39 protein-coding genes (2 of these 39 cut by a window edge) are annotated in these 57671 nt (G+C 43.4%); 31 read left to right on the forward strand and 8 right to left on the reverse strand.

The genetic code is table 11. From position 1 onward, the window contains the following. The 23 genes from HUJ21_RS22410 to HUJ21_RS22520 form a co-directional block, all read left to right on the forward strand. Positions 1-380 carry the end of a hypothetical protein gene (locus HUJ21_RS22410; protein WP_291372989.1) on the forward strand. The gene continues 1960 nt to the left of window position 1, outside the view, so only the last 380 of its 2340 coding nucleotides appear in the window; the start codon falls outside the window, past its left edge; it ends in the stop codon at positions 378-380. Positions 381-1028: 648 nt separating this feature from the next. After that, positions 1029-1433, forward strand: a complete 405-nt coding sequence (locus HUJ21_RS22415; protein WP_291372990.1) for a DUF2157 domain-containing protein — start codon at positions 1029-1031, stop codon at positions 1431-1433. A gap of 129 nt (positions 1434-1562) precedes the next feature. Further along, positions 1563-1745 carry a GDYXXLXY domain-containing protein gene (locus HUJ21_RS22420; protein ID WP_291372991.1) on the forward strand — a complete coding sequence of 61 codons (183 nt, stop codon included), beginning with the start codon at positions 1563-1565 and terminating at the stop codon, positions 1743-1745. Positions 1746-1805: 60 nt separating this feature from the next. Further along, a complete protein-coding gene (locus HUJ21_RS22425) occupies positions 1806-1961 on the forward strand; it encodes a hypothetical protein (RefSeq protein ID WP_291372993.1) in 156 nt (51 codons plus the stop codon). A 3-nt stretch (positions 1962-1964) separates the two neighbouring features. Next, positions 1965-2129: a hypothetical protein gene (locus HUJ21_RS22430; protein WP_291372995.1), complete on the forward strand. Its 165-nt coding sequence runs from the start codon at positions 1965-1967 to the stop codon at positions 2127-2129. 300 nt (positions 2130-2429) lie between these two features. Then, positions 2430-2909, forward strand: a complete 480-nt coding sequence (locus HUJ21_RS22435; RefSeq protein ID WP_291372997.1) for a hypothetical protein — start codon at positions 2430-2432, stop codon at positions 2907-2909. A gap of 324 nt (positions 2910-3233) precedes the next feature. Beyond that, complete coding sequence (locus HUJ21_RS22440; RefSeq protein ID WP_291372998.1) at positions 3234-3587, forward strand: VOC family protein; 354 nt, start codon at positions 3234-3236, stop codon at positions 3585-3587. A gap of 18 nt (positions 3588-3605) precedes the next feature. Beyond that, on the forward strand, positions 3606-4022 hold the full coding sequence (locus HUJ21_RS22445) for a VOC family protein (RefSeq protein ID WP_291372999.1): 417 nt from the start codon (positions 3606-3608) through the stop codon (positions 4020-4022). A 226-nt stretch (positions 4023-4248) separates the two neighbouring features. After that, entirely contained in the window at positions 4249-4512 is a 264-nt protein-coding gene (locus HUJ21_RS22450) for a hypothetical protein (protein ID WP_291373001.1), read from the forward strand. A gap of 38 nt (positions 4513-4550) precedes the next feature. Further along, a complete protein-coding gene (locus HUJ21_RS22455; protein WP_291373002.1) occupies positions 4551-5036 on the forward strand; it encodes a DinB family protein in 486 nt (161 codons plus the stop codon). Positions 5037-5121: 85 nt separating this feature from the next. Then, positions 5122-6750, forward strand: a complete 1629-nt coding sequence (locus HUJ21_RS22460; protein ID WP_291373004.1) for a phage tail sheath C-terminal domain-containing protein — start codon at positions 5122-5124, stop codon at positions 6748-6750. 94 nt (positions 6751-6844) lie between these two features. Further along, entirely contained in the window at positions 6845-7381 is a 537-nt protein-coding gene (locus HUJ21_RS22465; protein WP_291373005.1) for a GRAM domain-containing protein, read from the forward strand. An 83-nt stretch (positions 7382-7464) separates the two neighbouring features. After that, entirely contained in the window at positions 7465-8133 is a 669-nt protein-coding gene (locus tag HUJ21_RS22470) for a response regulator transcription factor (RefSeq protein WP_291373007.1), read from the forward strand. Beyond that, positions 8130-9500, forward strand: a complete 1371-nt coding sequence (locus tag HUJ21_RS22475; RefSeq protein WP_291373009.1) for a HAMP domain-containing sensor histidine kinase — start codon at positions 8130-8132, stop codon at positions 9498-9500. Before HUJ21_RS22470 ends, HUJ21_RS22475 begins: the two co-directional genes overlap by 4 nt. 343 nt (positions 9501-9843) lie before the next feature. Beyond that, complete coding sequence (locus tag HUJ21_RS22480) at positions 9844-14175, forward strand: CusA/CzcA family heavy metal efflux RND transporter (RefSeq protein WP_291373011.1); 4332 nt, start codon at positions 9844-9846, stop codon at positions 14173-14175. Between the two features lies 1 nt (position 14176). Continuing rightward, positions 14177-15367, forward strand: coding sequence for an efflux RND transporter periplasmic adaptor subunit (locus HUJ21_RS22485; RefSeq protein WP_291373012.1), 1191 nt, complete (start codon positions 14177-14179; stop codon positions 15365-15367). Between the two features lie 94 nt (positions 15368-15461). Beyond that, entirely contained in the window at positions 15462-15851 is a 390-nt protein-coding gene (locus HUJ21_RS22490) for a thioredoxin family protein (protein WP_291373023.1), read from the forward strand. A gap of 3 nt (positions 15852-15854) precedes the next feature. Beyond that, positions 15855-16838: an FAD:protein FMN transferase gene (locus HUJ21_RS22495; protein WP_291373024.1), complete on the forward strand. Its 984-nt coding sequence runs from the start codon at positions 15855-15857 to the stop codon at positions 16836-16838. Next, positions 16828-17040 carry a DUF4266 domain-containing protein gene (locus HUJ21_RS22500; RefSeq protein WP_291373025.1) on the forward strand — a complete coding sequence of 71 codons (213 nt, stop codon included), beginning with the start codon at positions 16828-16830 and terminating at the stop codon, positions 17038-17040. Before HUJ21_RS22495 ends, HUJ21_RS22500 begins: the two co-directional genes overlap by 11 nt. Positions 17041-17199: 159 nt before the next feature. Next, entirely contained in the window at positions 17200-18120 is a 921-nt protein-coding gene (locus HUJ21_RS22505) for a DUF3570 domain-containing protein (RefSeq protein WP_291373026.1), read from the forward strand. After that, positions 18095-18664, forward strand: coding sequence for a DUF3570 domain-containing protein (locus tag HUJ21_RS22510; protein ID WP_291373027.1), 570 nt, complete (start codon positions 18095-18097; stop codon positions 18662-18664). The genes HUJ21_RS22505 and HUJ21_RS22510 overlap by 26 nt, the downstream gene beginning before the upstream one ends. A 542-nt stretch (positions 18665-19206) precedes the next feature. Then, positions 19207-23775 carry a LamG-like jellyroll fold domain-containing protein gene (locus HUJ21_RS22515; RefSeq protein ID WP_291373029.1) on the forward strand — a complete coding sequence of 1523 codons (4569 nt, stop codon included), beginning with the start codon at positions 19207-19209 and terminating at the stop codon, positions 23773-23775. 217 nt (positions 23776-23992) lie between these two features. Next, positions 23993-25453: an arylsulfatase gene (locus tag HUJ21_RS22520; RefSeq protein WP_291373031.1), complete on the forward strand. Its 1461-nt coding sequence runs from the start codon at positions 23993-23995 to the stop codon at positions 25451-25453. 103 nt (positions 25454-25556) lie between these two features. On the opposite strand, the gene HUJ21_RS22525 is transcribed toward HUJ21_RS22520, so the two are convergent. The 3 genes from HUJ21_RS22525 to HUJ21_RS22535 form a co-directional block, all read right to left on the reverse strand. Next, entirely contained in the window at positions 25557-27326 is a 1770-nt protein-coding gene (locus tag HUJ21_RS22525) for an SLC13 family permease (protein WP_291373033.1), read from the reverse strand. Positions 27327-27335: 9 nt separating this feature from the next. Further along, positions 27336-29633: an acyl-CoA dehydrogenase gene (locus HUJ21_RS22530; protein WP_291373035.1), complete on the reverse strand. Its 2298-nt coding sequence runs from the start codon at positions 29631-29633 to the stop codon at positions 27336-27338. Between the two features lie 311 nt (positions 29634-29944). Next, on the reverse strand, positions 29945-31375 hold the full coding sequence (locus tag HUJ21_RS22535; RefSeq protein ID WP_291373037.1) for an alanine/glycine:cation symporter family protein: 1431 nt from the start codon (positions 31373-31375) through the stop codon (positions 29945-29947). 310 nt (positions 31376-31685) lie between these two features. On the opposite strand from HUJ21_RS22535, the gene HUJ21_RS22540 reads away from it, so the two are divergent. After that, a complete protein-coding gene (locus HUJ21_RS22540; protein WP_291373038.1) occupies positions 31686-32513 on the forward strand; it encodes a S1-like domain-containing RNA-binding protein in 828 nt (275 codons plus the stop codon). Positions 32514-32660: 147 nt separating this feature from the next. Continuing rightward, positions 32661-33584: an ROK family protein gene (locus HUJ21_RS22545; protein WP_291373040.1), complete on the forward strand. Its 924-nt coding sequence runs from the start codon at positions 32661-32663 to the stop codon at positions 33582-33584. Here the strand turns inward: HUJ21_RS22545 and HUJ21_RS22550 are convergent. The 5 genes from HUJ21_RS22550 to HUJ21_RS22570 all read right to left on the reverse strand — a co-directional run bounded on the left by HUJ21_RS22550 (position 33574) and on the right by HUJ21_RS22570 (position 44470). Beyond that, a complete protein-coding gene (locus tag HUJ21_RS22550; protein ID WP_291373042.1) occupies positions 33574-33963 on the reverse strand; it encodes a hypothetical protein in 390 nt (129 codons plus the stop codon). The two genes, HUJ21_RS22545 and HUJ21_RS22550, sit on opposite strands and share 11 nt — an antisense overlap. A 137-nt stretch (positions 33964-34100) precedes the next feature. Beyond that, positions 34101-36338 carry a hypothetical protein gene (locus HUJ21_RS22555; protein WP_291373044.1) on the reverse strand — a complete coding sequence of 746 codons (2238 nt, stop codon included), beginning with the start codon at positions 36336-36338 and terminating at the stop codon, positions 34101-34103. Positions 36339-36365: 27 nt separating this feature from the next. Next, positions 36366-40307 (reverse strand): heparinase II/III family protein, encoded by a 3942-nt coding sequence (locus HUJ21_RS22560; protein WP_291373046.1) that lies wholly within the window; start codon positions 40305-40307, stop codon positions 36366-36368. Positions 40308-40505: 198 nt separating this feature from the next. Next, positions 40506-42932 carry a TonB-dependent receptor plug domain-containing protein gene (locus HUJ21_RS22565; RefSeq protein WP_291373048.1) on the reverse strand — a complete coding sequence of 809 codons (2427 nt, stop codon included), beginning with the start codon at positions 42930-42932 and terminating at the stop codon, positions 40506-40508. 569 nt (positions 42933-43501) lie between these two features. Further along, positions 43502-44470 (reverse strand): nucleoside hydrolase, encoded by a 969-nt coding sequence (locus HUJ21_RS22570; RefSeq protein ID WP_291373049.1) that lies wholly within the window; start codon positions 44468-44470, stop codon positions 43502-43504. Positions 44471-44714: 244 nt separating this feature from the next. Between HUJ21_RS22570 and HUJ21_RS22575 the strand changes: the two genes are divergently transcribed. The 6 genes from HUJ21_RS22575 to HUJ21_RS22600 form a co-directional block, all read left to right on the forward strand. Then, positions 44715-46622 carry a hypothetical protein gene (locus HUJ21_RS22575; RefSeq protein ID WP_291373050.1) on the forward strand — a complete coding sequence of 636 codons (1908 nt, stop codon included), beginning with the start codon at positions 44715-44717 and terminating at the stop codon, positions 46620-46622. Beyond that, complete coding sequence (locus HUJ21_RS22580; RefSeq protein WP_291373052.1) at positions 46622-47770, forward strand: PKD domain-containing protein; 1149 nt, start codon at positions 46622-46624, stop codon at positions 47768-47770. The genes HUJ21_RS22575 and HUJ21_RS22580 overlap by 1 nt, the downstream gene beginning before the upstream one ends. A 94-nt stretch (positions 47771-47864) precedes the next feature. Further along, the gene (locus HUJ21_RS22585; RefSeq protein ID WP_291373054.1) at positions 47865-48884 is read left to right on the forward strand and encodes a Gfo/Idh/MocA family oxidoreductase; all 1020 of its coding nucleotides are present in this window, start codon (positions 47865-47867) and stop codon (positions 48882-48884) included. Position 48885: 1 nt separating this feature from the next. Then, positions 48886-49920: a Gfo/Idh/MocA family oxidoreductase gene (locus HUJ21_RS22590; protein ID WP_291373056.1), complete on the forward strand. Its 1035-nt coding sequence runs from the start codon at positions 48886-48888 to the stop codon at positions 49918-49920. 480 nt (positions 49921-50400) lie between these two features. Continuing rightward, positions 50401-56844: a PAS domain S-box protein gene (locus tag HUJ21_RS22595; protein WP_291373058.1), complete on the forward strand. Its 6444-nt coding sequence runs from the start codon at positions 50401-50403 to the stop codon at positions 56842-56844. 49 nt (positions 56845-56893) lie between these two features. Next, a protein-coding gene (locus HUJ21_RS22600; protein WP_291373059.1) for an ATP-binding protein crosses the window boundary here: on the forward strand, positions 56894-57671 show its 5' portion. 749 nt of this gene lie beyond the right edge of the window; the window shows 778 of its 1527 coding nt (coding positions 1-778); the start codon lies at positions 56894-56896; the stop codon falls past the right edge of the window.

The raw sequence follows: 57671 nt of genomic DNA on the forward strand, positions 1-57671 counted from the left end.
CAAGTGCAGATGCGCGGCATGTAACCTCCAAAACCGATGATGCCATCGACTTTTTATGGGAAAGCAACGGGATCAGCCGCAAGCGGCTTTCTACGCAGCTCTTTCAGTTTACTCCCACCCTGGACTACGATGAGCTGGATCCTGAATCCGATTACCTGATCCGGGTATCAGGCTTTGGTGAAGCCCTTTTGCGGGCCAATGGACAACGGCTTACACCTACCAGGTACGAGAAGGGCTATGAGGAATTTAAGGAATTCCCAATTCCCAGGGAGCTGATCAGCGAAGGCAAACTAAAAATCAGTTTTGACAAACCCGATGAGGAGCACCTGAATTGGAGGCAGCAGTCGCGGGTAACCGACGTTTGGGTTATCAAACAATAAATGGTAAGTCAACCTTTCCATATGCAGAAGCAAACAAGGAAATAGAATGGCTACCTGAAAATTGGAAGGATTGGAGGAAAAAGCAGTTCAACAGACTTATTGTTAATTCGGGGTACATAAAGTTTCTGATTACAAGGGTTTTATGATCCTAAACCCTTAATTTGATCTGGAAATAAATTCAGTAAGGGTACAAGGTCGTATATACACAACTCCACCTTCAAAAAGTAGCTCTATACAACAACATATAAAAACAATTCTTAAATCAGTCTCAACCTGAAACTCCGTTCTCCCTTGCTCAGCGGATTTTCCTGCGGACCCTCACGGTCTCCAGCTCAGGCTGTTTTTATAAGAGACGTACGTGATGGTTCTCAAAGAATAGATTCCAAAACCGATAATGAGTACATATTATAATCCAATAAACAATTTTGAGCAAAAAATGAGGCCTTTTATTTTTTATTTAGTACGCTGTTGAAATTCATCTTGCTAAATTTAGGGTGATTTATCCGTTGCGAAAATTTATTCGCACCTGGGAGTTCCGTCACTTTCAACAAATGTAAACAATGATGTTGCCTGCTGATAAAAAAATGAGATTTGCTTTTAATTCTTTACAGATTTCATCTGAACCCTGACAACCCATAAAACAAAATAATGAATCTGGTTAAAGGCATTCCCAAACTTGTTAAGGCTGGTGTGATTTCACAGGAAACAACAGGCAAAATCCGGGATTATTATGGGGAAAAAGGAGGACAGTCAAACCATCACCTGTTTGTCGTTTTTGGGATTATAGGTGCCCCATTGGTTGGACTTGGAATAATCTTATTACTTGCCCACAATTGGGATGAATTTTCACGAACCGCAAAAACATGTTTGGCCTTTCTTCCACTGCTCATTGGACAGGTACTGTGTGGGTTCGTGTTAATTAAAAAACAAGAAAGTGTTGCATGGAGAGAAAGCAGTACGGCTTTTTTGTTTCTTGCTGTTGGAGCAAGCATTTCGCTCGTTAGCCAAATATACCACATGCCGGGAGATCTGGGCTTATTCCTGCTCACCTAGATGCTGCTTTAGTGGTTTGTAGATTCTTTGATACAAATTTAAGTTTTATCATAAGAGGGGGGCTATTTGTTTCCGTGGGCATTGGCTTTATGGCAACAAATTTCTGGATGCTCAAAAGGAGAAAATCAAATGGCTAACAAAAAGATAGTATTGCCTGTATTTGTTTTGATTGCCCTCTTGCAGCTTTATTTGCCGGCCAAAATGATACTTGATAGGGAAGACATATTGCATAAGGGGAAGGAATATAAATTCAAAACCCAGCCAATTGATCCCAATGACCCATTTAGAGGAAAATTCATAGCCCTCTACTAGGAAGAGGCGGTGATTTCGATTCAAAATGAAGCGGATTGGCTGCTTGGTGAATCGGTTTTTATGCTGCTGACAACTGACAAGGAAGGATTTGCAAAAGCGCATGGAGTATCAAAGGAATACCCGGCTAAAAATCAGGACTTTTTGAAAGCTAAGGTGAATTACGTTTCAGATAATGGTGCCAATAAGCTGAGTATTGACTACCCATTCGACAGGTAATACATGGAAGAATCTAAGGCGAATGATGCTGAATTGGCCTACCTCGAATCACAAGTAGACTCAACCCAGGCAGCATATGCGGTAGTTAGAATCAAAGAGGGTGAAGCGGTTTTAAAAGAGGAGTTGATTAATGGAGTCACTATACGGGAAATTGTGATAGATAAGTAGAAAAATCAAAAATAGTCTTTTGCCGGCGATAGACTTCCTTTTGGCAGGAGGTTGGTTTGTGATCTAAACCTAATAATCAATTTTTAACAAATCAATAAAAGGAAAATCAAAAAGGTGTTCACTTTGCAATGTAGAATCAATCCCCCAACGGCAAACCGGTAATTTTATCAAGGCTTTTTCTTGGATCCAAAGGCATTTTTGATATATATATATATACTATAGGGAAATGGTTGAATATCACCTTTTTGGGAAATTTTATTTAGTTTTGGATTATTCAATATTTATTTTTAACGCATAATTATGGATACTAATCAACTAATGGAAATTCAAAATTACTTTTCCAATAAGCAGAGGGATTGTCTTATTCAAAAAGCCGCCTACGAAAAATGGTTAAATGTTATCACTCCATTCAGGTGGTTTGCCATTATTATAGGGGTGGTTTTGCCTGCCTTTTTGGGTGTAACTATTTTTGTTGATAGTGGATGGGTAAATCCAGATAATTGGAAGATAATTTGTTCTACGATATTGTTACTTTCTTCCATTGTTTCAGGTTTACATACCGGCCTTCAATTTGACAGTCACCAACAGGAGTGTGTAAGGTTGAGCAAGCAATATGAATCACTGGCGCATAAATTTGAACTTGCCCGTATTGCCCACAATGATGAAATATATTCCCAAAAAAAGAACCTGAGTGAGAAATATACAGACTTAATAGAAAACACCCTCACTACACCGGCGAATTGGTGTCTGAGGCGTGCAAAAAAAGAGGCGGCACTGTAAAACTATGGCCTATGCAGGAACTAAGAACAATTCATGGTAAATCCACCATTCTTACGCAGTTCCAAACATGTACAGCGGTTGGGTGCTGGAAAAAAGCAGGAGGACTAGGGAAAATATGCTGTTAAGCCGATATTTTATTCAGCCCTAAACCAGAAAATGGCTGATCCCCGGGGATTTATCATCCTAAATGTTTAATTTGGAGTTCGGGAATAAAATCAAAGGAGGAAACAAGGTACATAAACCCCCAATTTCACCTCCAGAATCTAACTGAATTAAAATATTGGCAACAAGCTGAAAAAAATTATAACAAAAATAAAAATTGATTTGCGAAGAATTGTTCCAAATATTTATTCAAACGACATAGAAAAAAGCAAGCATTTCTATACTGAATTTTTAGGAATGGACCTGGCGATGGATATGGATTGGATTTTAACTTTTGTATCAAAAGAAAATGAAACCGCACAAATATCAATTTTCAGTAACGACAACAACAAACCTTTAGATAATTCGGCAATATTTTTATCAATTGAAGTTTCGGATGTTGACAATTTATATGAAAGAGCCAAAAGCCAAAATATTGAAATAGTCTACCCTATCACAAACGAAAATTGGGGAGTTAAACGCTTTTTTGTAAAAGACCCCAATGGAATAACAATTAATTTATTAACCCATACTTAATAAAAAAATTACATCAATATGAAACCGAAAAATATTTGGGCAAATCTTGGAGTAAAAGACATCGATAGGACACGAGAATTTTACCTGTCATTAGGGTTTAAGTTAAATGGCAATCCGACAGAAAATCTTGTAAGCTTTTTGTTTGGTAGTGGTGATTTTGTAATTCACTTTTTTGAAAAGGAAAAATTAAAAACAAGTCTAGAAGGGGAAATATCTGATTTGAGTCAAGGGAATGAAATTATGTTTTCCCTTTCCGCTGAAAGTAAGGATGAATTTGACACTTGGATAAATGAAATAGAAAAAGCTGGTGGAACTATTTTATTTGACTCCAACAAAAACAGGAAAGAATTTTACGATAAAAATGGATTCTACGTGTGCGTTTTCACCGATCCAGACGGTCACAAATTCAATCTGCTTTACAGCGACAATATGTAGAAGTAAAAAAAGTCAATTGCCAATATCCAAGCATGCTGACCGTTTGAACGGCCACCTCTGAATGCAACATATTACACATGTGAAGATTTTTCAATCAAATATCGACAAATACTGCAGGTCAATACAATACTTAGAAAAAGTATTGCAAAGGCTTTCTTTATTTCGGGCGATATTTTTTGTGAGCTCTCTTGTTGTTGTTACCATTCTTGCAAATGCAAGGTTATTGATGTCAGTATGGATTGCTTTTCCTTTCTGCATAATTGGGTTTGCCTTTTTACTCCTGCGCTATAACAAAGTAAACAGTCTTAAGGAAACTTGTACCTCTTTAAAGAAAATCAATAAAGATGAGCTCTTAAAACTTGAAAACAACCTGGAAAGCTTCCCTACCGGAGACTCCTATCGGATAGAAGGACATGCATATGTTACTGATCTGGATGTTTTTGGCTCCCATTCACTATTCCAGGGAGATTTTGAGTACAGCGGTATTTAGGTCTACGTTTCTGATTAATCGAACTAAGTTTATTTCTTATGCCCTTAAACAATGCCGAAACACAAGTCCTGCGCCAACACCTGATCGAGTCGCTGAGCGGTGTGAAAGCCCATATTACTTTCGATCAGGTTGTGGTCGATTTTCCACTTGACGCCATCAATAGAAAGGTTGCTGGAATTCCCCATTCCCCCTGGGACCTGGTGGAACACATGCGCCTCGCTCAGCGGGATATCATCGACTTTATTCAAAATCCCAACTACCGGGAAATGAAATGGCCGGATGACTATTGGCCAAATGCTGAAACGGATACTAAAACCTGGAATGAATCAATTGAAGGTATTATGACTGACCGCAACGCATTGATCCGATTGATTGAGGACAATTCAATCAACCTATTTGCCCCAATTGCACATGTTCCGGATTACACAATATTTCGGGAGATCATCATTATGGCCAATCACCATTCCTACCACACCGGTCAATTGCTTTACCTAAAAAGGGTTTTTAAAAGTTATGCTAAATAAGGAAAATCAAGCATATTTCCACACCTGATATTTACTTGCTTAATGGTTAAAATGGGTAACTTGGTCTGCACTTAACCTTAAACTAATGGGAAAAATTAAGAAACCAGGGGTATACATTGTAGAGAAAAACGCTTTCCCCTCTTCAGTGGTGGAAGTTGCAAGTGCAATTCCTGCATTTATAGGGCATACCGAAAAAATTCCGGATGCGGGTGCAGACGGCCTCCTCCGGATCAGCTCGTTAAGGGAATTTGAGCGGTGGTTTGGTGGACCGGCTGACTATCGGTTTCGAATGCGTAAAGCTACTGAGGAAGGGGAGAAATCCCGAATTGAAGCGCAAAAAAAAGAAGAAAGGGGTGAAAAGCGAGCTGAGTTTGACATCCGCCTGGACCTGATAGGTGACAAGGAAGCCTATTCTGTGAGTCGGCTCGGAACCGTGTACAGGCTGTATGAAGCTATGCGATTCTTTTTTCAGAATGGTGGGGGAGCTTGCTATATCATTTCTGTTGGTGGTTATAAGGATCAGATTAGGGAAGAAAGGCTCGCAGACGGACTCCGTAGGCTGGAAAATGAACCGGAACCCACCCTGGTACTGCTTCCCGATGCCGTATCTCTGGATACAGCCGAGGCATTTTATAGCCTGTGCCGAAAGGTAATCGCCCATTGCGGAAAGATGAGGAACCGGATGGCCATTTTGGATGTGTACCAGGGCTACAAAGCCTTTCAAAATCCTGCGGGCGGGAAGTCCGTAGTGGATCGGTTCAGGGAAGGGGTAGGAACCGAATCACTAAGTTATGCAGCGGCCTATTATCCCTGGTTGGAAACGACGATTGTGCAGGAATCAGAATTGTCATTTCAAAATCTGACGGATGATAGCCTGGCACTGTTGGTTGAAATGATCAGTGGAGAACTTGCGCTAACCGATCATCCTGAAAATGAATTAGAAAGCGAAGCGGTACGAAAGGAGCGGGTTTTATCCCTGGTAAAACAACTTCCCGATTATACATCAGCTGTCGTGAATAGCTGGGACGATGACCCGGATACTTCCGGCAAATTATCTCCCGCTAACCTGCACCGCACGCTTTTGGCGTTGAGTCAGGCGTATAAAGCATTAATGGGATTTCTGCAAAAGTACCTGAATCAACTGCCACCTGCGGCCGCAATGGCCGGGTTGTACACGTTGGTGGATTCCATGAGCGGGGTTTGGAAAGCCCCCGCCAATCTTTCCCTGAATTCCGTCATTGCTCCATCTGTACCCATTTCCACTGAAGAGCAGGAATACCTGAATACACCCTTGGATGGTAAAGCTGTCAATGCCATTCGCTCCTTTATTGGAGAAGGGGTGCTGGTATGGGGTGCGCGCACATTGGATGGAAACAGCAACGAATGGAGATACATTCATGTGCGGCGGACGGTGATGGTACTCGAACAATCGATGCTATTGGCGGTCAAAGCCTATACCTTTGAACCCAATCAGAATGCCACCTGGACCACTGTCAAATCCATGCTGATAAATTACCTGACACAGCAGTGGAAAATGGGTGCTTTGGCCGGAGCGAGCCCAGCAGAGGCATTCTCCGTGCGGGTGGGGTTAGGGGAAACGATGACGGTTGAGGATATCCAGAGTGGTATAATGCGGGTAACCGCTTCAGTAGCCGTCAACAAACCGGCTGAATTTTTTGAAATTTCTTTTGTGCAGCACATGCAAAAAACATAAGAAACCGTGTATGATCCCGAAGTTAAGATTGTAGCGATTTTATTCCGTTAGTGCTAAAAATGGTTCCTAAACAATCGTAAATTAAGAGAGAAAATTGAGAACAGACTGGAAATACCGCCTGATGCTAGCTTTTCAAATGGGAGCGCTATACACACTTGGAATTTGGGCAATGGACTATTTGTCGGCAGACAACAAAGTGGATTCGCTGAACAGTTTACTGTTCAAGGGGCTGTTTTTCGGTATTACTTTTAGTCTGGTATTTCCTTGCCTTTTTAATGCATTAGCCGGAAAAGTATTCGCCAAAATGGGTGGAAACATTCATCCGGTGCTGGAGGCAACGGAAAAAATTGAAAAGGAGGCACCCGCTACCTTATTTAAAGGACTGGAAGGTGTTGGAGGAAAGCTGTTTTTGACCAATAAAAGAGTTATTTTTAAGTCTCACCAATTGAATATCCAACGGGGACAAACCGACGTAGACTTATCATCGATCAGCGGGATCGAAAAAAGAATGGTGAATAAATGGGGAAATGCGCGTATGGTTGTTCAGACGAAAGACGGTATGGAATATCAGTTGGTCGTTTATGAGCCAGAGCTATGGATTGTAGAAATTAATGAAAGAATAACCTATTAATAAAAAGCAGCTGGATGGAATTTTTAGCATTTCTTAAGATTCATTTAATGGATACTTAAGCGGGTAATATGGATATTTGCTAGATGAGAATTTTGATAGTTGAAGATGAGCAGGGAATTGCGGCTTTTCTCAAGCAAGGTTTAGAGGAAGAGTCTTTTGCTGTGGATGTCACTGATGAGGGCAAATCGGGCCTCAGGTTGGCTTTATCAGGAGAGTACGATATCCTTTTGTTGGACTGGATGCTTCCGGGATTAAGCGGGATTGAAATTTGCAGGCAGTTCAGAAAGGAATTCCCAACCACGCCTGTCATTTTTCTTACCGCCAAGGACACGCTTGACGAAACCTTATTTGGTTTGCAGTCTGGGGCAAATGATTACATAAAAAAGCCCTTTCATTTCGAAGAAATTCTGGAGAGAATCAAAGTGCAATTAAGACCAAAGATGGGGGAGCACTCTCTTTTTACCTTGGGGATCATTACGTTAAATACGGAAACCCATCAGGTTTTTAAAGGAAAGGAAGAAATTAATCTCACCCAGAAGGAATTTGCATTATTGGAATACCTCATCCGCAACAAAGGCAAGGTATGCCGAAGAAGCCGCATTATCGAAAGTGTGTGGGATATCCAGTTCGAATACAATACGGGTGTTATCGATGTGTATATCAATGCATTGCGAAAGAAACTTTCATTATCCGATGAAGAAAATTACATTCAGACCGTGCGTGGGGTAGGTTACATTGCAAAAGAATTATGAATCTTAGCTTCCAAAATAGAATAGCCTTCCATTATTTGGTGGCCACCGCCATCATCATGGCTTTTGTATTCGGAATGATATTTTTTATCGTGAGAGGTACCGTTATTCAGAATCTTGATAGTGATTTGTCCTACGAAGCCGAAAAACATTTAAACGAGATCGAATTTGTAAAGGATAGCATTCAATTCATCAACAAGCAAGAATGGCAAGAGCGTGAACACACCGAGACACAGGTCAATCCAGTCTTTATTCAATTGAATGATAAGGAAGGCACCGTGATGGATCGATCTCCAAATCTTAAGCAAGATTTTTTAACTTTTCAGGGAGGGTCAGACGGTGGGTACTACAATGCTGAATTAACAGAAATTCCCATCAGACAGGTTCAACTACCCATTACAAATAACGGGCAGGTGAAAGGATATATTATTGCGGCCATATCGTCTGAGTCTGCATTTTCCGTGATTTTCAGGTTGCAGGAGGTCTTGATGGTTTCTTACATTGTGATTCTGGTAGGTTTGTACTTCATGTCCCGGTATTTGGCGGGCAGAAGTGTTCGACCAATCCAGGAAATGACCCGTACTATTACGCACATCACCCAGAACAACCTGAATGAACGCGTTTATCTCCCTAAAAACCAGGATGAAATCCATTTTCTTTCATCCAGCTTCAACGACTTGCTGGAGCGTATTCAAAAGGCCATAGAAAAGGAAAAGCAATTCACCTCGGATGCCTCCCACGAACTCCGAACCCCACTTGCCACCTTGCGGGGTACCCTGGAGGTGCTGATCAGGAAGCCAAGATCCCAACAGGAGTACGAAGAAAAGATACTTTACAGCCTTAAGGAAATAGACCGTATGACGGCCACCTTGGAGCAACTCCTGATGTTGGCCCGCTTAGAAACATCTGCAGGAAGCAAAAAGGAATCATTTATCCCTATTTCAACGCTCCTTGAAGAATCTATATCGCGGTTTAAAAACCTGATCAAAGAGAAAAAATTGAAAATAAACCTAAGCATCAATCTATCCGAAAAGGCACTTTTGCCTCATTTCTACAGCAATATCATCGTGGACAATATACTAAACAATGCCATTAAATATTCGAATAATGGGGGGACGATAAGTATCAGTGTTGATATTGTTGGCGGTCGTATAATCTGCAATGTTAAGGATGAAGGAATAGGAATTAAAGAGGAGGATTTAAACAATATTTACGACAGTTTCTATCGATCTGATGCCTTAAGTCACAGGCAAATTCCGGGAAATGGTCTGGGACTGGCCATTGCAAAGAAATGTGCCAACGCCATTCAAGCTGAATTGAATGTTAGCAGCACCTTTGGTCAGGGTACGAATGTTATGATTACTTTTTAACCAATCCAAAATAGAAAATCCAAAGGAGACCTAAAAGCCTACCTGCTATGTCGCCAATAAGAGACCTATTATTAGTCATCCCAGGGACAGTTAACCGGACAATCAAATTATTCCTAAAAGTTACGGGCATTGGGCTGCTTTTCTACTTGCTATGGATGGCGCCTTATCGACAGCAGGTCTTGGAATCAGCGTCACTGCAGCAGAGGAACCCAATAATTTTGGTTTCTTCCCGGGCGTATGGTTAAAATACCTCCCGATCTTAAGCCAATCTTAAGAAAGTCTTGAGAAAGGCTTTAGGACTGGTAGGCTACATTTGATGAGTAATACCAAATGCAGCCCATCAATGTTAGAGAAGATCATACAATACAGTATTCACCACAAACTGATCGTGCTTTTATTCTCAGCGGGAGTGATCGCTTTTGGAATTTATTCCCTTACTGAGATTCCCATTGGAGCTGTTCCAGATGTCACCAACAATCAGGTACAAATCATCACCACTTCCCGAAATTTAGCAACTGAAGACGTGGAGAAATTTCTTACCTATCCGGTAGAGTTGGAAATGGCCAACCTGCCCAATGTGAAAGAAATAAGATCCATTTCTAAGTTTGGGCTCTCCGTGGTAACGGTGGTTTTTGATGATAAAATTGGCACGTATCTCCCAAGACAACTTATCGCTGAAAAAATAAAGGCAGCCGAAGATAAAATTCCTGAGGGATTTGGAAAACCATTCATGGGACCCATCACCACTGGCCTGGGTGAGATTTATCAGTATGTCATCGAGGTAGATTCGGCACATCGTGACCGGTATTCCTTATCGGATATGCGTACCATACAGGATTGGGTGGTCAGGCGTCGACTTTCCGGCATCCCGGGAGTGGTAGAGGTAAATACCTGGGGCGGTCATCTCAAACAGTACGAAGTGGCGCTCAATCCGGAAAAACTCCGGAGTTTGAATATCTCTATTTCGCAGGCCTTTTCGGCATTGGAAAAAAACAATAGCGTGGCTGGAGGGGGCTACATTGAAAAAACCAACCAAACTTATTTTATCAGAGGGGAAGGCATGGTAAGCTCCCTGGAAGATATAGAAAACATCGTGGTTGAAAACCGAAAAGGCACCCCCGTTTTTATTAAAGACGTCGCGACCGTAGGTTTTGGACATGCCACCCGATTTGGTGCCATAACGGGAAATGGAGAAGGAGAAAAAGTATTGGGGCAAGTGATGATGCTCAAAGGAGCCAACTCAAAAGCAACCATAGAGGCCGTAAAGGAAAGAGTTGCCGAGATATCGGTTGCCTTACCTCAGGGTATCCATATCAATCCCTTTTTGGAGCGAAGTGAACTCATCGGCAAAACGACCTTTACGATAGCCGAAAATCTGATTTTAGGTTGTTTAATCGTGATTTTTGTCGTGGTGCTGCTGCTTGGCAATATACGGTCCGGATTAGTGGTAGCATCTGTCATTCCAATGTGTTTGCTTTTTGCCTTATCTCTCATGTATATTTTTGGAGTGGATGCCAACCTGATGAGTCTGGGAGCCATTGACTTTGGAATTATCATAGATGGTGCAGTGATTATAGTAGAATTCATAGCCTTCAAAATAACGGCAGAGAGGTCCACATTGATGGCAATGCCCAAAGGAGAAAAACAAAATTACATAGATAAAATTACCCATCATGGTGCCAGCAAAATGATGCACTCTGCTGTATTTGGTCAGCTTATTATCATCATTGTGTTTATTCCCATTCTCTCGTTGGTGGGCGTGGAAGGAAAAATGTTCAGGCCAATGGCCCTGGTATTTTCGTTTGCATTGATTGGAGCGATGATCATGTGTTTTACTTACGTACCCGTAATGGCTTCTTTGTTTATTAAGCCATCTGACCCTGACAAAAAAACAATTTCCTCCCGCCTCATCACATTTTTGGAAAACAAGTACAGACCAACCATGGCCTGGGCACTTCGGGAGAAAAAAATCGTTTTGAGCTTATCAGCTGCCTTGATGATTGTAGTTGGCATTCTCTTTAGTCGCATGGGAGGTGAATTTGTACCTACATTGGACGAAGGTGATTTTGTGATCCAACCCGTACTTAAAACAGGCACTACCTTAACCAATACGATAAAAGCCACTACCCGTATGGAAAAGATCCTTTTGCAATTTCCTGAGGTAAAGCAGGTTGTGAGTAGGATTGGAGCGGCCGAAGTACCCACGGACCCCATGTCTATGGAAGAAAGTGATGTTATAATCAAACTGATTCCAAAAGGCGAATGGGTTTCAGCCGAAAGCAAGGACCAGTTAGCTAATAAATTTAAGGAAGCACTTTCAGCCGAAATCCCAGGGGTGGACTTTGAGTTTACCCAACCTATTGAAATGCGCTTCAATGAATTGATCACCGGAGTGCGTGCCGATTTGGCCATTAAAATTTTTGGTGAGGACCTGGACATTCTTTACAATAAGGCCCTGGAGGTAGAAAAGGCCATTCAACATATCGAAGGAGCAGCCGATATTATCGTCGAGAAAGTGGCGGGTCTCCCACAAATGTCGGTGAATTATAACCGGCAAATGATTGCGAAATATGGGATGAATGTGGATGAACTCAACAGCATCATCACCATGGGCTTTGCCGGGAAAGCTGCCGGAACCGTATTTGAAGGTGAAAAGCAATTTGATTTAGTGGTTCGGTTTGATAAGGAACACCACCGGGATTTGGAGGATATTGAAATGGCTACCATTCAATTACCAAATGGAAATCAGGTTCCTCTCAGTGAATTTGCAACCGTCAGCTATACCACTGGACCTGCTAAAATATCAAGAGATGACACGAAACGAAGGATTGTGGTTGGGGTAAACGTACGGGGCCGGGATTTAGAGTCTGTAGTGAAGGACGTTCAGCAGGTCATCAATAGCGAGATTGATTTACCAATTGGCTACACGGTGGAATATGGAGGTCAGTTTGAAAATCTGAGAACGGCCAGAGACCGCTTAATGGTGGCAGTACCCATAGCCCTCATTTTGATATTTATACTACTCTATTTCGCCTTTAATTCTGTGAAAGAAGCCCTTATTATTTACAGTGCCATTCCCATGTCAGCCGTGGGTGGGGTCATCCTGTTGTACATTAGGGATATGCCATTCAGTATTTCAGCAGGGGTTGGATTTATCGCCCTCTTTGGTATTGCGGTGCTGAACGGAATCGTCCTGATCGAAGAATTTAAAGAGCTTAAGGCGCACGGCATCAAAGACATTAACAGACGGATTTTGATGGGCACCAGAAACAGGTTACGTCCTGTACTTCTCACGGCATCGGCGGCTGCATTGGGCTTCTTGCCGATGGCCATATCAACTTCCGCGGGAGCGGAGGTGCAAAGGCCTTTGGCTACCGTAGTGGTAGGAGGACTAATATCCGCAACCGCACTTACCCTGGTGGTATTACCCGTTCTTTACGCTTTGTTTGATAGGAAAGGGCATTTTCCAAAATTAAAGTCAACAGTACAAGGCCTGGTGATCTTGCTTTTTATAAGCCTTCCTGCATTTGGATACGGTCAAGGTGAAAAAATTTCGGCCAATCAGGCAGTGGAAATTGCTTTAGAAAATAATAGGGGTTTACAAGCATCTTATCAACGGGTAGAGCAAAGTAAGCAATTGTTGGGAACTGCTATTGACATTGGTAAAACGGAGTTTTATTATAACAAAGATGAGAACAATATCGCCCCCAATGAATTGGCACTCAACGTTTGGGGCATCAGTCAATCACTAAAATTCCCGACTGTTTACAGTTCCCAGCGGAACGTGATGAAAGGCGAAATTCAATTGGCTACTGACCAAAATGCCATGGATAACTATCTGGTAACCAAGGAGGTGTTGAAAGCCTACCATGAAATCGTCTATTGGCAGGAGATGCTTACTAATTTCAGCTACCTGGATAGTCTGTACAGTACCTTTGAGCATGCTGCTAATAGGAAATTTGAGCAAGGAGAGTCCAATTACCTGGAGAAATTAACCGCTGAGACTAAAAGTAAGGAAATTTCTATCCAGCTACGGCAGATTCAGGAGAGCCGCCAAAAAGCGCGCATTAGGTTGAACAAATGGCTTCAATCAAGCTCGGAATACACGGCCATCAGTCAATCACTTACCCGGTTGGAATTAAAACCGATGGATACACTAAGCCATCCTGCACTTCAATACTATTCGGATGCTTTAACACTTGCCGACAGAAAAATTAATCTGGAAAAACAGCAAATGCTGCCAGATTTGAAAGCTTCTGTTTTCAGGGGTATCAATAACGGAACAGGGATTCAAACCTATCCGGGCTTTCAGGTAGGTATTGGGATCCCATTATGGTTTGGTGCACAAAAGTCTAAAATAGACGCTGCTAAAACGGGGGCTTCCATTCTGGAATCCCAATCCGAAAATTATAAAATGCAGCTGATTTCGCAATATCAGTCGCTTCGCTCAGACTTGAAAAAATATGAAGAGGGGATCAACTATTACCACATGTCAGGAAAAAAGCTTTCCGAAGAAACCCTTATCCATGCCACAAAGGCCTTTCAAAACGGTGAAATTGACTTTCTTCAGTACGTCCAATTGCTGGAAAATGCAACAACGATTGAAACAAACTATTTGAGCACCCTTTTTCAGTACAACATGACAGTACTGGAAGCGAACTACTTAATGAATTAATATGAACTTCGCATACCTAAAAACCAGAACTAAACACCCCATAAACCGGCCTGCCTTTGGCTTCTGGGTCATAGCGCTTATCGTTGGGCTTTCTTCCTGTTCTTCCAGTTCGGATCCGGAAATGGCTTCCAATGTTGCCCAGGAATCGTCTGGGGTGGAAACTTATGAGATTTCTACAACTCAATTTCAGTCATCCAACATGACTTTGGGAACCATGGAAAGGGTTCCCTTCCATGAAGTGGTAAAAGCCAAAGGCATGATTGATGTACCGCCCGAAAACCGTGCCGCGGTAAGCAGTTATTTTGGTGGGACGGTGAAAGAAATCCGTTTATTGCCAGGCCAAAGTGTGAAAAAAGGGCAAGAGCTTTTCGTTCTCGAAAATCCGGATTATGTACAGATTCAACAGGATTTTCTGGAAGCAAAGGGGCAATTGGCCTATCTTCAATCGGACTATGAGCGACAGAAAAACCTGGTTCAGGACAGTATCAGTTCTCAAAAGAAATTTCTTAAAGCTGAATCTGACTACACGGTTACGAGAGCCAGAGTAGCATCTTTAGGCAAAAAATTGGCGCTTATGAACATCGATCCCAGTACCTTCACCATAGAAAACATCCGCACCAGCCTTTCTGTACGATCTCCTATAAGTGGGTATGTGACGGAAGTGGCCATTTCAAAGGGGGCTTTCCTGACTCCATCACAAATGGCCGTTACCATAGTCAATACAGACCATGTTCACCTGGAAATGAACGTGTTTGAGAATGACCTGGCAAAAATAAGTGTTGGACAACCCATTCGTTTCAGGATTCAGGAAGACAATAGCAAAGAATATGAAGCATTCATTTACTTAATCAGTAAAACCATTGACCCGGAAGAAAGAACTTTGGGGATTCACGGGCATTTAGTGGACGAAAAACTTGCGGAAAGATTCAATCCCGGTATGTATGTCGAAGCGGTTATTTATACTACCTCAGAAGAAAAATGGGCATTGCCCAAAGATGCGTTGGTTGAAATCGAGGGAAACTTTTATGCTTTAACACTTCAAAATAGTCCGGAAACAGGCTATTCGCTAATTAAAAGGGAAGTCAAAACAGGCCTTTCCAATAATAGCCATGTTGAAATCTTAGATTCCCCGGGCCTGGATGAAACCACCAAATTCCTTCTTAACGGAACATTTAATCTTATTAAAGAATAGTGATGTGTAAAGGATATTTTCACTTAGGTAAATGACTATGAAAATCAGGAATTATTTAGTTTGCCTTTTGCTAATAGTAGCTCGGGTATCAACAGTGAGTGCACAGGAATGGCAATTAGACCTGAAAGATGCCCAAAAATTGGCCCTTGAAACCGACCGAAAGATCGTTTTGGTTTTTTCAGGTTCGGACTGGTGTGCACCTTGCATCAAGTTGGATAAGGAAATATGGCAATCATCCGAATTTCAGACTTATGCCAGGGAAAACTATGTCATGTTACGCGCGGATTTTCCCCGCAAAAAGGCCAATCAATTATCAGAAGAGCAGGCAATCAAGAATGGGAAATTAGCCGAAAAGTACAACCCTAATGGCTATTTCCCACTGGTGGTAGTACTGGATAAAAAGGCTGGAGTATTGGGAGAAACGGGCTATAAAAAAATGAGCCCTAACGAGTATATCAGCCATTTAAATAGTTTTAATCCCTAAGGAATGGGACGGTTGCTTTTCATTACCCTGTTCGCGTCCATGGTTCAGGTATCCAGCGCCCAGCAGGTTTTTCACCGAACGACCCTATTAATGGGAAGTCGCTTTGACTTAACTGTTGTAGCAGTTAATGAGCAAGAAGCTGAAGTCTTTCTGGACACTGCTATTGCTGAAATCACCCGGATTGAACGGCTAATATCCTCTTGGGACCCTAATTCACAAACCTCAGCAATCAATGCAAACGCAGGAATTAAACCTATAAAAGTAAATAAGGAATTGTTTGATTTAATAACCCGGTCCATTGCCATATCTGAACTCACGGATGGGGCTTTTGACATCAGTTATGCCTCCATGGATCGAATTTGGAAGTTTGATGGCAGTATGATTCAAATGCCTACTGCCGAAGAGGTGAAGGCGTCGGTAGAAATGGTTGGGTTTAAGAAAATTATCCTTGATTCTGAAAAGCAAACTGTTTTTCTCAGTCAAAAGGGAATGAAAATAGGCTTTGGTGCTATTGGCAAAGGCTACGCGGCGGATAAAGCCAAACAACTATTGATGGGTAAAGGAGCGATTGCAGGGATTATCAATGCCTCCGGTGACATGAATACCTGGGGTAAAAAGCCCGATGGTAGCGATTGGAAGGTAGCCATTACCAATCCGATGAACAAGAACATTGCCTTTGCTGAATTGCCACTCAAACAGGGGGCAGTAGTCACTAGCGGCGATTACGAAAAGTTTGTGGAGTTTGACAAGGTACGGTATTCCCATATCATCAATCCCCAAACCGGATATCCGGCCACCGGTATTATCAGTGTGACGGTCTTTGCACCCAGTGCCGAACTGGCAGATGCACTGGCCACTTCTGTTTTCGTCATGGGAAAAGAGGTTGGCATTGACCGGATCAATCAGTTGCCCAACGTAGCCTGCATCATCATAGACGATCAGGGGAATATTCACAAATCAGAACATATTAAAATCAATGAAGAATAAAATCCTTTTTGTCTCTATAGTATTGCTTGGCATGAATGCTTGCGTAGCAGTAAAATCATATGAAAAAGTAAATATCAATGATCCGGACATGGAATTGGTTGATCGAAAGTCGAGAAAATTTGAAACCAGTTTTCAGGTCTATCGGGAGGGCGCGTCTGGCGCTAACGGGGGGAAATCCGGAGGTGGCTGTGGGTGTAATTGAACGGCTTTTTATTACGAAATCGAGCCTGCTTATGGCATGAGAAGAACGTCACATTCGGAGATAATTATAAAGCAGGGGAGAATTTCACGAGAGTTGGGACAGGCTATCCCGACCTTTGGTACGGGACAAGTTATGACCGCTGAAGAAAAATTTAAAAAAATGAAAATAGTTGGGTTCCTTCTTCTTTGTATGCTTCCATTTTTGGCCCTGGCGCAAAATGATAAAGACGGTACTTCTGTTTTTAAGAAACGCGTCCTTGAAAGCGTTGAAATGGATATACTTACTAGCTTCTACGCACAGGACGGAAAAAATGCAGCAGTAACGGGCGGCATCGGCACTGAAGAACTCACGGACCTGGCAACAGATATCCATATTTCGATTCCACTTAATGATGATGATGTGTTGCGAATAAACGGTACCGTTTCTGCCTACACCTCTGCATCGTCTAGTAACCTGAATCCCTTTTCAGGGGCTTCCAGAGGCCAAGACGAGGATGATGACGAGGACGACGATGACTATGAAGATAAGGGAATGGAAAACGGTGAAAACACGGGTACTCCCTGGGCTGCTTCATCCGGTGCTTCAAGAAAAGACACCTGGGCAGCTGTTAACGCTAGTTACAGTCATTCTTCTGAGGACAGAAATTCCATTTATTCAGCAAATTTGAATTTTGCAAATGAATACGATTATACTTCATTTGGTGCAGGAGTAGGACTTGTTCGCCTATTCAACCAAAAAAATTCCGAATTAAGTCTGAATACCGCCATTTACTTAGATACCTGGCGACCAGAATATCCAACAGAAATAAAGACCTATATAAAGGAAAATGGAGACTTAAATGCTGATTTTTTTGAAGGAGTAACTATTTTAAACGAAAATGGTACGGCAATAAATAAATTTTCTGTTGATGCCTGGAGGCCTTTTAAAACCAGCCTGGTTGAAAACAATAAACGAAATACCTATACTTTTTCCTTAGGGTTTTCACAAATCCTGAGTAAAACTACCCAGCTTTCGGTTTTTTCGGATATCACCTATCAAACCGGCTGGTTGTCCAATGCAACGCGTCTATTTTGCCGATAAGGATAATTTTTATATTGGAAACGCCGAGAGTATTCCGTTTTATACCGAGCCAAAAAATAAAGATGTTTTTCAATTGGCAGATGACATTGAGAGGCTTCCTGATACGCGTTTTAAATTACCAATAGGAGTAAGGTTTAATCAGTATGTGAATGAATTCCTGGTATTAAGAAGCTATTATCGTTATTATCTGGATGATTGGGGCATTCGGTCACATACCATTAATTTAGAATTGGCAATTAAACTTGGACAGAATTTCTCCTTCTATCCAAGTTATCGCTTTTATAATCAGACAGCGGCAACTTACTTCGCCCCTTTTGAGAAGGTAGTTTCCAGCAATGCTTACTATACATCTGATTTTGACCTTTCAACGTACAATGCAAATCAGGTTGGGTTCGGAATGAAATACACAGATATATTTACATCAGCTCATCTGTGGAAATTCGGTTTAAAAGGACTTACTATTGATTACAGTAATTATGCGCGCAATACGGGTTTGAAAGCCGCTATAGTTTCTCTTGGGGCCAGTTTTGTTTTTACTGAATAGGCGTTTACCCTTGTTGGTTTTAAACTTGACAGAATCGGTATTCCCGTCTGGTTTCCTTAAAGAAAATTTAACATATTTTCGAAAGTTAGTATTGGAAATGAGCCAATATTAATCAACAACTTCTTTCCCCTGGGTACGATTACCAAAAACCATCCTCTCCGTTTTCATTTCCCATGAATAATATTGGATCATTACCATTGAGTAAGTGTTTCTGAAGTTGTATTTTTTTGCGGGCTGTTGTGAGATTTTCGGCATTTTTAATGAGAAGGGTTGTCAGGTTACCAATACTATTATTTTTGATTTTAAAAGATGTCGCCTATGTTATTTACTTCCAAATAACATTATTATTTAAATTTAAAAATAAATTGAATGTTTGGTTATTAATGTAAAACCAATTGGATATATTTATTGGGTTTATGTATAACCAAACCGGCAAACCAACACGATTTAGCGAATTTGGATCTTGTTCATTTGCGAACGAATCGATTAATTTCAGAGGATCGGGCCGGTTAGTATTGCCTCAAATAAAACAAACTTATCGCATGCCAACCAAACCCATCACAGAACTCGGAGGCGAGGTTTTTCTCGTCTCAGCATTGCAGCAATTCCATACAGACGCCTGCAGTATCTCGCTTTGGGCCAACCAATCCACACGGCTTTTTTATGGCAATTACGATACCGGAAACAGCTATGATGATACGGAGACCTTTCTGGATATTGAAATTCAGTCTGGAAGTATCCAACTCAATTTTGCAGTGGCTGATTACAGCTTTGCGGTAGCATCCTATCCACTTTTCGGTAAAGGTGAATCCCATCACATCGCCCTAACTTTTCAACAGACACCAGATGGGTACACGATCAGTTGCTATATCAATGCTGTATGGCTGGGTACGGAAACAATCCAACTCGTCAACGGCAACAATAAAGCCATGGGTTTTCTTTCCTCCGGCCCCCTGTACCTGGGTAATGCAGCACCGGACCTTTCACAGGATGGACAGTTTGGTGACCTTCAGGAAGCGCGTGGGTCACTAAGTGAACTCCATGTTTACAGGGAAGTGCTTTCAGCAGAAAGGATCAATCTCGATGCCCTGGGGGAAATACCGGATACGGCCGCTGTTTACATGAATTTGCCTCTTGATGATTTTCATTACGACCGGCGGCAAGGTAAATGGTTGGATACTGTTCAGCCATATTATCCTGCAATGGAAAAAATCAGGACGGATAACAATCCGGTAATCATTTTTGAGCGCTCTTTTGCCCATTTCCCTACGCAAGATCGTAGTGTCGCTTTTTGGATTCGTTGTAGTGAAAAAGAGACAGGCGTCCTCATTAGCTATGGGAATGTTTCCAATTCGGACCATCCCAATGATGGAGGCAGTCAATGGATTCTTGAGGACCCGACAAACCTTCGTCTGGGTAGTTACAGTTCCGGGCATCAGTTAGGAACTGGTAGTTGGAATCATGTGGCAATCGTGGAGGATACGACGGCCAAAACAACTACGTTTTACCTTAACGGGCAACCCGGGCGGAATCCTCCGGCAAATTACGTGATTGATGGGGTGATCCCGGATCAGCCGTTTCTTTTAGGTGCCAAACAAGCTACCGATGCCAATGATACGGTTTTTACCGGAGATCTGGTAGAACTTCGTTTCTGGTCACGTCCCTTACAGGCAAATGAGATAGCCGAATTTTCCCGCGGGGTGATCCCTCACCCCAACGACCCTTCCAATGTGTATTACAATTCCCTCGGGGCAATTGGCGTTCATGAGGAACAGAACGGTTCCAGTACTTTTTTTTCACCCATTCTATATCCGAACGCTGGCTACCCGTTGCTTTCCAGCCTGGCAAAAATGCATACCCTTCATATAGGTCCTGCAAAAGGAGGCATGCAGACATTGGCCTATCCAAATCTTAGCGGAGTGGAGTTCAGCTTTGAATTGTGGGTCCGAATCACTACTGACGGATATATTGGTTTCGGCCGTCGGAATGTAGACGCCGGTAATGTAATTAATTTCTCCTTAGCTCGGCAGGGAGAAGTGCTTATCCTTCTTATTACCGATCCAAGCAGTAGTCAACCCCATCGCTTTACATTAGAAGTAAATGACTTGGAACTCAGTGAATGGCATCACCTGGCGATCACCATTTCCAGTACGGCTGTTAACGGCTATTGGGATGGAAAGGAAGTCCTGGTTGCTGCTGTTTCCGATCCTGCCCATCTGCCCTCACTGGATCAATTGTACCTGCAGTTCGGTGGCTCGGTAGGCGAGACATCGTATATGGAGGGAGATATTGCAGAGATTCGCCTGTGGAACCGAGCCTTGCCGGTAGGAGAGATCCGACACAGAATGTACCATTTCCTAAATGGAAGCGAATTCGGGCTCATCGGTCGTTGGGCTTTTGAGAACTCGCTGGGGAGAGATACGTCCAGTAATAGGCGGCATGCATTTCCCGTAGACAAACCAGAGTTTAATTTACCATCGGACATTGACCTCGAGCCCGTGAACTCACCATATCTGGTTGCCCAGGTCAGTCTGCTCGAGGATTACCACTTCGACGAGGAGCAAATAACCGAGCGGAATTCCTACCGGGTTCTGGTGACCGCCTACGATGAATCAGACCATCCGCTTACCGGAATTGATTTGTCGATAAGCATACAGGCCGAACCAAATAATCCATTTCAGTCGGCAAATCTTTTAATTGAGGATTCGGGGAAGACCGAGGCCAAGCCCATTGCAATCGGGCAGTCCCGGGCATTGACCACCAATTCCCGTGGAAGCATCAGCTTTGCGCTGGCGGCTGAGGATTTGATCGCTCCTGTATTACGGATCACGGCACCGTTTATGTCTGCTGACCACGCGCTGCTGATCTTTCCTGACCGACAAGCTCACCATCAGTTGGCTCAGGTAACGGGGGACGATCTGCTAAACAAGAAGGTGGTCATGAAAGCAGGTGGAGACCCGGTTCCAATGGTATCTGAGGAACAAAGGGAGTCTGCACCCCATGTGGCGCAGGCGATTCGTCATTTTATGGGCGTAGCAACCGAAAAATCTCCACAGAGCAACACCCCTGTGGTGCGTCCGGTGCAGGATCGTTTGCGGGAAGTCGTCACGCCACCTGACAAGCGGCTATACGAAAGTGCTGTGGCTTCTCCAGAAGCATATGACTTACAGTCCGATGTGATTGCAGGATATGCCGTGGAGGCAGGCCAAAACAGTATCAGTCGTTCCCTTTCAGTCAACCAGCTTCCCAGCTGGGGCTTTCATAAAACAGGCACGAATAATTTTTCGGTAAGGGAAACATCACCGGGAAACCGTACACGCTACTTTGCCCTTACCGATAACCTTAGCTACGCAGATGACTTTACCCGCATGTTGCTTACATCCGTAGACGGACGAAAACGGGATGTTGCACCCACTTCCTATGCGGATTTACTTGCGGCAATTGACAAGGAGAATCGAGTCCGAAGTTTTTTCGATCTGTTTACCGCTATCAAAGATGCAGTAAGTTTTGTCGTGCACACCGTGGAACAAGTGTATGAATCGGTCAAAGAAACCATTCGCGTAGCTGTTATTTACATCACGGATGCTGTGAATAATGTAACAGCATTTGCCATACATACAGTACAACATGCCGTAGAGGCGGTAAAAGGAGTCCTTGCCAAGGTGGGTGCCACCGTCGAGGGAGCTATAAATTTTGTCAAGGCGCTATTTGACTGGGAGGATATCCTGGAGACGCAGCAATTCACTGAAGAGCTATTAAAGTCGGTAATGACATCCACTCGTGCAAATCTCGCGACGACCAAAACGAAAACCGTTGCCTGGACACAAAACCTTAAACTGGAGACCCACAATTGGCTTGAAAACTTAAAGTCCAGCGCCAACCAACACAAGTCGGCTATAAAGGAGGATGCTGTTCCCGGAAAGCGATCGAATGTAAAAGGTACTTATATCCAAAATATGGTGGGATCACACGGAAAGGATGCCGTTTTGGACGGAGATGAGGGGGGAGGGCTAGATCCTGGTCAATCCCAGCAACAACTAGATAAAATTCACACTGACCATACAACCAAAGTAGAGCATATCAATGGGGCTCTCGGCAACCTCCACCTGTTCTCCGGGACTGAATTCAGTATGGAGGTAATCGTCGATCGGTTGATAGAATTATTTGAAACCATTGCAGATAATCTTTTTGACTTAATGATAGCCGGACTGGAATGGTTCTTTGATCAACTGGCCCTCTTGCTGGAAGAGCTGGATAAAATGCTGGCTTACCGCGTGGATATTCCTTTAGTTACCCGCCTTTATGAACATGTCATCATGAAGGGCAATGGCTCTCAGCTTACGCTCTACAGCCTTTCAGCTTTATTGGGAGCGATCCCTACCACGATAACTTATAAGTTGGCGACCGGGTCTGAACAGGGACCCTTTTACGGAGAAGAGCTTTCCAGGTACCGGAATGTTCTTGGCGCCGCTCTACAGCCAATATCGCCAGAACAGGCAGAGAGAGACCGGCAGTTAGTCATTCAACAGAAGGCCTCGTTAGGGCTGGGAGGTTGTTTTCTCGGTTTTATTGCCATCAGCGGTATTTTCAACACCATTGTGAATGGAACTAAAATCCCATCTCTCGGATTAAAGCGAGTAACATTTGCCTTGAATGGCGTTTTTCAGCTTACCCAATTCCCGTTGGGTTCTACCTTTGCCCTGCAATCCAACCCAGCAGCGCCGGCTGCGGCAACTGAAGAGGCCATATGGGCAGCTCAGTTTTTCCCGGTTGTACTGGAAGGGCTCATCGCTTCCGATAAACTGAATGTCAACTCAGCCGCTTTAGATAAGTTTTCAGGTGTGGCCATGACCGTTTTTGGAGGTCTTCATGCGGCACTGTTTATTACCGTATTTGGATTGGAAATGACCGATTCCAATTCGGAAAAGACGGATAGTGGGATCAAGTTTGTGGCGAACCTGGCTTCTTGTGTCCCTGAATTGACCGCAATGGTTCCCAATCCTCTTGCCAAAGCACTCATAAGTGGCGTGTCCTTTACTGCGTGGGAGTTACTTAGTCTCATCCGCTATGCCAACGAAGTGAAAAACCATCATAACTTCCTGGTTCGTTGACGCATGCTGATTGTTTCTCCTAATACCAGAAAGACAAATGGGATTTTAACAAAATACAATACGAATTTATCTAGCTGAATGATATGATTTTAACGCGTAACTCTAAGGTAGATAGGACCCTGTCGTTGGTTCCTGAGCGACTGAAAGAAGAGTGCTTTTCTTTTTGGAGAAATTATTAGTAATTTGTTACTTATACGATTCTCTAAAATAACCATCCATGCGTCCAATATTTTGTTACTTTCTGCTTTTCCTATTTTCTTTCGCCTGTTCAGAAAAGGCCACGGAGCATCGCTTAAAAAACGAAGGATCCGAATCTGCAAAGCCAAATATAGTTTACATCCTGGCCGATGACTTGGGATATGGGGACCTGGGATTCACGGGGCAGGAATACGTTGAGACGCCGAATTTAGATAAACTGGCCGCAGAAGGAATGTTCTTTACCCAGCACTACTCAGGATCTACCGTTTGCGCCCCCTCCAGAAGCACGCTGGTTTCCGGCTTGCATACCGGTCACGCTCCAGTTAGGGGCAATTACGAAATACAGCCTGAAGGACAGTACCCTTTGCCGGATTCCGTTTTTACGGTATTTGAATCCCTCAAAGATGCAGGCTACACCACCGGAGCCTTTGGAAAATGGGGCCTGGGATATCCAGGTTCGGAAGGAGATCCAAACAATCAGGGAGTAGATGTTTTTTATGGGTACAATTGCCAGCGCATGGGACACAATTACTATCCCTATCACCTTTGGGACAACCAGGATTCGGTGGTTTTGGAAGCAAATGCCGGCAAAAACCTGGGGCTTTATGCACCAAACCTGATTCACGAGCAAACCCTGAAATTTATCGAAGACAATCAGGAAAATCCTTTTTTTCTGTATGTTCCAAGCATCATTCCGCATGCCGAGTTGATTGCTCCGGAGCAACAGATGGAAGAACATCTCGGACGGTTTGAAGAAACACCCTATAAGGGCGTGGACGAAGGACCTGCCTATAAAATAGGAGGTTATATGTCACAAGAAAACCCCAGGGCAGCTTTTGTGGCCATGGTCGAATTGCTGGATAAGCAGGTCGGAGAGATTCTGGAAAAACTGGACCAGCTGGGCCTGAGAGAAAATACCCTTGTGGTGTTCACCTCGGATAACGGACCTCATATGGAAGGTGGAGCGGATCCTGATTTTTTCAATAGCAATGGCCCGTACCGGGGTTACAAGCGGGATCTTTATGAAGGAGGTATACATGTACCTATGATTGCTAACTGGCCCGGTAAAATTGCTCCGGGTAGCAGCGATCATCCTTCTGCTTTTTGGGATATGTATGCCACAATCGGAGACCTTACCGGAGCAGCAGTACCTGACAATACCGATGGTATTTCGTTTGCTCCTGCGCTTTTGGGAAAATCGGAGGACCAAACCAAACACGAGTACCTCTATTGGGAGTTTATCGAACAGGGAGGAAAGCAAGCCATAAGAAAAGGTGATTGGAAAGCCATACGGCTCAACCTGAATAAAGATCCGAATCCTCCCATTGAATTGTACAACCTGGCCGAAGATCCAGGAGAACAAAACAACCTGGCCGCTCAGCAGCCGGAGCGGGTAAAAGAACTGAAAGCATTAATGGAGTCCAGCCACCGACCCAATCCGGTTTTTAAATTGTATGCCTCAGAAATAGCCGGAGAATGAAAAAATGCATGGTTTCATCATCCGATGGACCGTCCGCTTGAGTTCCAGACCTTTGAGACTTTTGGTAGCGTTTATTGGGCCCTCAGAAATATTCTTTCTACCATTAAAGTGGCCAAATCCAAAGGATCAGGGGTACCCCCAAAGCCAGTACCAGCAGGGTTAAAGGTAATCCTGGCTTCATGTAATCTGAAAACCGATATCCTCCCGGTCCCATAACCAATGTATTGGATTGGTGACCAATGGGGGTTAAGAAAGAGGAGGATGCACCAACGGCTATACTCATCAAAAAGGGATCAGCTGAAAGCTCCATGCTATAAGCAATCTGCAGACCAATAGGAGCCATCAATACTACAGTAGCGGCATTGTTGATCAAAGCGGAAAGTAACATGGTAGTCAACATGATGACCACCAACATGGACCAGGCAGGGAAAGTGTCTGAATATACCAACATCAGTTTGGTTACTGAACCGGCAGCTCCGCTAGTTTCGAAAGCCTCCCCAACCGGAATCATGGCACCCAGTAGAACGATGACAGGCCAATCAATACTGTTGTAAAAATCCTTTAAAGGAAGTATTTTGGTAAATACCATGGACATTGCCGCTAAAGTAAATGCTATTTCAACCGGTAACCAACCTCCCACTGCAGTACCGATTGCCAGGACAAATATGCCGATGGCCAAAAAAGTTTTTTTTGGTTTTCCAATGTCCAGACTTCTACTAGCCAAAGGCAGGCATTTCATTTCTTCGAGTGTTTCAGACAGACTCTGCTCTCGCATTTGCAGCATCAATACGTCACCTGAGCGGAAGACCTCATGATCTATTCTTTTGATAATGGTCCTGTCTCCCCGGGACAATGCCAACAAATTTACATCATATCTGGACCTCATGTGTAGGTTGGCAGCCGTTTGGCCTACCAAAGGAGAATCCGCTTGAATGATTCCCTCTGTGATGGTGATTTCCGTCTTGTCTTTGACCGAATCTATAAAATCATCATGCCCGACCATTTCAAGCTTGGCGTTGCTGACCAATTCTTTCAGGTCTTCGGTACCGGATTCCAGAATAAGGATATCATCCTCCTTAAACATGTGGTAGGGTCCGGGAGCATGGATCCTTTCTTTCTTACGGACGATTCCCAGTACCTTGATATCGAAGTCTTTATTGTTTGTAAGTTGATGAATGTTTTTACTGACTAAATCAGAATCGGCAGTGACCCTCACCTCCGTGATATAGTTTTTTATCTGGAATAAGTCCTCACCGGATTGTTTCGACCTCCTGGTAGGGAGCAATCGCCAGCCAACCAGGGAAATAAAAACCAATCCGGAAATAGCCAGGCTTGCACCAACAGGAGCAAAGTCAAACATATCGAATGCCGGTCCTCCGTTGGTGGAGCGGAAAGCAGCAATAATAATATTGGGAGGGGTACCGATAAGGGTGGTCAATCCCCCAAGCAAGGAGGAAAAAGCAATGGGCATTAATACCAGGGAAGGCGGATAATCATTTTTTCTGGCTATTTGAATGGCCACAGGCATGAATATGGCCAAGGCACCCACATTGTTCATGAAACCTGATAATAGAGCCACAATTCCGGACATGGATGCCACCTGAAGGGTCATATTGCTTCCTACACGGTCCATTACCCGCACTATGAGGTTGACTATTCCGGAATTTTCCAAACTTTTACTGACGATTAAAACCGCCGCTACTGTGACCACCGCAGGATGTCCAAAACCAAGAAATGCCTTCTCAAAAGGAATTAAACCAAGTATGGCCAGGATGATCAGGGCAAGTAGTGCCACCAGATCATACCTTAATTTACCCCAAATAAAAAAGATCAGGGAAAGGCCCAGAACGGAAAATACAATAATTTCCTCCATAAATTAAAATTACATGGCTATGGGGGCTGAAAGGCATGAATCGGGTATGTTAAAGGCATTGACCAGGGGCACAGCATCCTTTCGTATTTCCCAGCAAAGTTGATTGACCATCTTTCTGATGGCCTTGGTTTTCACGCCTTCCATATAGCCTTGTTCCAGATACCAACCCTTGTGTTGTTCCATTTGGTATAAGGCAAAAAGGTCACAAAGTTTTTTCAGCACTTTTTTAATTTCGGGGTCACTTTCGCTGGCTATTTTCTCCTGGAATTTTTCAAGCACGACCCTTTCAATAAAGGCCTCCCCAAGGGTAAGCAAATGGTGCTGGGATACATTGACTGCATCAAAGGGATCCATACCTTCATCCATGAGCCTTTTTAGCCTTTTTGCCGCCGAATCCAGAATGCTGCTTTCCCGGTATTCGAACGCACTTAGGTGGAAGTCAGGATCCAACAGGTGATGTTCATCGGTATTCCGGATAATCAGCGGATTTTTTTCCGTGATACTAGTCTTTGTTTTTGAGGCAACATAATTGATGATCGTAAAAATATTCATGTTCTCAAATTGCTCCTTGTAGGCACTCAAACGGCTTTTGGCCACCAACTGGAGCAATACAGTGTTGTCTCCCTCGAAGGTGGTATAGATGTCAGTATCATTTTTTAAGGCATCTATCCGGTTCTCCGACAAGTATCCCTTTCCTCCGCAGGCTTCCCTGCATTCCTGCAAGGTGGCGGTATTGTGCCAGGTCACATAAGCCTTCATTCCTGCAGCCAGAGCCTCGATTTCTTGCATTTCCTCCTCTTTGCGTCCTAAAAATCTGGCCGTAACGTACTCCAGGGCAAAATGACAGGCATAGGTTTTGGCCAATAAGGGAATCAGTCTTCGCTGGTGCATGCGGTAATTGAGAATGGGTATTTCTTCCCCTCCCTCAGGACCAAATTGACGGCGTTTGTCCCCGTACCTGACCGCAATGGTCAGACCGGTTTTTGAAGCAGCGTTTGCCGATCTGGGTATGCCTATTCTTCCGCCCACCAGGGTGCCAAGCATGGTGAAAAAACGTTTGTTATCCCCTGCGATGGGGCTTTGAAATTTACCTTGTTCGTCTACTGAAGAAAACCGGTCCAGCATGTTTTCCTTTGGTATGACCACCTGATTAAAGGAAATCAACCCATTGTCTACTCCGTTGAGGCCCATTTTTCTGCCACAATCCTCAATGCCAATTCCCGGGAGAATATTTCCTTCCTGATCTCTAAGAGGTACCACAAAGGTGCTGACGCCATAATCTTTGCCGCCTATAATCAATTTGGCAAAAACTGTTGCCATTCTGCCATGCATGGCTGCATTGCCGATATACTCTTTCCGTGCATTAATATGTGGTGTATGTATTGTGAATGTCCGGGCTTCATTGTCATAGACAGCTGTTGTTTCAATGCCTTTAACATTGGATCCGTGGTTTGTTTCCGTCATGGCAAAACATCCGGGAAGTTCAAGCTTGCCTATGCTGCTGAGGTACCGATCATGGTGTCTTTTTGTTCCCAGGGATAGGATGCTCATGCCCCAAAGCCCAAATTGAACTCCAAATTTGATCACCATGCTCAAATCCCTGTAGCTAAGTGTCTCCATTACCGTAAAGTAGCCCTCCATGTCATCTTTACCACCGTAGGCTTCAGGAAATCCGATAGCACCGTATCCCTCATCAGCCAAAATCTTACACCAGTTCAATACCTGATTTCTGTATTTTTCTAAATCATCAGGTTGGACATAATCAAATTCTTTAGTGGCAATAAATGCTTTCAATTCATCGATAAGTGGCTTTCTGTTTCCATCCAAAATGGAAGTCAGTTCCCCTACATCAAACCCTTGTTGGGTTTGGTAGCTGGTGGAAATATTATGGTGTTCCGATTTAAAAATAAGGGCTGCTGATTTACCGACTATGCCCAGCTGTTTTTCCAAGGCTGCCAACTCGCTTTTCACCTTTTCCAAAGGAAAAGTATGTGCTTCCTCAGGGGCATCTTTTGAAAGCAAATCAATGCCAATAGCAGAAAGATCCGGATAGGTCTTATTTTCCTGCACCGCTCCTTTGATGGTTTGCCACCATGATTCCAATTCCTCCCGGTCAGGTGGTGATTGAGGGCTTAATTTTTCTTTCAGGTACTTCCGGTCCGCATCACTGAGCCAATCAATTTCTTTTAAAAATCGCCTTAAAGCTGTCAGTTCCTGATCGCTGATAAGGGTGTCAGACCATACCACATACAGAATGGGTAACAATAAAAGACTACCTGGACTGGGTTGAGAGAGGGTTTGTTGCATGCCTTTGGTTTTGGTTTTTATTATTCTTAAAAAGATAAGAAAATAATTCTAACCAATTCAAATATCTTACCAAAAGTTAAACCTGGATTGTGTTTTAGTTTTTCTGTAGTGGGAAAGGTTGAAATTGCAATAAAGCCAGGGAGTTTGGAGGCTCCACAAAAAACCTGCACCGAAGAGACTGATTTTGTCTCGGGCTCAGGCTACAATCTTTGTACGCCCTTGTATAGAATTCCTTTTGCAAAATTCGGGTTAAAAGTTTGGAATTGAAAATAGGTAATTCAATTTCCTAATTCATGGGGAACGAATAAAAATTAATCGATCTTATCCCATTCCTCCGTATTTTCCACATTCAGGGTGTCGGAATTGAAGGTGGGGTCCAGTCCTTTTTTCCTTTGTTCCATGTAGTCCCTCAAAGCTGCCATGGCAGGCTTTCTCAATAGAAAAATAGCGATAATGTTCAACCAGGCCATCATGCCTACACCGATATCGCCCAGGGTCCAGGCCAGGGCCGCAGTACGAATGGTACCGTAAAAGGTGGCAACCAAAATCAGTGCCCTCAATAAGAACAGTGGCCATTTCTGATTGTTGTCTCTTTGTAAAAAACTCAGATTGGTCTCTGCAATATAGTAATAAGCCATGATGGTAGTAAAGGCAAAAAATGCCAGGGCGATGGCAATAAAGCCTGGCCCAAGATTGGGGAAATGTTCACTAATAGCAAATTGGGTGAATTCAGGACCAATCGGTACTCCGGGTAAATTTTCAACAAGGAAGCCGCCCTCGGGATTGATTACATTGTATTGTCCCGTAAAGAGAATCATGAAAGCGGTGGCGGTACAGATAAAAAGGGTGTCCACATAAACAGAAAAAGCCTGAACCAGTCCCTGCTTGACAGGGTGGCTTACCTCTGCGGCTGCGGCTGCATGTGGGGCTGTTCCCTGACCGGCCTCATTGCTGTAAATCCCTCTTTTGATTCCCCAGGAAATGGCCATGCCAAATATTCCTCCAAAAGTAGCATCCATATTAAATGCAGAAGAAATGATCAGTTTGATTACCCCTGGAATTTCTGTAAAGTTTAGTGCCATAATGATCACAGCCATCAGGATATAGGCGGCAGCCATAAAGGGTACAACGATCTGGGCTACTTTTCCTATTCTTTTGACACCTCCGAAAATGATCAGGGCCAGAAAAAAACAAATTACCAATCCAGTTACCCATACCGGAATTTGGAAAGCATTTTCTACGCTCAGGGCTATGCTGTTACTTTGAACCCCAGGCAGGAAAAATGCAGTGCTGAGAATGGTGGCAAAAGCAAAAAGCATGGCATACCACCTGATGCCAAGGCCTTTTTCGATGTAAAAGGCCGGACCTCCCCGATATTGGCCTCCCTTGATTTCCTTGAACATCTGACCAAGTGTGGCCTCAATGAAGGCTGATGCACTTCCCAGAAATGCGATGATCCACATCCAGAAAATAGCGCCCGGACCTCCCATGGCAATCGCAGTGGCCACTCCGGCAATGTTTCCGGTGCCTACTCTTCCGGAGATGGCAATGGCAAAGGCCTGAAAAGAGCTCACTCCCTTGTCAGAAGACTCTCCTCCAAACAGGAGTTTGACCATCTCTCTAAAATACCTGATTTGAAGAAATTTGGTGATAATGGAAAAATATACTCCGGCAGCCAAACAAAGAACAATCAGTGCATTGCTCCAGATGATATCGTTGATGGCATAAATAATAGGCTCCATGTAAAGTTTTGGCTAAGGTCCAGTCAATTTCTGATCACAAAGAAAACCAAATTATGCTTAATTCTCATTTTGACCTCAAAAATTATCTAAAAATTAAAAAAAAAACGACTTTTTTGAAAATAGTCTTTTCCGTAAAGCAATTTTTGAAATTGTATTTGCAGATCTATCGAAACCAGGTTACACCCAATTTGTTTTTGAAGGTGATGATGCCCTTTTATTCGGTTTTTATAAACCCGTGCGAAACTGTAAAAATCATTACATTTGTGCAGGATTTATGGTGAAATGATAGGAATCCACACGGAAAAACAACATGAAGGAATTAGGAAAGATCAACCAACTGCCCATCAACCGGTTTACGGACAATGGTGCCTATTTAATGTTAAGCGATCAAACGGAAGTATTGATTCCTAAACGCTATTTAAGTGGTGCGGAAAACGAGGGGGATGTACTTGAAGTTTTTGTCTACACCGATAGCGAGGACAGACCGGTGGCCGTTACGGATAAGCCCCTGGCATTATTGGATCAGTTTGCTGTTCTGGAAGTCAAGGAGGTAACAGGTATAGGCGCTTTCCTGGATTGGGGTCTGGAAAAAGATTTGCTGCTTCCCAACTCAGAAATGCACCAAAAAGTCAGCAAAGGCGATAAGGTACTGGTCATGGTTTGTATAGACCACAAAACCAACCGACTGCTGGGAGTGAGTAAATACGAAGATTTTATTTTGTCAGATACCAGTATTTTTGAAGTGGGGCAGGAAGTGGATGCCTTGGTATTTGACCATACGGATTTGGGGTTTAAGGCGCTGATCAACGGGTTTTATGAGGGATTAATTTATGGCAATGAAACCTTTAAGCCCCTTGAGGCTGGTGATAAAGTCAGGGCTTTTGTAAAGAAAGTCCGGGAAGATGGTAAGATTGATTTGCAATTGACACCAATAGGCAGACAAAAATTTGAAGAAGGAGCAGCTGCGATTCTGGAAACCCTGGAGAAACATGCCTTTTTACCATTGAATGATAAATCCGACCCAGAGGTCATTCGGGAAACACTGGCTATGAGCAAAAAGCAATTCAAGCAATGTATAGGCCAGTTGTACAAGAAGAAAAAAATCATTATCAAAGAGGATGGCATATATTTGGCCTAGGTCAGCATATCCGTTTTATTTATTCCTTTATCGGGTTAAATAGCGAAATTAGAAGAAAAACCTATATTTTTACCAAACCTACCGATTTGGTAATAGAAGAAATTCCCCTCGGGAAAAATATGATACCTTTAAATTGAAAAAATTATAATGGATAAGAAAACGGAAAATTTTTTAGGAATTGATGTAGGAGGTACCCATGTAAAAATAGGACTGGTCAATACCAAAGGGAACATCATTCAATTTGCTAAGGAAGAGACAGCTTCACTAAGAAAACACCCCCAGGGGTTTAATTTGGGATTTGTGGAAACCGTAGGGAAATACCTGAAAAAATATCCTGAGGTAAGGCATGTCGGGATCGGTCTTCCCGGATTGGTCAGCAAGGACCGCACCACCACCCTTGAAATTCCTGCCATTGGAGAATTAAATGGTTTCAACCTGAAAGGAGCTTTATTGGAAAAATTTCCAGATATTATCTTTCATTTGGAAAATGATGCCAGTGCTGCAGCAGTTGGTGAATTGCATTTTGGGACGGGCGATAACTCTGATAGTTACTTATTCATTACTTTGGGTACCGGAATAGGAAGTGCGCTTATCATTGATGGAGAGGTTTTTAAGGGCGTAAGGGGAAATGCCATGGAAATGGGGCACATGTTGTCCAGAGGAAATAGCCGCCTCGAACCCCTGATAGGCCGCAACGGTATCCTGAATATCGCAAAGCGCATGCTGGATACGTTTCCCAATGATGCGGGAGAATTATCCCAAATGGAATTGGGCATGCATATACTGGTAGCTGCAGCCAACAACGGCAATGGAGTTGCACTGAAAACTTTTGCTGAGGTTGGAGAAATCATGGGAGAAGCCATCGTGTCCACCATCCGTATCCTGGACGTAAATGAAATTTACTTCGGAGGAGGAATTTCCGCAGCCCTTCCCTTCATCTTGCCCAGTATGGAAAAATGCATTCATAAATACTTAAGTCCTTATTATCTTTCTGATTTGACGATGCAGCGTGCGACATTGGAAAATGATGCCGGGACCCTTGGGGCAGCAGCTTTGTGTTTTATGGATTAAGTGAAGTAATGGTCACTTCACTCACTTTGCTAATGGCATTTAGGCGAAAAAGAACCTTCAGGGGTTCTTTTTCTGGTTTTACGCCACATTTATCAGAGGGTTCAAGAAAATAAATAAAAAAACTTTGACTTTTATCCACCAGCTCAACTCTGTCCGGGCGGCCAAAAGTCTTGATGATTTCCTGATTGTAACTAGCCAGAAAGGTGTTTTTTATCCGTTGCAATTCTTCAACATCTTTAATCCTTAACCCCAGACACCCGTTCCTGTCTTCCTTCCAGGCTTCCAGATCCATATTTCCTGCATCCAGTTTGCTTGTACAGGAGGAAAGGTAAATTGCGCACGAAAAAGTCAAAATTAAAAAGGAACATGAGTATTTCATAGTTGATTTATTTCCACAGCCGTTGATGAATTCAGAACGCCAAAAGTAAGCAGATAGTTTGGGATATTTTTTTGAGAATAGACAAAACATTCACTACAGATATACGCAGATTAGCACAGATTTTTTCCATCATCAGCTTATAGGTCAATTGGTTGAGAGGCAGGAAGATGATATTCCTCCCCCTGATAATTCAGGATTACTTCCCTGTCTGCTTCTGCCCTGATCACTTTGTTGTTTTCCAGCTGGAGCACAAATTGGCAGCTGTTATTGAAGCTTACATCGACTAGTCCATCTCCATTTAGGTCCATCTCCTTTCCTTCACCTCCAGCCGCAGTCAGTCCGATATAGGATTTTTCCCCAACTTCTGCCATGGCCGTGGAAAAGCCATCTTCAGTCCAGGAAAAGGAAGCCAACAAATCACTGGCATCCGGATTTTCAGGGGATTTGGGATAAACCATCAGGTCTACTGAAGGTTCTTTACTTTCAAACCTTACCGGCGTAAGCCAGCCATAGGTGCTTCGGATGGCCTCCGCATCGGAATGGATCTGAGCCTCCTTGTTCAGGCTGATAAAATATTGCCGGTCTCCATCCTGCTCGTAACCGGTATAAACCATCTTCTCATTCATTCCGGTTTGGAGCGGTCTACCGTCATTTTCCAGAAGGGGAACTGTAAGGCCGTAGGGTAAGGATTGAGGACTGCTCAGACGGCTTACGACCAGATCTGGAGTGAGGGTAAAATGTTGTTTAAAATAAGGGCCACCTCTACCAGTGACATAGGAATAATGCAAGGTAAATTTAACCAACAGGGGATGAACAAAATGTATTTCGGGTATGGCCTGATAATTGGCCGCCAGATCAGCGATCCTAACCCAATGATCTCTTTCTACCCATTCCGGTCCGAATGTCACTCCACTTAATCTCCTGTAAGTATCCAGCGTATCTCCGCTTCCCGTTTTCATCATGTAGCGGGTACCGGCTTTCAGGTCATGCTCCCCATCTGAAGGCCCCAGTCTGGCATCCCATCCTTTTTTGCTGAACCGGATTACGCCCAATGGGGTCCAGCTCAGGTTGTACTTGGGAATGCTCGCACCACGCAGGTTAGCCACCACCTGTAGGCCCCCCGCATTGGCAAAGAAGGCCCCAAATTTATCGTCCGTCTCCAGGGCATAGCCTCCAATTTCAGTTGGAGCCGGTTCTTCTAAAATATCCGATTGCCTGCTCAACCAGGCCTCAGAAAGATGCTGGATCGTGGCTCCTGTATAGTTTCCCCATTGACTTGCAGGTTGGTACCCTACCCTTAATCCCGGTTCAAAATGATTTTTGGTAATATAAAAAGACCCTTCCCAAGGTTGATCAGTTCTTTGCCACCTCAAAATACTGTTGAAAGCCAGATTGGCTGCCCGTCGGTATTGGCCTGCCAACAAGCTATCCCCTTCACTCAGCGCATCTTCTGCCAGACTTTCGAACGCCAGCTGGTAAAGCACATCGTTGAAGATATGGTTATCCGTCCGGCCGTTGGCGGGTGCCTGGCCATCCGGGGCCTGGAGAAGCAGGCTGGTTTGTGTACCTCTCCGGATAGCAGATTTCATTTCTTCGGCAGACGGACCATCATAGCCTTCCATTACCAGACCAATCAGATTGCCCCGGCCTACTGCTTCCACAGCCAGGGATTGGGGGGCACTGCTCCAATCCTGGTACAAATTCCACTTGTCACTCATTATCCTTACACGCTGAGAAAGCTCATGCCAGGCTGTTTCGATAAAGGCAACTGCCTGATCTCTATCGACCAAACCCAATTTTACACGGCTCCATTCCCCTTTCATGGCATAGGTCCTCCAGTTATTGATCCTGCCATCAAAGTTCTGCATGACAACAGCCAGTGGTGTCTTCATGCGATCTTCCCATAATTGGTATTTATTGGAAGAAATATGGGGTCGGTAAAGGTCCAGGGCATGGGCCAAAGGGCTGATAAAGAATTCTCCATGCTCATCAGGAATGGACTTTGTACCCACAGCAAAGTTGCCGGTACTGTGCTCCATGGCAAGGATGCCTGCTTCTTTTAAACCTTCTCCTCTTCCCGCTTTCAACAATACCCCAACAGCAAAAGCAAAATAGGGGGTGGCATATTGGTGTTCCCGATTCAGGTATGGGTCAATAATGGCTCCTGATGCATTCTGGTGTAAGGCTACAACCTGACAGGTGGCTGCAATGGCATCTAAAAAGGCTGATTTATCCTGAAGTGAGGGCTGCCAGGGTTTTGCCGTCAGGTGAAAGGGTAGTTCTGGAAGCCTTGTTTCCTGGGCATGAATCTCAGTCAGACTAAAGCAAAAAACCGAGAACAAAAAGACAACTTTATACCAAAGATATTTTTTCATGGCTGGATTTTTTTCAGGTTTTGTTTTTTAAAATTGAAATTGGATGACTTCACTTTTTCCTTGATACTTAACGCTGAGACGCATGTTTCTGGCTCCCGGGCGGGATCCATTCAAAATTTCAACTTGTATTTCCGGTTTTTCCATTTGGTACGGAATCAGGGTGGTGATGAACCTTTTATTGCTTTTTGTTTTCTCCATCTGGAACGAAAAAGCGGGCCGGGGTTCTTTTTTTGTATAAACAAAAGAAACCTGACCTTTCGCCTCTGCGAGTGAGAGTCCATCCTGGGGAAGGGCTTGGATGGCAAGGTTGTAGCCCTGCTCAAAATTCGTATTGGCTGACAGGGTAGTGGCATTCATATCAGCTTTTCCTGGCGCTAATTGAAAGTTGAGGTCCAATTGTCCTGTGGCTTTTCCTATGGCCTCATCGATAAGGATAAAAAATGACTTATTAACGAAAATTACGGCCCTGCGGTGAGCCAGTTCGGGATAACTTTGGTTTTCTACTACCAGAATATCGTGTTTCTCACCCGGTCGCCAAAGTAATAATTGGGGAGCGTAAGCGGCATTTGTACCATCCAGGGTCAGTGTTTGATGGACTTTTGTTTGCCGGAACCAGGAACGGTTTTCAGGATCTCCACTGTAGATAAAACTTCCTGAATCGGGAGTAAGGTTTCGCCCCCCGGCATACAGTTCAAAGGTGCTATTATCGGGTTGGCTGTGGCCACCACCATCAGGACCACACTTTAAAACCATACAAATGGCTTCCTGGTCCCAACTGCTTCGCATGGAATACAGGCCACTTTCCCGAAAAGCGAAAGCGGTTGCATCAGGTTTTTGGCCTTGCCGTCCTTCAGTGGCTACGTACAGAAAGTCGGGACGATCAAATAATGCGGCCCATTCCTTCAGCTGGCCGTAATATTGATCTGGCTTTCCGGTCCAGGCATCTCCAAATTGGGGTGTGGTACCGTTCGGGAAGGCAAGTTTCATGGGGACCTCACACATTTTTTCTATTAACCGGAGGTAATCATCGGAAAAAAGGTGGCCAAGATCATTCATTTTGGCCATTTCATAACTGCGTAAAAACCAGCGGATACTGCCCATATGGTAACCAAAAGCCAACTCCCTTTGGTGGCCATCAGGATAGACCTGATTATCGATTTCCTGATTGAACCTGTTTACTGCTTCTTCTAACCAAACCTCTGATGCTTTAAATTCCGGAAAGCTCATGGCAATAAAAGCCAGGCCTTCTGCCTCCATCAGCGCCCAATTGCTGCCTGCAGAGTATTTGCTCATGAGATAATCGGCATGTTCGTGGACTGCAAGTAAAAAGCTAACCAGCGCTTCTGGGGTAAAGGAAGGAGAATCCAGAAAATACTGGAAAAGGTTGGTCCACCGGTGGCCACGGATACCCGCTTCGATGGATCTCCATGCAAATTGATGTGCTTCATCTCTTGGGTTTTTTTCTACCCAATTCATCATTTGAAGGACCCATTCCCTGGCATACTTTTCCTCACCTGTATGCCAATAGGCCTTTGCCATGGCTTCCCAAAAGGTCATGCGGTTCAATTGCCAAACCCATTCGTTATCACTTACGGGCCGGCTTGCCCAATCAATGTCCTCCCCCACAAAAAAGGAGGGATAGGCAGGCTGCCCTACCATGATATGGGCCAGGGCATTGTTGGCGGTTTCCATGTCCTTTTCACTGGCCTTGATTTCCTGCTGTTTCATTTTCTGTCTGTCAACAGGATGTTTCACTGCGTCTCTTTCTCTGTAATACTGTAGCAGTTGCCGGGCGACTACCAGTGGATTACCGGTACCATCAGGATGTTTTACCCGTATTCCCTCATCAAATTCTATCAAGGGATAAAGCTGTTGAAATTTTTGGTGGAAAGCCCGGGTGGATTTTCCATAGACCATATCAGATTTATTGTCTATGGATAAGTTATATCCTATGTTTCCCTTGTTTTCATCTGAATTGCGGATGCCTTCGCCTCCATTATTTCTGCTGGTATTATTTATTACATCAAATTCATTTGTACCTGCGATCCAATGGTCCAAAAACAAGCCATGATGGTCATTTCCTTCAAGGAGGTTGTTTTCCAAAAAGAGGTTTTTGCTCTCTGTGACATGAATACCATGAAGTTTGTTTCTGGCGGCTTCATTTCCTTTAAGCTTAACATTCAGACCAAAAGAAAGGTGGATACCGCTACCCCAGGGAGAGTTACTAAACCTTCCATCAGTAACTTGAACATTTTCTACCCTTGTCAGGTGAAGGTTATGGTGCAGTCCCTTTCCGGGAACTACATTTGACCCGTTGTCGCTGAAATCACATTGGATGAGCTGCACATCCTTGGCTCCACGGATGGAAACTCCATGCTTGGTAAAGTTCCTTACAGTGACGTGAGCCAATTGAATGTTTTGCATTTGCCCTTCATTCTCTGCCGAAAAAACCAAACCTTCCCGTCTTAAAGCCGACTGCCGGGCCCTTTCCCTCCGGCCCTGGTTGGGGTCAGTCCCGGGATCTACCGATTCAGCTCCTTCCAACACCAAATGCCGGATGACTACATTGTTTATCTCCGGGTCTTTGTTGCCCATGGTCAATCCCGATTTGCCCTTTTCAAGGATTAAAATGGTAGCTTCGCCCAAGCCTTCCAAATGGGTTTCCCCAGGGATAAGTAGTGTTGATTCCAATGGGTAGATACCTGTCTGTAAAAAAACTTTTCTTCCTGTGCCGGCCGCTTTATCCAAAGCCTCCTGAATGGATTCTCCGGGGCTAACGACCAGGTCCTGCTCCTTTTTGTTTTGGTCCGGATTTTCCATCGCTCCGGTAAGCGGCCGGGCATTTTCCAAAGGATCAATGGAGCTTGTATGTATCCCGGAGGAGGATGGAGCCCTGTGGGATACCAGGAAATACCAGGAAGTAGATGGCCGGGTTTTCTCAATGGCTTTACCGGAATAAGGCATCTCCACATTTTTAAAACTGGTGTAATGCTGGTAAACGGACTCGTAAATATCTCTGAACTCCCCTCTGCCTCTGGGAGAAATGGATCCATATACTGGTACATCCTCTCCCAACATGTACTTGGCAGTATATTCAAAGCCCAGGGACAGCCTTTGGTCTGCTACCTGATAAAAATCCATGCCCTGAGTCCATGCTACCTGTGCCGCTTTGGCCAATTCGCCCAGGCCCAGTTGCACATGTGGCCAATCCCTGGTGGATTCCTGGATTTGACCGTTGGGGTAAATGTATTTGGTTATGCCTCCGTTGTTAGGACCCCAGTAAAAGCGTTCGGCTGCCCGTTTAAAAATATCAGGTCTGTCTGTGAAGATACCTATGCAAAGCATGGTATGGATCATGGCAGCATCCCAATTGCCATTGGCTTCTGTAAAAAAATCACGGATATAAGGATAATAAACGGTCAGCATCAGCTGTTCAAATGCCTTGATGTCTTCCTCGTGCCAGTCCTCATAGGAATACCTAAGTATTTCAGCGGCATTCAGAAAATGCTGTCCGGTCAATGCGGCAATCAACTTGGCATCATTATCATCAAAGTCCCATAATTTTTCGGACCAGACAGCGAGTATGGAAATGGCTTTCTCTGCATGTGCTTTATCGCCGGAAATGTACCAAAGCAAAGCCTGCCTGTAAGCTTCAATAGCGCTGGCTGACAATTCGCGATGGCCCTGACCCTCTCTGCCGTAAGATCCTCTTACTACATGCGTAAAGGCTTCTGCTTGAAAATCCAGGGAAGCTGCTTCTTGCAACCGCTGGTAGGCAGCCACCCATTGTTCTTCTCCCGAATTTATTTTGTCTTTCATGTAGTCCAGATCGGCTTGGCTCTGGAGCATACCCGGATGGACAAATTGCCGGGGAAATACCAGGGGGGGGTCTTCAAGGCTGTTTTGGGAAAACAAGGGTATGGCATGAAGGAACAGAAAAAATATAAGCTGTATGGTTTTTATTTTCATCGATGGGTTTGGGTTTATTGGCAGATCAAAAGCCTAAAATAATCAGTTCAGCTTAGAATTGCTAAAAAAGCCATTACTGTTTGATATACCCGCAAATCAGGAAATTTCAATCAGAAATTGACAAGTATGAACAGGGTTTAGAAAGAGAGAATTTCCTGATTTGAAACAAAAAAAACAATAAAAAATAGCAATGAATTGTCAATAGACCTCCAAATTCAAAGTTGACCGGGCAATTTTACCCTTCTCTGTTATTCCTTCCGCAACCACCTGGTATAAACTACTTCTGTCAGAAGTATAAAAGCTTACAGTGGCTTTACCCGCTTCATCCGTTTTGACACTTGGATTCCAATAAAGGGTACTTCTGCTGTCCCGACCATCAACTACCTGGTTCTCGCCATATTTGGGCGAATAGAACTGCCTCGATTTGCTGAAACCACCGATCCTGTATACCTTTATGTGATCACCTGTTTCCGCTGTATCTAATTCTTCCGGCCCTCTGTGCGTATACAAAGCTATGACTCCTCCTGCACCTCTGCCACCATAAATACCTACATTCCCGGGACTTTTAAGAATTTCAATCCGACTGATGTCAAACTGGTTGATGCTTTGAAGCATGCTTTCATCGACTGGTATACCATCCAATAAGTATAGGGGAGAACCTTGGCCCCTGATCACGGCCCTAAACTGGAATGGACCGTCTGGAATGATCTGCAACCCTGCTACTCTGCCCTGTAAAACTTCCAAAATATTTCCTGAAGGTGCTACTGGCAATTGATCTGGTTCTATTATTGCATCGGCATTGCGATGCAGGGTCATGGGTTTGTAAATTTCTGCCCTTCCTTCAACGACTACCTCTTCCAATAATACCTCCCCCAATTCCAGGCTGCCTCTATCCGTTTCCATGCCCAGGAATAAGGGCTGAACGGGAGTTTGTTTCTCCCTGGAAATCCCTCTGAATTTTTCATAGCTGAATGAGGGGAGCTTATCCGGTAGGCCTGGGGAATATTGTTCATTGGATAGGCTTAAATTGACATTGTTTGTCCTTCCACGGGGATCGCTTCCCTGGACAAGAATATCTATGGAGTCCCTGAAATGAAAACCCTCAAAGATGAATTTGCCTTTCTCGTCCGTTTCCGTGACAAGGAATGTTTCATATTTGTCTTTTAAGTACAACAGAGCCTCACCATTGGCTATTGGCTCGCCATTGTCTTTTTTTAGAGATCCCGTAATACTGATGTCAATTTCCGGATCGTAGGTGATAAGGGGAAAATCGTCCTCAATTATTTTTTCCCAGGTAAAACCTCTCCATCCCTGGGTCATCAACAGCAGGTCCAAAACCTCTTGTCTGTCCTGGTTTTCTTTATTGAAATAGTATCCGGGAGAGGCAATAAATCCCTTAACCTCCGAGCTCAGCAACAGGTAAGATTGAATGTCAAACTCTGTTGGGTTTTTCCCTGCCAACAAATCATCTGTGACAGCAAGTGATAATTCCGTGGCCAAAGGGTTTCCCTCCTGATCTTTTGCAACAATTTCAAGCGCTACCAGCTCCCTGCTTGTAAATTGCGATTGATTGGCTTTGATGCTTACCCTTACCTGGTCTTCATGATCAATAAATACCAGGCGCTCGCTAACAGGTTCACCCGATTCCTTTGCCAAAGTGAGCCTGGTGATGCCTGTGGGGAATTTTGATTTTGGAATTTCGATTACAGTATCTTTGGTTGCCCGAACTATTACGGATGCAGTATAAATCAGTTCGTCCTGAGCTATACCTGTCAACAACAGCTTTTCATCCTTTTCTAAATTGCTGCTGATCGAAGCCAGTATCATTTCTTCCTGATGCTGGATGGACATCTGGTAGCCATAGGAAGATACAACAGGAAGTGGGATGTTTTGAGAGTTTCCATCAGGAAAATTCACTTTTGCAGTATATTGGGCAGAGGCCAGAGGCTTAAGTTCAAAAACACCCATACCTTCATGACGGGATTTGAAATCGGTAATTTTTGATCCTGAATCGTCATATAATTCTCCCGAGACTTCAAGACCCAAACCATCTGCTCCGGTTGCTTTGAAAGCTACTTTTCCAGTCAGGCCAGCCACCAGATTCCCTCCTTCCGGGAAAAACTGAACATCGGGATTGCTACTATCAGTTGTTTTGGTGGGAGCTGTTTCGGATTGTGGATTCCAAATGTAAATTTCCTTCCGGTAATGGGGCATATCTTCAAAATTTCCCATCCAGTTGGTATAGCCCAACAGAAAATAGCGTCCTTCCTCCAAATCTTCGGGGATTGAAATGTTCCCATTGGTTTTTCCCTGATCGGTATCCAACCTGAGTTTTGTAATGACTATATTTTGGTCATTGACCAGGTCCACGTATAGGATTTTGCTTTTAGCGCTTGGAAAATGATTGGAAGCCTGCACCAGGTATCCTTTGAGCCAAATTACTTCCCCTGCCATATAATAAGATTTGTCATGATGCAGGTACACTTTTTCAGGAGCATAATTGATCTTCCAGACAGACAGGTTGGTAGCTACTTTTTCCAGGATGGACCGTTCTGAAGAGGACAGTGCTGCCAAAACTAAAAAAACGAATGCGCTTATGAATAGTATTTTTATGTTTCTTGTCATGTTCAATATTATTGGTGCCAGTTAATCTGGTATTTCTAAATCGTAATAGCCTGTCCCGATTATCGGAAAGAGCTGAAACTGCAAGAAAATCAGGTAGTTTGAAGATTGAGGCATAGCACCGCTGTGGTGAAATCGAAAACAGCGGCGTAGCGGCTGATTTTGAAGCAGTTTAGGGTCATAATAGATCGGCTAATGCATATTTCGGGTTTAACCTTAAGGGCCACTCCTATTAACGTAAAAAATGGTATAATAGGTTTGGAATCAACATTTTTACCCCGCTGTGAACCAGAAATTGTTATTGAAAAACCTACTTTTATTCAGAATAGAAGTTGGACTATTTCTTCCATAAAAGGAGGCATCAACCTGCGTTAAAATTGATTTCGACCTTGCCTGGAATTGTGGTCTGGCTTCTTTACAGTGCTGAAAGTCATGTTTTGTGAAAAGAAACTTTTGGAATCGGCTTATTTTAAGGGCATCATAAAGTGCTTGCCATATGGCATAAAGGAGGGCAAACTAAATCCATGAACTGGTTTGCTTCCTTAAAAACCAAACTCCCACGCTTTAACCACTTATTGGTTCTTATATTGTTGGATTTTTTTGAACATATCTCCGAAAATCCGATCCCGGTTTAGGTAGGTTGCCACCTTGTAGAGGTGTCGTGTATGGTCAAAACTGTAGGTAAGCTGGTCGGTAAGAATAGGACTGCTCCTGATTTCTGTACTAAACCATCCTGGATCAATGACATAGGCAATGGCCGAAATATCCCATATTACCTTGGACCAGCCAAATCCATCACCGGGTTGGTATTCGTTAAAAATTTCCACCAGGTAATCGCCTATAGCACCCTGGCCACTCAGGTAAGTTTCCACTTCGGCAACGGTAGTGAGTAAATGGGAAGTGACCGGTTGGGTAGGAATCTGGATCAAGGGCACCCCGGAGTCAAAAAGCACCTGGGAAGCGATGGGGTCCTGCATCAGGTTAAATTCGGTGGCAGTTTTCCAGTTGAGTCCCTTGCCACCTAACCATACGACTACAATTTTATGAATGATCTCAGGTTCCATCAGGATGGCAGAGGCCACATTGGTAGGCGCTCCTAAAGTTAAAACGTACAGCGGACCATCGGCTTGCATGGCCTTTTCCACCAGGTCTTTGGCAGCTGGACTATCATGGGGCTTTTCCAGGCTTTCCAAAAAAGCCTCTGAACCCCGATAAACAAAATCATTTTGTTGCATTCCCAATTTGTCCAGAAGGCGTTCAATTTCTTCAAAGCTTTTTTCCATACCGTCTTTAGGGCTAACAGAACGCTTGTTCAGGTAAGGGGCTGCATAAATGGCAGATACGTTCATGGCTTCCGGGGATAACAGGGCATAGACTACTGCAAATTGATCATCAATCTCGTTGTAGGTATCCGTGTCGATCACCACGTCCACCTTACCTTCCGGTGCTTGCAATTGATTCAACCGGAATGCTTCCGGTAAAGTAGGGTAAACTTGTGACAAACTGGGAGAAAGTGGTAAAAGCCCAAGCAGGAATGGCATAAGGAAATGACCAGATTTCTGAGAAAAATTGAAGAAAAATTGCAGGTAGATTTTCATAAATGAATAGAATGGATTTGGAGTTTCCTTTTTTTAATACCTAAAAGGTAAAAACAACATGGTTGCAATGCAACTTAATTTTATGGAAAAAGAACCTGAACTTTTTGAGAATTAAGCATTAAAGCCATTTTTCTGATTTCAATTTGATGGCATCTTTTGTTATATTCCCATTCCAAAATATCCTTTGATGAAAAAATTGCTGAAACCCGGCCTGGTACTTTTTCTTTATTTGCTGCTTTATCCTGGTTTTTCCCAGGTTGAAATGGAGCATCTCAAATCTGTACCCTATGATTCTCCTTCTCCTCCACCGGAATGGGCTTTGCTGCAAAGGCAATTAATGGATGCCCTTTATCCGGCAGCTATGGAATTCGTAGAAAAATATACCAATCCCGATGGAACCTTGATCTGGAGAGAGGAATGGCCGGGAATGGACGGATCGGATGATGGCTATGAAAGTTTTTACAATTTCCCCTTGTATTATGCCCTGGGAGGACCTGAAGAAGTAGATCCTCTTTCAAGAAAGCTATGGGAAGGAGTAACCCGGCAATTTACAGCATATGGACAAATTGTAGAAGAGTTTGATGCAGGATACGATTGGATGCATCACGGGGAGGCATACACCAATTTTTACTTTTTTGGTTTGGCGGATCCCACAGATAAGAAAATGAGGGAAAGAGCCTTGAAATTTGCAGAAATGTATTTTGACGATGGTACGGAAAATTCCAATTTTGACAGTGAGCTCAAAATCTTCCGCTCCCCCCTTAATGGCAGTTTGGGGCCCAGAATGGTTAATACTGCGGAAGACTGGGTCACCCATAGGCCCATTTTGTCTAATTATCCATTGCCTTACGATGACATCCCACATGTAAGCTCGGGCAAAGACTGGAACAATGACGAAAAATTTGCCTATATCCTCGAAGCTTTGAACGAAAGGATGATGAAAGGCGATGTTCCCCTGAACCTGGCATCCACGAGTTTGATGCTGAATGCCTTCATGTATACCGGGGAGGAGAAATATAAAGACTGGGTACTTGATTATGTTAAAGCCTGGATGGGCAGGGTGGAAAAAAATGGAGGTATTATTCCGGACAATGTAGGCTTATCCGGTGAGATTGGGGAGCACATGGATGGCAATTGGTGGGGTGGCTATTATGGTTGGAAGTGGCCCCATGGGGTGAGGAATAAATTGGAGGCCACGACCATAGGTGCTTCCAATGCCTACCTTATATCAGGGGATGACAGTTACCTGGAATTGCCCAACTCCGTAATTGATGCCATCAGCAGGGAGGCAAGGGTAGAAAACGGGAAAATGCTTTTGCCCCATCGCTATGACCAAAGGGGCTGGTACGATTACAGGCCCCTGCAGGCCATGTATCCTACACATATCTGGTACATGTCCAGGAAAAAGAAGGATTGGGAAAGGGTAAAGGAGCTGTTGGATCCCGAAGAAATGAAGCAGCTGAAATACGTTAAAGGAAAAGGAGAGGAGCGGAACACGGCCACCTGGATGGGTTATTTAGAAGGGAATGTTCCCGATTACCCGGTTGACATCTTAAAGGCTACCTATAAGGAAATGCAAAATAGGCTGGACAAAATAAGAAATGACACATCCACTCCTGATCAACAGGATGTACACCATTGGCTGAACCTCAACCCGGTTATATTGGAGGGCTTGGTTCAAACCATGCTGGGTGCACCCAACCATATTTATCATGGAGGCTTGTTGCATACCTCGGTCCGGTATTTTGATCCTGAAAAGCAAAGATCCGGCATCCCTTCCGATATGGCTGCCCTTGTAGAGCAAATAACAACGGCAGGCGTATCACTTACTTTGGTTAACCTTCATCCCACTGAGACGAGAAAGGTAATTGTCCAGGCTGGCATGTTTGGAGAACACCAGATCCAAAGAGTAAATCAAATTGAAATATATCCTTACCAGTTCGATACCGTAGACCATAAATTCTTCCAGGCAGAGATAAGCCCCGGGTCAGTAGTGAAGCTGGAAATAGAAATGTCCCGCTTTAAAAACCCTCCAAGTTATGCTTTCCCATGGCATGGTGAGGAGATTCCCATTAACGAAAAAGAATATGAATAATGATTGATCCGGGTTATCGGTTGAGTTTTGGTTTGATTGTAAACCTGTTACTCTTTTATACTTCACCGGTGTGGTCTCAGGAATCCACTCAGGTGCAATACGCTACAGCCCGGGAAGGGAAAGTTTTTAAAATTTATCAGTTTTCCCCTGAAAACATGCCTCACATTAATGGCAAAACCCAAGATTGGGAAACTGTTCCGGCTTCATACACTTACAATACTTCATACCTAAACGATACAGAAGATGGGCATGGGCAGCTTATTGACACTACAGATATTGATGTGAAGGTAACTGTGGGATGGGTCAGCGGTTTGAACCGGCTTTATTTTTTGTACGAGGCGTATGATGATTTTTGGGATTTCGAGCGGTTTAATCCCAAAGGATATCTAAATGATATTTTCGAAATTGTGGTAGACGGCGATATGTCCGGAGGGCCTTTTATTTATAACCCGCTACTTCCAGAAGCCAGAAAATGGGGGAATCATCCGGTTCATATCCAAAATCATTTGGAATTCAGTGGCTATCATGCCCAAAATTACCATATTTTCACTCCTCCGGTTAATGGTAGCTGGACCTTGATTTGGGGAGCCCAACCCTGGATTGCTGCTTTCCCTTTTGCACATCATGCTTATGATTTTGATTTGGAACATGCGGCATCAGGAAAGTTAACGCTGGAATTTTGGATTACCCCCTTTGACCATGCACCATTCGAAGGACCGGATCATGCCGTGGTATCTCCACTTTATGAAAACAAGGTAATCGGATTATCCTGGTCGGTATTGGATTTTGATGGGGGAGAGAGAGATGGACATTTCAATTTATCGCACGACACTAGGATGGTATCAGACGCTTCCTACCTGTGTGCCTTCCGGTTGATGCCCCTGGAAAGCAACCAAAAACCTGAAATAAAGGCTGAATGGTCTTTTGGTTTGATAGAGCAAAAAGACAGAACCGTAGCTTTCAAAGATGAATCCATTGGAGAGATTGAAGCATGGTACTGGGATTTTGGAAACGGTGCTTTTTCCAGGGAGCAGCACCCCGTGTATCAATACCCTGAATCCGGAGTACATTATAATGTTACTTTAGAAGTATCCGGTCCGGGAGGAAAGGACAAGAAAACCCGTTTTTGGGAAGTAATGGTCCCCTGATGCATTTTAAAATCAGGTAGATTTGGCCGGAGATTTGAAATCTACGGAGTGAATGAGTACCAACTTTTAAAAACTTTTTCCTAAGTTTAACCTTATGAAAAAATTTGAGGATAAAGAGCTAAGGTGGGGGGTTCTAGGTGTTGGGGATGTATGCGAGAAAAAAAGTGCTCCTGCCATGCAAAAGGTAAAAGGCTCCAAATTAGTGGCCGTCATGCGTAGAAACGGCAATAAAGCAGCCGATTATGCAAAAAGGCATGGGGTTCCAAAATGGTATGACGATGCAGATAAACTGATCAATGATCCTGAAGTCAATGCCATTTATATTGCCACACCTCCCAATGCGCATCTGGAGCTGGCCCAAAAAGCAGCTGCTGCAGGAAAACCTGTTTATGTTGAAAAACCCATGGCAAGGACCTATAAGGAATGCCTTCAGATGATTGATGTCTGTGAAGATGCACAGGTGCCACTTTTTGTGGCCTATTACAGAAGGACTTTGCCCAACTTTTTAAAAGTAAAATCCCTGGTGGATGATAGAGCAATAGGGGTACCGAGGTATGTGGGAATTACGATAAATCAGCCCAGGCATCCTGATGTAAAACAGGACCCAAAAGATAACTGGCGCATTCATCCTGATGTGGCCGGTGGAGGTTATTTTTATGATTTGGGCTCCCACCAGTTGGACTTTATGGATTTTCTTTTTGGTCCCATTGAGGAGGTAAACGGACAGGCTTTGAATCAGGCAGGAGATTACCCCGCCGAAGATATTGTATTGGGTAACTTTAAATTCAAAAACGGGGTATTGGGAACGGGAAGTTGGTGTTTCACAACGGGCGAATCCTCCAAAAAAGATGAGATAAAAATTATTGGATCAGCAGGAGAAATAAGTTTTCCCTGTTTTTGGGGAACGAATGTCACCCTGCGAAGAGACGGGGAAGGGGAGCAGGTATTTGAATTTGATATGCCTGAGCATATCCAGTATTATTTAATCAAAAGCATAGTCGATGAGCTTTTGGGCAAGCAGGATATTTGTCCCAGCACGGGAAAGTCTGCAGCAAGAACCAACTGGGTGATGGAGGAAATGATCAGCAATTTTAAAAATCAAAAGCATACATAAGATGAGTCAGAACAAACCATTGGGATTTGGAATTATTGGGACAGGCGCCATAGCCGGGATGCATGCTGCAGCTATAGAAGCCTGCAAAGATAGTCATTTGGTTGCGGTGTGTAGTTCCAGTGCAGAGAGGGCCGAATTGGCTGCCGAAAAATTCAAGGTTCCGGCAGACCATGAACTGAACGCATTTTTAGCCCGTAAAGAAATTGAAGTCGTGTGTATCTGTACCCATAGCGGGCAGCATCTGGAACCTGCCCTTGCTGCCGCGAAAGCAGGGAAACACATCTTGTTGGAAAAGCCCATAGAGGTGAGTCTGGACAGGGCTGACCAATTGATCCAGGCCTGTGAGGAAGCAGGAGTGAAATTGGGTGTGATTTTTCAAAACAGGTTAAAGCCGGGATACCTGAAACTGAAAGAGGCTGTCCGGGCCGGAAAAATAGGGAGATTACTTTTAGGTACCGCTGCCATCAATTGGTACCGGGATCCATCTTATTATTCATCCAGCAGTTGGAAAGGAACGAAAGAGGGTGATGGGGGTGCTGCCTTGATCAACCAGGGTGTTCATACAATTGATTTGTTGCTGGACATCATGGGAGATGCCGAAACTGTTTATGGGCAAGTAAAAACCATGGTCCATCAAATTGAAGGGGAGGATCTGGGTGCTGCGCTTGTCAATTTCAAAAATGGTGCTTTGGGAACCATAACTGGAGGAACATCCCTTTTTCCTGGAAATCCCGAGCGCCTTGAGATTTACGGGGATAAAGGAAACATCATACTGGAAGCAGGAAAAATTGTCACCTGGAATGTGAAGGGAGAAGAAGGAAATCAAAAAGATGGCAGCAATCCGGGTGGGAGTGGGGCTTCAGACCCAATGGCCATTGATTTTAAATTGCACCAGGGCCAGGTAGAAGACATGGTGGCTGCAATCAATGATGGTCGCCATCCTATGGTTACAGGAAAAGATGCAAGAAGATCGCTTGCCTTGATATTGGGAATCTACGATTCCTCAAACACCAATAGGCCATTCAATTTGGTGTGAACCATTAGTAAATATAAAAGGATATTTGATTTTTTATTATATTGCGCTGTTTTGTAAAAATAGGCTAATTTTTTTTTACAATCAGCTCTGATGTTTGTAATTAAAAATTAGTTTACAACCTCTGAATGAGGGAAGCTAAACTAAACTTGTTTTTTTAAATTTATGTGAAATTGATAAAATCAAAAAGGTCAGAATTCGTTTATAATAAATAATTCTGAAGAAAGTTTTACTTGGTGGCATCATAAACATTTAATTTCCTCAAAAAGTAAACCCAAAGTTCAGTCGATACCTAAAGTAACGGATGTGTCATAAAGTCTTTGGGTATTTTTATGTTTTCTACTAGATCTTTATTATTTTAACAATTGATATACACCTGATTTTACACTTGAAAAATCAAATGTCTTTTTCCAAAAATTAAATTTTGGGTTTGTTGACGGCTGCATAAGGGAAGGGTAAATTCGTAAAGAATTTTTATATGCTATGGAAAGAAAGTATAATTTAGGAAGTTGGTCCTCACTAAAAGATTACAAGCTTTTAGATACACTTCCTGAAAAGGAATACAATGATGTAGCTGCCATAGCTTCTCAAATTTGCCGAACTCCGATTTCCCTGATCACTTTTTTGGATTCAGATCGGCAGTTTTTCAAAGCACATCACGGATTAGAACTAAGCGCAACACCAATTGACCAGTCCATTTGCTTGCATGCGGTAAAAAGTAAAGAGGACATATTTGTGGTGCCAGATGCCCGAAAGGATCCCCGGTTTAAAGACAATCCTTTGGTTAAAGGGGATCCACATATTGTATTTTATGCAGGAGTACCCTTAATCACGCCAAATGGAAATTCCCTGGGTGCTTTGTGTGTGATAGACACCAAGCCCAGAAAGATCAACAATAACCAAAAAGCTTCCCTCACCGCATTGGCCGATCAGGTCATCAAATTGGTGGAATTGAGGAAAAAGCATTTTGAATTGGAGGAGACCAAAAAAAGCCTTCAGAAAGAAAAGAACAGGCTCCATAATATCATTGAAGCCACCAGGGTGGGGACTTTTGAGTGGAACGTGAAAACCAGTGAGGTCAGGATCAATAGCAGGTGGGCGGAAATTGTGGGCTATACTTTGGAGGAATTGCAGCCGGTCAACATGGATACCTGGTACAAGCTGGTACATCCTGATGACGTTGCCCATTCGGATGCCGCACTGAAAGATTGTTTTGACAGGAAGACCGAATTTTATGACATAGAGCTGCGGATGATTCATAAAGCCGGCCACGAAGTCTGGATCAATGACCGGGGTAGGGTGGTGAAATGGTCGGAAGATGGGGGACCCTTGCTGATGTCCGGAACCCATACGGACATTACCGAAAGAAAAAATACCGAAATACAATTCAAAACCCTTAACGACAACATTCCTGGTGTCGTGTACAGGTACAAGCTTTATCCGGATGGAACCGATGAATTGCAATTGGTAAGCAATGGGGCAAATCTGTTGTGGGGAATACCTTCGAAAAAGGCCATGGAAAACAACCAATTGGTATGGGCCCGGTATCATAAAGAGGATCTTATAGATCATAAGGCATCCATCAAAGAATCAGCTGAAAACCTGTCATTCTGGACACATGAATGGCGTTACCATCATCCTGATGGATCTGAACGCTGGCATAAAGGTACAGGAATGCCCAAGAGAATGGAGGATGGCAGTACGGTCTGGGATGCGGTAATTTTGGATATTACCGAAAAGAAATTGGCCCAGATCAGACTGAATAATACCCTGGTTTCCCTTAATGAAAGGATCAAAGAGCAACATTGCCTGTATCAAATAACCAGATTTTGCAACCAGGAAATAGATATTGACCATTTGTTGAGCAGGGCGGCTGAAGTCTTACTTTCAGGATGGCAGTATCCCGAACAGACAGGGGCTCAAATCGAATATGGAGGAAAAATATATGTCAGCCCAGGTTTTGAGGCTTCAGAGGATCATATTCATCAACAATTCACCACCAAAGAGGGCAAGCCGCTACATATTACCATAACTTTTAATTCATCGCCCCAATCCAAAAAGAAGGAAAATTCTTTTTTAAGAGAAGAACGGCAATTATTGGAAACCATTACACATAATTTGGTCACAGCCATTGACCAGAAGGAAGCCAGTAGACAATTGAAGGAATCCAATAGTAAAATTGCCGATCTGATCCAAAGCATAGATGGAATTGTCTGGGAAGCAGATGTGGAAACCCTGGAATTCAATTTTATAAGCAAACAAGTAGAAACCATTTTAGGTTTTACCCCGGAGGAATGGCGGTCAGATCCGGAATTTTGGCAAAAACACATACACCCTGAGGATAAATTTCAGGCCTTAAATTATTGTGCAACCCAAACCAAGGCAGGGAGGGACCACAGTTTTGAATACCGGATGAAGGCGGCGGATGGAAGGGATGTCTGGATCAATGACCTGGTAACTCTGGTCAAAGAAAATGGAAAACCGGTGGCATTGCGGGGTTTAATGGTGGATATCACCCAACAAAAACAGGTCGAAAAGGAATTGGCTTTAAGTGAAAAGCGGTTCAGGGCACTGGTACAGGAGGGAGCAGATTTGACAGCAATCGTAAATAAAGAAGGTGATTATCAATATGTGAGTCCTAATTACCCAAAAATTATTGGCTTTGATGAGAATGAATTATTGGGAAAAAGTTCTTTTGATTTTTTTCACCCTGAGGATTTGCCCCGGGTGAAAAAGGAATTCGAAAAACTGGGTAAGGAAAAGCGACTAAAATCCAATCCATTTCGATTCAGGAATAAAAATGGAAACTGGAGTTGGTTGCAAAGTGCCATAACTGACTTGTCTGAGGATGAGTCTGTTGGAGGCATTGTAGTTAATAGCGTGGACCTGACAGATTTGATTGAGATTCAGGAAAAGCTAAAAACCAGTGAGGCCCGATACAGAGGGTTTTATGAGTCTCAGACCAATTTTGTGATTAGAACAGATTTGGAAGGAAATTATTCTTATGTGAATAAAAAATTTATTGAGGATTTTGGTTGGATTTATCCCGACGGAAAAATCATTGGCAAGAGTTGTATGCCCTCCATTTGTGAATATGATCATCAGGGGGTCATAGCGGTGGTAGAAAAATGCTTGAGTAGGCCTGAGGAAGTATTCAAGATTGAGCTTGATAAGCCCAGGCAAGGCGGAGGTATACTCACTACCCTTTGGGATTTTATTTGTATTGTAGATGGGAATGGAAATCCTACTGAAATCCAGTGCATGGGTATCGATATAAGCGAGCGGGTGGCTTTTGAAAGGGCACTTAAGAAAAGCAATGAGCGGTATGAGTTTGTAAACAGAGCCACCAATGATGCCATATACGATTGGGATGTAATCAATGATCATTTTGAATGGGGAGAGGGATTTCATAGAATTTTTGGATATGAAGAAGGTAAGGGCATAACAAAGCTTTCAGACTGGCCAAAGCTAAAACATCCTATGGAATTGGATCATGACCAGGAAAAGTGGGATACCTTTATGGCCGACAGCAACAAATTTCGCTGGCATGAGGAGTCTAGAATGAGGAAGGCCGACGGTACCTATTTAGTGATTGAAGAAATTGGACATTTGATTCGGGATGATGATGGTAATCCCCTCCGAATGATAGGCGTACTTCGGGATATTTCGGAGAAAAAAAAGGAAGAAACTCAAAAAATGCTTCAGGGAGAATTGGCCTATTTTTTTAAGGAAGAGGCTGGTTTATCAGAAATCCTAAGAAAGTCGGTTCAATACCTTACCAGTTTTGGGAATTTTAAGGCAGCCGAGATCTGGTTGGCAGGAAATGATCATACCCAGGTTTTTTTAAGCTGTAGCTATACAGCCGGTTTAACTACCAATTGGTTTTATCAAGATAAAATTGCTACTACAAAACTGAATAAGGGAGAAGGTTTTCCCGGGAAAGTATGGCAAAGCAGCAGGGGTGAAATTTGGAATGATTTGGGCGATAATGAGTTGTTTTTAAGAAAGGATTCAGCTAAAAAAATGGGCTTATTGGCTGCTCTGGGTTTGCCCATATTATATAATGACCAACCAATAGGAGTATTGGTTTTTTTTAGTGATGAGAAGATCAATGAACAAGAAAGGAATTTTTTTCTACCTATAGCCAGTTACCTGGGTACCGAGATCCGGAGAAAGCAACAGGAAGAGGAGATGGTTCTAATGTTTCAAAGTGCCCCTGAAATACTGGCTATTGCTTCACCCAGAGGCCACTTTACAAAGGTAAATCCTGCATTTTGCGAAATACTTGGTTATGAAGAAGATGAAATTGTTGGACAACCATTTATTAATTTTCTACACCCTGAGGATTTAGACCAATCAAGAAGGGAATTTATCGAAACGGTTTCAGGGCTTCGCCAGGCGAAGAATTATACCAACAGGTACCGTACCAAGTCTGGGGAGTTTAAGTGGATTTCCTGGAATTCATCAAGACCTTTCGGGGAGGAGGGACTAGTTTTCGCCTATGGGTACGATATTTCGCAAATGAAGGAGTTGCAAAGCCTGCACAATAATGCTACCCAATTGGCCAGAGTGGGTAGTTGGGAAATAGATATTCCGGGCAATAAATTGTACCTCTCTCAGATTACGAAAGAGATATATGGTATTGACCAAATAGAAGAAATGGATGTGGATGAGTCTATTGAATTTTACCGGGAGGATGTCAGGGACGATGTAAAAGAAGTGGTAGAAACGGGGATTTCCACTGGTAAAGGTTGGGATTTTGAGATGCCCCTTATCAATTCCCAGGGCAAAGAAATTTGGGTTCGAAGTATAGGAGAGGCTGAATTCATGGAAGGAAAATGTATCCGGCTTTATGGTAGTCTCCAGGATATTCACAACCGCAAATTGCTGGAACAACAATTGGAGAGAAGAAATGAGTTGCTTTCCGCCATTTCCAAAGTAATCGGTACCTTTTTACAAACGGAGGATTGGTACCAGGCCCTGAATAAGGTATTTGAAATTACAGGAAAAGTAGCTATGGTGGACAGGGTTTATTATTTCGAAAACCATTTGGATCCGGAAAATGGAACGAAACTATGTAGTCAGCGCTTTGAGTGGACAAATGAACGTGTAAATCCGCAGATTGACAATCCAGTCTTACAAAATATCCATGTGGAGGAATTTTCGGAGTTTTTTGTGCCATTGGAAAAGGGACAAACCTATCAGGTCATCATGTCTGAGCCACCTGATGGGACAAGGTTTAAGGATGTTTTGCAAGAACAAGGAATCAAATCCTGTTTGGTCCTGCCCATCATGATGGATAAAAAGTTTTTTGGTTTTATCGGTTTTGACGATTGTACTACCGAAAGGGTGTGGACGGAAAGTGAAATCTCTTTTCTACAGAATATCAGTTCCAATTTATCTGCAGCCATTCAGCGGAGGAATAGCCAATTGTACCTTCAAAAGGCCTATGATGAGAAAAACACCTTATTAGAAAGCATAGGAGAAGCATTTTTCTCCCTGGACAAGGAGTGGCGCGTAATGTACTGGAACAAAAATGCTGAAAAATTACTGGGTATTAAAAGGAATGAGATACTGGGTTTCAGTTTGTGGGAGAAGTTTTCCATTTCCGATGAAACCAAATTTTATGATCAATATGTCAATGCCATAGAAAATCAGTGTCCTGTGACTTTTGAAGAATATTATCCCCCCTTAAATCTGTGGTTGGAGGTAAATGCCAGCCCATCGGAAGAAGGCATCAGTGTCTTTTTCCGTGATGTTACAGAAAGAAAGCAGGCTGCCGAACAAATCAGACAATCCAATGAGCGGTTCGAAAAAATTTCCGAGGCTACCAATGATGCCATTTGGGATTTTGATGTAGAAAATAACCGCCTAATGTGGGGTAAGGGATTCAGTACCCTGTTTGGCTATGATTTGGAAAAAATAAAGCCGGATTTTGATTTTTTGCTCGGTTTAATTCACCCGGAGGACAGGGCAAGGGTGGGACGCAAAATAAGTGAATACATGCAAAGTACCTCCCTGACCAACTGGTTTGAAGAATACCGTTTTCTGATGGCGGATGGGTATTATGCATTTGTGATGGATCGGGCGGTTTTTATTAGAAATAAGGAGGGCAAGGTAAGCCGCGTGGTGGGTGCCATGACGGATATCTCCTACCGCAAAGAATATGAAGAATCTCTGCAGGCCCTGAACCAGCAACTCGAACAACGGGCCAAAGAATTGGAGGTTTCCAATAAGGAATTGGAGCAGTTTGCCTACGTGGCCTCACATGATTTGCAGGAACCGCTCCGGATGGTAAGCAGCTTTATTGGCCTGTTGGAAAGGAAATATGGAAATGTGCTGGATGAAAAGGCCCATCAATATATTAATTTTGCTGTTGGAGGTGCAAAGCGCATGCGTCAGATCATTCTCGATTTGTTGGAGTATTCCAGGGTGGGGAAAAATGAAGAAGGATTGAAAATCATCCAGCTGGATGATATTTTGGACGAAGTTTGCCTGCTTCACCGAAAAGCGATTTCTGAAAAGAAGGCCAGGATCGAATACCATAATTTACCTGCCTTGATTACCTTCAAGTCTCCCATGACTCAATTGTTTAGTAATTTGGTTGGAAATGCCCTGAGGTACAGTTCACCTGATGTCCCTCCTTTGATCAATATTTCGGCAAAATCTGAAAATGATCGCTGGCTTTTTGCCGTATCGGATAATGGGATAGGAATAGATCCCCAATTCCATGAAAAAATATTTATCATTTTCCAAAGCCTGCACAACAAAGAAAAGTATGGGGGTACTGGAATGGGACTGGCCATTGTTAAAAAAATCATTGAAAACCTGGGTGGGAAAATTTGGGTCGAGTCGGATGAAGGGAGGGGAAGCACTTTTTATTTTACTTTTCCAAAAGTGGAAAATGACCATGAGGAAAATGTTTAAAAAGTTTAGCCCCCTTAAGTTAGGCGGCTTGGTTTTTTTGTTGTTAAGCTTGCTTGTACTCTTCCTTTCCAGGTGGGTATACACCATGGAAAAATCCAATGAAGTACTGCTTGTGAAGGAAGAAGCCTACAAGGTCCAGAATCTGCTGGCTATTTCTCTGGCCAACAGCGTTAGTTCTACCGAACTGTTAGCTTTTTTGGTGGAGAAGGACTTGATAGAGAGTGATTTTGAGTCCTTGAGCCGAAAGGTATTGAGCCAGAACCCTACTCTGGATGCACTTCAATTGGTAGAAGCTGAAACCATCATCAAGACGTATCCCCTTGAGGGAAATGAAGCAGTAATTGGATTTAATATTTTTGAGGATAAGATTCACCGACAAGCTGCTGAGAAAGCGATTGAAAGAAAAAAATTATATTTTGAAGGCCCATTTGTACTTAGGCAAGGTGGAATGGGTATGGTGGGTAGGTTGCCTTTATTTAAAGAAGGCCTTTTTTGGGGATTTGCTGCCGTGATTATCCGCATGGAGACACTCAGAAAAACCTTGCAACTTGAACCTGGCGGTCAAAGTCAAAATTATATTTACCAATTGGCCAAAATTGATGGTGAAGCTGCCTATCCTTTATTTGATTTTGATCAGGAACCGGATTTTGAAACGGGGCTGGTGCACAAAGCTTTTTTTGAGGAAGGGGATTGGTATCTTTTTGTCAAGCTAAGGCACCCAACCTATCTGAGAAACACTTTTTTGTTCACAGTTTTTGGACTGGTTTTCGCCGGTATGATGGGACTGTTTGTATATCGGAAGACTATTGAACCCATAAAACTTAAGA

Source organism: Cyclobacterium sp. (genome assembly GCF_014762705.1).
Taxonomy (GTDB): domain Bacteria; phylum Bacteroidota; class Bacteroidia; order Cytophagales; family Cyclobacteriaceae; genus Cyclobacterium.

Bases quoted from the DNA above. Each gene is read 5' to 3' on its own strand.
- HUJ21_RS22515 (WP_291373029.1), top strand. From the start codon at position 19,207: ATGCCAACCAAACCCATCACAGAACTCGGAGGCGAGGTTTTTCTCGTC.
- HUJ21_RS22485 (WP_291373012.1), top strand. From the start codon at position 14,177: ATGAACTTCGCATACCTAAAAACCAGAACTAAACACCCCATAAACCGG.
- HUJ21_RS22450 (WP_291373001.1), top strand. From the start codon at position 4,249: ATGTCAGTATGGATTGCTTTTCCTTTCTGCATAATTGGGTTTGCCTTT.
- HUJ21_RS22470 (WP_291373007.1), top strand. From the start codon at position 7,465: ATGAGAATTTTGATAGTTGAAGATGAGCAGGGAATTGCGGCTTTTCTC.
- HUJ21_RS22585 (WP_291373054.1), top strand. From the start codon at position 47,865: ATGAAAAAATTTGAGGATAAAGAGCTAAGGTGGGGGGTTCTAGGTGTT.
- HUJ21_RS22430 (WP_291372995.1), top strand. From the start codon at position 1,965: ATGGAAGAATCTAAGGCGAATGATGCTGAATTGGCCTACCTCGAATCA.
- HUJ21_RS22495 (WP_291373024.1), top strand. From the start codon at position 15,855: ATGGGACGGTTGCTTTTCATTACCCTGTTCGCGTCCATGGTTCAGGTA.
- HUJ21_RS22415 (WP_291372990.1), top strand. From the start codon at position 1,029: ATGAATCTGGTTAAAGGCATTCCCAAACTTGTTAAGGCTGGTGTGATT.
- HUJ21_RS22590 (WP_291373056.1), top strand. From the start codon at position 48,886: ATGAGTCAGAACAAACCATTGGGATTTGGAATTATTGGGACAGGCGCC.
- HUJ21_RS22595 (WP_291373058.1), top strand. From the start codon at position 50,401: ATGGAAAGAAAGTATAATTTAGGAAGTTGGTCCTCACTAAAAGATTAC.
- HUJ21_RS22575 (WP_291373050.1), top strand. From the start codon at position 44,715: ATGAAAAAATTGCTGAAACCCGGCCTGGTACTTTTTCTTTATTTGCTG.
- HUJ21_RS22435 (WP_291372997.1), top strand. From the start codon at position 2,430: ATGGATACTAATCAACTAATGGAAATTCAAAATTACTTTTCCAATAAG.
- HUJ21_RS22460 (WP_291373004.1), top strand. From the start codon at position 5,122: ATGGGAAAAATTAAGAAACCAGGGGTATACATTGTAGAGAAAAACGCT.
- HUJ21_RS22475 (WP_291373009.1), top strand. From the start codon at position 8,130: ATGAATCTTAGCTTCCAAAATAGAATAGCCTTCCATTATTTGGTGGCC.
- HUJ21_RS22540 (WP_291373038.1), top strand. From the start codon at position 31,686: ATGAAGGAATTAGGAAAGATCAACCAACTGCCCATCAACCGGTTTACG.
- HUJ21_RS22560 (WP_291373046.1), bottom strand. From the start codon at position 40,307: ATGAAAATAAAAACCATACAGCTTATATTTTTTCTGTTCCTTCATGCC.
- HUJ21_RS22545 (WP_291373040.1), top strand. From the start codon at position 32,661: ATGGATAAGAAAACGGAAAATTTTTTAGGAATTGATGTAGGAGGTACC.
- HUJ21_RS22550 (WP_291373042.1), bottom strand. From the start codon at position 33,963: ATGAAATACTCATGTTCCTTTTTAATTTTGACTTTTTCGTGCGCAATT.
- HUJ21_RS22445 (WP_291372999.1), top strand. From the start codon at position 3,606: ATGAAACCGAAAAATATTTGGGCAAATCTTGGAGTAAAAGACATCGAT.
- HUJ21_RS22530 (WP_291373035.1), bottom strand. From the start codon at position 29,633: ATGCAACAAACCCTCTCTCAACCCAGTCCAGGTAGTCTTTTATTGTTA.
- HUJ21_RS22500 (WP_291373025.1), top strand. From the start codon at position 16,828: ATGAAGAATAAAATCCTTTTTGTCTCTATAGTATTGCTTGGCATGAAT.
- HUJ21_RS22420 (WP_291372991.1), top strand. From the start codon at position 1,563: ATGGCTAACAAAAAGATAGTATTGCCTGTATTTGTTTTGATTGCCCTC.
- HUJ21_RS22535 (WP_291373037.1), bottom strand. From the start codon at position 31,375: ATGGAGCCTATTATTTATGCCATCAACGATATCATCTGGAGCAATGCA.
- HUJ21_RS22520 (WP_291373031.1), top strand. From the start codon at position 23,993: ATGCGTCCAATATTTTGTTACTTTCTGCTTTTCCTATTTTCTTTCGCC.
- HUJ21_RS22425 (WP_291372993.1), top strand. From the start codon at position 1,806: ATGCTGCTGACAACTGACAAGGAAGGATTTGCAAAAGCGCATGGAGTA.
- HUJ21_RS22565 (WP_291373048.1), bottom strand. From the start codon at position 42,932: ATGACAAGAAACATAAAAATACTATTCATAAGCGCATTCGTTTTTTTA.
- HUJ21_RS22510 (WP_291373027.1), top strand. From the start codon at position 18,095: ATGCAACGCGTCTATTTTGCCGATAAGGATAATTTTTATATTGGAAAC.
- HUJ21_RS22580 (WP_291373052.1), top strand. From the start codon at position 46,622: ATGATTGATCCGGGTTATCGGTTGAGTTTTGGTTTGATTGTAAACCTG.
- HUJ21_RS22505 (WP_291373026.1), top strand. From the start codon at position 17,200: ATGAAAATAGTTGGGTTCCTTCTTCTTTGTATGCTTCCATTTTTGGCC.
- HUJ21_RS22455 (WP_291373002.1), top strand. From the start codon at position 4,551: ATGCCCTTAAACAATGCCGAAACACAAGTCCTGCGCCAACACCTGATC.
- HUJ21_RS22480 (WP_291373011.1), top strand. From the start codon at position 9,844: ATGTTAGAGAAGATCATACAATACAGTATTCACCACAAACTGATCGTG.
- HUJ21_RS22570 (WP_291373049.1), bottom strand. From the start codon at position 44,470: ATGCCATTCCTGCTTGGGCTTTTACCACTTTCTCCCAGTTTGTCACAA.
- HUJ21_RS22525 (WP_291373033.1), bottom strand. From the start codon at position 27,326: ATGGAGGAAATTATTGTATTTTCCGTTCTGGGCCTTTCCCTGATCTTT.
- HUJ21_RS22555 (WP_291373044.1), bottom strand. From the start codon at position 36,338: ATGAAAAAATATCTTTGGTATAAAGTTGTCTTTTTGTTCTCGGTTTTT.